Origin of the sequence: Salinisphaera sp. RV14 (assembly GCF_052044135.1) — a bacterium.
In the GTDB taxonomy this organism is placed as follows: domain Bacteria; phylum Pseudomonadota; class Gammaproteobacteria; order Nevskiales; family Salinisphaeraceae; genus Salinisphaera.
Genome location: NZ_JBQDYF010000003.1, coordinates 222,450 through 270,302 on the forward strand (window position 1 = coordinate 222,450; position 47,853 = coordinate 270,302).

General features: G+C 61.6%; 36 protein-coding genes, 1 tRNA gene and 1 pseudogene (1 of these 38 cut by a window edge). 31 read left to right on the forward strand and 7 right to left on the reverse strand.

From position 1 onward, the window contains the following. The 7 genes from ACS8Y6_RS05550 to ACS8Y6_RS05580 all read left to right on the forward strand — a co-directional run. Positions 1 to 747, forward strand: the 3' portion of a protein-coding gene (locus tag ACS8Y6_RS05550; protein ID WP_440855158.1) for an AAA family ATPase. 411 nt of this gene lie to the left of the window's left edge; 747 of the gene's 1,158 nt are visible here — the last part of the coding sequence; its start codon lies off the left edge, out of view; its stop codon occupies positions 745 to 747. Further along, complete coding sequence (locus tag ACS8Y6_RS05555) at positions 744 to 2,966, forward strand: S8 family peptidase (protein ID WP_440855159.1); 2,223 nt, start codon at positions 744 to 746, stop codon at positions 2,964 to 2,966. The genes ACS8Y6_RS05550 and ACS8Y6_RS05555 overlap by 4 nt, the downstream gene beginning before the upstream one ends. 33 nt (positions 2,967 to 2,999) lie before the next feature. Then, positions 3,000 to 3,905 (forward strand): AbiJ-NTD4 domain-containing protein, encoded by a 906-nt coding sequence (locus tag ACS8Y6_RS05560; protein WP_440855160.1) that lies wholly within the window; start codon positions 3,000 to 3,002, stop codon positions 3,903 to 3,905. A gap of 108 nt (positions 3,906 to 4,013) precedes the next feature. After that, positions 4,014 to 4,727 carry a TIGR02391 family protein gene (locus ACS8Y6_RS05565; protein WP_440855161.1) on the forward strand — a complete coding sequence of 238 codons (714 nt, stop codon included), beginning with the start codon at positions 4,014 to 4,016 and terminating at the stop codon, positions 4,725 to 4,727. A 169-nt stretch (positions 4,728 to 4,896) separates the two neighbouring features. Further along, positions 4,897 to 6,627, forward strand: a complete 1,731-nt coding sequence (locus tag ACS8Y6_RS05570; protein WP_440855162.1) for an AAA family ATPase — start codon at positions 4,897 to 4,899, stop codon at positions 6,625 to 6,627. Beyond that, positions 6,614 to 8,032 carry a UvrD-helicase domain-containing protein gene (locus tag ACS8Y6_RS05575; protein ID WP_440855163.1) on the forward strand — a complete coding sequence of 473 codons (1,419 nt, stop codon included), beginning with the start codon at positions 6,614 to 6,616 and terminating at the stop codon, positions 8,030 to 8,032. Before ACS8Y6_RS05570 ends, ACS8Y6_RS05575 begins: the two co-directional genes overlap by 14 nt. 12 nt (positions 8,033 to 8,044) lie before the next feature. Further along, positions 8,045 to 9,553: a hypothetical protein gene (locus ACS8Y6_RS05580; protein WP_440855164.1), complete on the forward strand. Its 1,509-nt coding sequence runs from the start codon at positions 8,045 to 8,047 to the stop codon at positions 9,551 to 9,553. Between the two features lie 456 nt (positions 9,554 to 10,009). On the opposite strand, the gene ACS8Y6_RS05585 is transcribed toward ACS8Y6_RS05580, so the two are convergent. From ACS8Y6_RS05585 to ACS8Y6_RS05595, 3 genes are all read right to left on the reverse strand, one after another. Beyond that, a complete protein-coding gene (locus tag ACS8Y6_RS05585; RefSeq protein ID WP_440855165.1) occupies positions 10,010 to 11,203 on the reverse strand; it encodes a tyrosine-type recombinase/integrase in 1,194 nt (397 codons plus the stop codon). Positions 11,204 to 11,818: 615 nt separating this feature from the next. Beyond that, a complete protein-coding gene (locus tag ACS8Y6_RS05590) occupies positions 11,819 to 12,835 on the reverse strand; it encodes a diguanylate cyclase domain-containing protein (RefSeq protein ID WP_440855166.1) in 1,017 nt (338 codons plus the stop codon). A 29-nt stretch (positions 12,836 to 12,864) separates the two neighbouring features. Further along, entirely contained in the window at positions 12,865 to 13,215 is a 351-nt protein-coding gene (locus tag ACS8Y6_RS05595) for an EAL domain-containing protein (RefSeq protein ID WP_440855167.1), read from the reverse strand. A gap of 730 nt (positions 13,216 to 13,945) precedes the next feature. Between ACS8Y6_RS05595 and ACS8Y6_RS05600 the strand changes: the two genes are divergently transcribed. From ACS8Y6_RS05600 to ACS8Y6_RS05695, 20 genes are all read left to right on the forward strand, one after another. Continuing rightward, positions 13,946 to 14,827, forward strand: a complete 882-nt coding sequence (locus tag ACS8Y6_RS05600; protein ID WP_440850525.1) for a MaoC family dehydratase — start codon at positions 13,946 to 13,948, stop codon at positions 14,825 to 14,827. 84 nt (positions 14,828 to 14,911) lie between these two features. Then, positions 14,912 to 15,817 (forward strand): UTP--glucose-1-phosphate uridylyltransferase GalU, encoded by a 906-nt coding sequence (gene galU, locus ACS8Y6_RS05605; protein ID WP_440850526.1) that lies wholly within the window; start codon positions 14,912 to 14,914, stop codon positions 15,815 to 15,817. A 316-nt stretch (positions 15,818 to 16,133) separates the two neighbouring features. Then, positions 16,134 to 19,049 (forward strand): 2-oxoglutarate dehydrogenase E1 component, encoded by a 2,916-nt coding sequence (locus ACS8Y6_RS05610; protein ID WP_440850527.1) that lies wholly within the window; start codon positions 16,134 to 16,136, stop codon positions 19,047 to 19,049. A gap of 46 nt (positions 19,050 to 19,095) precedes the next feature. Next, positions 19,096 to 20,403 (forward strand): 2-oxoglutarate dehydrogenase complex dihydrolipoyllysine-residue succinyltransferase, encoded by a 1,308-nt coding sequence (gene odhB / locus ACS8Y6_RS05615; protein WP_440850528.1) that lies wholly within the window; start codon positions 19,096 to 19,098, stop codon positions 20,401 to 20,403. Positions 20,404 to 20,467: 64 nt separating this feature from the next. Next, positions 20,468 to 21,907 (forward strand): dihydrolipoyl dehydrogenase, encoded by a 1,440-nt coding sequence (gene lpdA / locus ACS8Y6_RS05620; RefSeq protein WP_440850529.1) that lies wholly within the window; start codon positions 20,468 to 20,470, stop codon positions 21,905 to 21,907. 248 nt (positions 21,908 to 22,155) lie between these two features. Next, on the forward strand, positions 22,156 to 24,000 hold the full coding sequence (locus tag ACS8Y6_RS05625; protein WP_440855184.1) for a potassium transporter Kup: 1,845 nt from the start codon (positions 22,156 to 22,158) through the stop codon (positions 23,998 to 24,000). A gap of 527 nt (positions 24,001 to 24,527) precedes the next feature. Continuing rightward, the gene (locus tag ACS8Y6_RS05630; protein ID WP_440850530.1) at positions 24,528 to 25,277 is read left to right on the forward strand and encodes a YebC/PmpR family DNA-binding transcriptional regulator; all 750 of its coding nucleotides are present in this window, start codon (positions 24,528 to 24,530) and stop codon (positions 25,275 to 25,277) included. A gap of 248 nt (positions 25,278 to 25,525) precedes the next feature. Then, a complete protein-coding gene (gene ruvC, locus ACS8Y6_RS05635; protein ID WP_440855168.1) occupies positions 25,526 to 26,050 on the forward strand; it encodes a crossover junction endodeoxyribonuclease RuvC in 525 nt (174 codons plus the stop codon). Beyond that, positions 26,047 to 26,655 carry a Holliday junction branch migration protein RuvA gene (gene ruvA, locus ACS8Y6_RS05640; protein WP_440850531.1) on the forward strand — a complete coding sequence of 203 codons (609 nt, stop codon included), beginning with the start codon at positions 26,047 to 26,049 and terminating at the stop codon, positions 26,653 to 26,655. The genes ruvC and ruvA overlap by 4 nt, the downstream gene beginning before the upstream one ends. Position 26,656: 1 nt before the next feature. Continuing rightward, positions 26,657 to 27,721, forward strand: coding sequence for a Holliday junction branch migration DNA helicase RuvB (gene ruvB, locus ACS8Y6_RS05645; RefSeq protein WP_440850532.1), 1,065 nt, complete (start codon positions 26,657 to 26,659; stop codon positions 27,719 to 27,721). After that, a complete protein-coding gene (gene ybgC / locus ACS8Y6_RS05650) occupies positions 27,714 to 28,121 on the forward strand; it encodes a tol-pal system-associated acyl-CoA thioesterase (protein ID WP_440850533.1) in 408 nt (135 codons plus the stop codon). Before ruvB ends, ybgC begins: the two co-directional genes overlap by 8 nt. Further along, positions 28,118 to 28,873, forward strand: a complete 756-nt coding sequence (gene tolQ, locus ACS8Y6_RS05655) for a protein TolQ (protein WP_440850534.1) — start codon at positions 28,118 to 28,120, stop codon at positions 28,871 to 28,873. Before ybgC ends, tolQ begins: the two co-directional genes overlap by 4 nt. 30 nt (positions 28,874 to 28,903) lie before the next feature. After that, positions 28,904 to 29,347 carry a protein TolR gene (gene tolR, locus ACS8Y6_RS05660; protein WP_440850535.1) on the forward strand — a complete coding sequence of 148 codons (444 nt, stop codon included), beginning with the start codon at positions 28,904 to 28,906 and terminating at the stop codon, positions 29,345 to 29,347. Then, positions 29,348 to 30,493 carry a cell envelope integrity protein TolA gene (tolA, locus tag ACS8Y6_RS05665; RefSeq protein WP_440855169.1) on the forward strand — a complete coding sequence of 382 codons (1,146 nt, stop codon included), beginning with the start codon at positions 29,348 to 29,350 and terminating at the stop codon, positions 30,491 to 30,493. It begins immediately after the preceding gene. Then, positions 30,490 to 31,806, forward strand: coding sequence for a Tol-Pal system beta propeller repeat protein TolB (gene tolB, locus ACS8Y6_RS05670; RefSeq protein WP_440850537.1), 1,317 nt, complete (start codon positions 30,490 to 30,492; stop codon positions 31,804 to 31,806). Before tolA ends, tolB begins: the two co-directional genes overlap by 4 nt. Positions 31,807 to 31,881: 75 nt before the next feature. After that, positions 31,882 to 32,466, forward strand: a complete 585-nt coding sequence (gene pal, locus ACS8Y6_RS05675; protein WP_440850538.1) for a peptidoglycan-associated lipoprotein Pal — start codon at positions 31,882 to 31,884, stop codon at positions 32,464 to 32,466. Between the two features lie 16 nt (positions 32,467 to 32,482). Beyond that, positions 32,483 to 33,259: a tol-pal system protein YbgF gene (gene ybgF / locus ACS8Y6_RS05680; RefSeq protein ID WP_440855170.1), complete on the forward strand. Its 777-nt coding sequence runs from the start codon at positions 32,483 to 32,485 to the stop codon at positions 33,257 to 33,259. A 61-nt stretch (positions 33,260 to 33,320) separates the two neighbouring features. Beyond that, positions 33,321 to 33,989, forward strand: a complete 669-nt coding sequence (gene queE / locus ACS8Y6_RS05685) for a 7-carboxy-7-deazaguanine synthase QueE (protein WP_440855185.1) — start codon at positions 33,321 to 33,323, stop codon at positions 33,987 to 33,989. A 31-nt stretch (positions 33,990 to 34,020) separates the two neighbouring features. Next, positions 34,021 to 34,722 carry a 7-cyano-7-deazaguanine synthase QueC gene (queC, locus tag ACS8Y6_RS05690; protein ID WP_440855171.1) on the forward strand — a complete coding sequence of 234 codons (702 nt, stop codon included), beginning with the start codon at positions 34,021 to 34,023 and terminating at the stop codon, positions 34,720 to 34,722. A gap of 52 nt (positions 34,723 to 34,774) precedes the next feature. Next, positions 34,775 to 34,850: transfer RNA gene (locus tag ACS8Y6_RS05695), tRNA-Lys, on the forward strand. Between the two features lie 458 nt (positions 34,851 to 35,308). Here ACS8Y6_RS05695 and ACS8Y6_RS05700 read toward each other — a convergent pair. Both ACS8Y6_RS05700 and ACS8Y6_RS05705 read right to left on the reverse strand, forming a co-directional pair. Continuing rightward, the gene (locus ACS8Y6_RS05700; RefSeq protein ID WP_440855172.1) at positions 35,309 to 37,843 is read right to left on the reverse strand and encodes a plasma-membrane proton-efflux P-type ATPase; all 2,535 of its coding nucleotides are present in this window, start codon (positions 37,841 to 37,843) and stop codon (positions 35,309 to 35,311) included. A gap of 402 nt (positions 37,844 to 38,245) precedes the next feature. Next, positions 38,246 to 39,166, reverse strand: a pseudogene (locus ACS8Y6_RS05705) (bifunctional enoyl-CoA hydratase/phosphate acetyltransferase); the annotation flags it as partial. Positions 39,167 to 39,715: 549 nt separating this feature from the next. On the opposite strand from ACS8Y6_RS05705, the gene ACS8Y6_RS05710 reads away from it, so the two are divergent. The 4 genes from ACS8Y6_RS05710 to ACS8Y6_RS05725 all read left to right on the forward strand — a co-directional run bounded on the left by ACS8Y6_RS05710 (position 39,716) and on the right by ACS8Y6_RS05725 (position 44,051). Further along, positions 39,716 to 40,918 carry a paraquat-inducible protein A gene (locus ACS8Y6_RS05710; protein ID WP_440851574.1) on the forward strand — a complete coding sequence of 401 codons (1,203 nt, stop codon included), beginning with the start codon at positions 39,716 to 39,718 and terminating at the stop codon, positions 40,916 to 40,918. Positions 40,919 to 41,013: 95 nt separating this feature from the next. Beyond that, entirely contained in the window at positions 41,014 to 42,609 is a 1,596-nt protein-coding gene (locus tag ACS8Y6_RS05715) for a PqiB family protein (protein WP_440851575.1), read from the forward strand. Positions 42,610 to 42,691: 82 nt separating this feature from the next. Continuing rightward, entirely contained in the window at positions 42,692 to 43,369 is a 678-nt protein-coding gene (locus tag ACS8Y6_RS05720) for a PqiC family protein (RefSeq protein WP_440855173.1), read from the forward strand. Positions 43,370 to 43,817: 448 nt separating this feature from the next. Next, positions 43,818 to 44,051 (forward strand): hypothetical protein, encoded by a 234-nt coding sequence (locus ACS8Y6_RS05725; protein ID WP_440851577.1) that lies wholly within the window; start codon positions 43,818 to 43,820, stop codon positions 44,049 to 44,051. Positions 44,052 to 44,889: 838 nt separating this feature from the next. Here the strand turns inward: ACS8Y6_RS05725 and ACS8Y6_RS05730 are convergent. Further along, positions 44,890 to 46,263, reverse strand: a complete 1,374-nt coding sequence (locus ACS8Y6_RS05730; protein WP_440855174.1) for a glutamate decarboxylase — start codon at positions 46,261 to 46,263, stop codon at positions 44,890 to 44,892. Between the two features lie 9 nt (positions 46,264 to 46,272). Further along, positions 46,273 to 47,715 (reverse strand): APC family permease, encoded by a 1,443-nt coding sequence (locus ACS8Y6_RS05735; RefSeq protein ID WP_440855175.1) that lies wholly within the window; start codon positions 47,713 to 47,715, stop codon positions 46,273 to 46,275. Between the last annotated feature and the right edge of the window lie 138 nt (positions 47,716 to 47,853).

Genomic DNA, 47,853 nt, shown 5'->3' on the forward strand with positions numbered 1-47,853 from the left:
CAGCCGGGTGTGGGCAAGACGCTGACAGCTCGTTGGTTGGCCGCTCAACTTGGCTTGCCGTTGTACGTGCTCGATCTGACGGCCGTAATGAGTAGCTTATTGGGACGCAGTGGTAGCAATTTGCGTGCGGCGCTGGATTTCGCCAAGCGCGCCCCCTGTGTGCTGTTGCTGGATGAGATCGATGCGATCGCCAAGCGGCGCAGCGACGACGCTGACATTGGCGAACTCAAGAGGCTGGTGACCGTAATTTTGCAGGAGGTCGATGAGTGGCCTGGCACCGGACTGCTCCTGGCTGCCACCAATCACCCAGAACTGATCGATCCAGCACTATGGCGACGATTCGATCTGGTCGTGGAATTCAAGGTGCCAGACGCGGCGGCAGTCAAGGAAGCCATCAAGCGATTTCTGGGACCGGACTTTGCACTGTTCGGTCGCTGGATCGAGATTTTGGCCTTCGCATTTCGTGGCCAGTCTTTCAGCGATATCGAGCGCGAGATTCAGCGCTTCCGACGCGCTGTGGCGTTGGGGACAACACCGGATGCCGACTTGATCGAAGAGTTTATCAAGGCACGCGCCCTATCGTTGGATCGGCAGGGCCGCATCGACATGGCAGTGTTGCTGGCAAAAAAGACGCGCTTGTCTCAGCACAATATCTCTGACATCACCGGAGTAAGCCGGGACACCATTCGCAAATACACAACTGACGGACCGACCGTCGTCCCCAAAAAGCGGAGACGTGAAGCATGAGCCAGACCAACTTCCTGATCGGACGTGGTGAGCTACTGACCCACGACATCAAGGGGCCGAAGCGCGGTATGGACAAGGCGGAGGTCTACACGCTGCAGCAGGCGAGGAGTCGTCTGATGCCGCAGTTTGTCGAAGTCGCCAATCATCTTGACAACTTGCCGGACAAAGCCTGTCCGGGGGATTTGGGTGTGGCGCGCCTTGCACTCAATCCGAGTTACATCGCGCGTTCTTTCTTCCCGATGGCCTTGCTACGCAGCGCGGGTCTCGAATCAGTCGGCAGTAGGGCCGTCAAACTCAAGCCAGAGAGCTGGTCAAAGAAGGGGCCTCCGCGTGAATCAAACACCACAGAGCTTTTCGTGGTGGGCAAACGTCAGGCATTTCGTCAGTTGGACGGTTGGGCAGGGCAGCTAGAAGAGGGATCGAACGAAGCGAAGGACCTATCGCATATCGAACGGTTTTCCGCTTTCGAGCCGAAGGACCGTATCGTTTCGCTCGGTAAGGAAAAGGATCGCTTCTTCGAAGTCGGCATTCATTTGCTTCCCGATGACAACAATCAGTTCGTGCAACGTGCGTTCGCCAAATATGCGGCTGATGTCGGCGTTACGACCTATACCGATCTAGCGTTTAGCGCGGGCAGCCTGTGGTTTCTTCCCGTCGAGGGGAAGCACGGCAACGTAAAGCGCCTAGCCGAATTTTCCTTTGTGCGCGTGATCCGCCCAATGCCGAAGCTGCGCGGCATGCGCCCTGTACAGCGATCACCCGGGGTGACGGTGGCGTGCAGTCTTCCGACGGAACAGCCACTGTCGTCCGAGCCCAAGGTTGCCATTCTCGACGGCGGTCTGCCCGAGCAACACAGCATTGCACCGTGGTTGCATACCTATCGCGCATTGGATGAAAAGGCGGCGGATGATCCGGGTGGTTTGGAGCATGGCCTGGGTGTGACTTCGGCATTCTTGTTCGGTCCCATCGCTCCGAACAGCACTGCGACGCGCCCTTATTCCTATGTGGATCACCTGCGTGTCCTGGATCGCAAGACTGAATCGGAAGATCCCTTGGAGCTTTACCGAACGCTGGGGCTTGTCGAAGAAGTGCTGTTGTCGCGCCAGTACCAGTTCATCAATCTCAGTTTGGGGCCAGACCTCCCGATTGAGGATACGGACGTGCATGCTTGGACATCCGTGATCGATGATCTACTCAGTGATGGCGATACCTTGATGACCGTAGCTGTTGGCAACAACGGTGAAAGGGATCGGTCAGTCGGAAACGCCCGTGTGCAGGTGCCGTCGGACTGCGTTAACGCAATCGCTGTCGGCGCCTCTGACGGCGTTGATGCATCATGGGGCCGCGCCGCCTACAGCGCTATTGGGCCGGGGCGCAGTCCCGGTGTAGTGAAGCCGGATCTTATGGCTTTTGGGGGCGACGCGGCCAACTCCAAGTATTTCCATGTGCTGTCGGAAGGTGCGAAGCCGGCGTTGGTGCCGCAACTGGGCACCAGCTTTGCGTCGCCGTACCTCCTGCGCCATGCGGTTGGAGTTCGCGCAATTCTCGGAGCCGATCTGACTCCGCTAGCGATCAAGGCGTTGCTCGTTCACGCCGCCGACTCGTCCACCCACGATAAGCTCGAAGTGGGTTGGGGCAAGGTGCCGGAAGACCTGATGGATGTCATTACGTGCCCAACCGGAGTTGCGCGGGTGGTTTATCAGGGTGAGCTGAAGCCCGGCAAGTATCTACGAGCGGCGCTTCCTCTTCCTGCCGGCGGTTTGCAAGGCAACATCCGCTTGAAGGCGACCTTCTGCTACGTCTCACCAACAGACCCACAAGATGCTGTCGCCTACACCCGGGCTGGCCTTGAGGTCGTTTTCCGGCCCAGCGACAAGAAGATCAAGGAAGGCAAAGCCAACGCTAACACGAAGGGTTTCTTCGATATGAAGAAATACGCCACGGAGGAAGAGCGTCGTTCCGACATGGGCAAGTGGGAGACGGTCTTGCATGGCAACAAGGGCATGCGCGGTAGCAGCTTGGAGAATCCAGTGTTCGACATCCACTACAACGCACGCGAGGCTGGTGGACCGACGACGAACGCCGAGAAGATTCGCTACGCCCTAATTATCACCGTCGAGGCACCCAGGCACGCGGACCTCTACAACGACATCCTGCGTGCTTACGCCAAGATGTTAGTGCCGATCCAGCCGAAGGTCACGCTGCCTGTTCGCGTGTAGTGACTGACGTAGGTACGCAATGAAACTAACGTTATGAGCGACTACTTCAGCGACCGGCAGAACGGTCCGCGCGCACGTACCGAGCAGGTGATTTCGCCCACGGTCTGGGCGGGGCTCGTGGCAACGGTGCAGGCATTGATCAATAGCGGCGCATTCGGCCTACGTTTCCCCGAGCGCTGTCCGGATGGACAAGCCACTTGCGGCGGAGATTCGGATGCCTTGGCGGCTTCCGTAAGCGCAGAAATGCCAGGTTTGGCTTGGCCATTGGAGATTGTCTCCGTTGAGGGGGAGGGCTACTTTTCTGAGCGCCAGCCGTTCGCGCCGGACACGTTGCTCGTCATGGACTTCATCGAGTTCGTTCACGCATCAGTGGCCAGGCCGATCTCAGGGAAGTATCACGACTTCTTCAGTCATCACCACTTGACCTTCGATCAGGAGGCGGGGCAGGAGGAGTTCCGTGCGACCGTCAATCGCATATTCGCGCGCAACGGCGTTGCGTTCGAGATCCTGCCCAATGGTCGAGTTGATCGACTGCTCCCGCCGGTGCTTGGCGAAGAACTGAAACGAACGTTCTTCAATACCGGCGATGGCACGCTCGATAACATGCTCGACGAGTGCCGAACCAAGTTTTCGGACCGCAATCCGCTGGTGCGTCGCGAAGCGCTGGAGCGGTTGTGGGACGCATGGGAGCGTCTCAAATCACTCGCTGACCCGAGCGACAAGAAACGGTCGGTCAAGATCATCCTTGATGCTGTTACTTCCGTGCCGTCGCTACGGGAGAGACTGGAGACAGAAGCCGCTGAATTAAACTCCATTGGAAACAGTCACCTGATTCGGCATTCGGAAATCAGTCAGGTGCCGGTGATCGATGTGGACCAGGTTGACTATCTGTTTCACCGCCTGTTCGCCATGATTCAGTTGGTGCTGAGAAAAAAGTAGGAAGTACGAACGCTTATACGTTGCGCGAAGACGCTGACGGTCGCTCAGGGGGCATACCGCGTTTGTAGTGCGTTGTTAAATGGAAAGGATCGACTGGGGAGAGACGCAATGCTTGAATGGTACTTGGAGGTAAATGCCTTGTTTCGGGCAATGCGTCAGAAAGCGATCGACGCACAAGGCCTCGTCGCGAGTGACGATAAAGCAGGGGCCAAGTTGATCAATGGCTATTTGAAAGCCGACTATCAACTGCTGCGCAAGCTGTGGAGCAGTGCGGGGTTCCCTGAGCAAGACATGGGGAATCTTGGGAGGCATATCGGATTTGGCGAGGCCAATGACTACGACGACATCCTTGCGCGCGATCTACCTCAGGTGGAGGCCAGAGCAGAAGTGCACGTGCGTGACGCGACGGGTGCCAAAGCAAGCATAGGTTTCGAGGAACTGTTGCATCCGGTTATCTTCGCGCATGCCTTCCAGCACTATGTGAACGGGCACTACCGCGATGCCGTTTTGAACTCCGTCGTTGCAATCTTTGATCTGATGCGAGAGCGCACCGGTCTAGATCTCGATGGCGCGGCTCTCGCGACACAAGTATTGAGCTTGGAAAAGCCACACCTGATCCTCAGTGAACTTGACACGGAGTCGGGCAAAAATGACCAGAAGGGGTTCTTGCAAATTTTGGTCGGTGCTTACCTTGGCATTCGCAATCCGAAGGCCCATTCGCTAAATCATGATCTAGACCCAGAGAAGGCCGCGCAGTATCTGATCTTCGCCAGCCTTCTAGCCCGACGGATCTACGAGGCGAAAGACGCTTCGAAGACCTGAGTTGTGGTGGTTGCATCGGATGGTCCCGATACGAATGCGGGCCATTAGCTCTTTGAAGGTGACCTGCGAAAGAATGCAGGCGGAGCAAATAATTGAATACTTCGCAATGTGCTTCTGCACCAGGACTTTCTAAAGCGGAACAGGCCACACACCATCACAGGGGTACCCAATGGCAAGAATAAGAAAGATCGAGATCGCCAACTTCCGTGGCATCCAGCAACTGGTGTGGTGTCCATCGCCTGGCATCAATTGTCTGATCGGCACGGGAGACAGCGGAAAATCCACAGTGCTGGATGCGATCGACCTGTGCTTGGGTGCCAGGCGCAATGTCCAGATTTCCGATGCTGACTTTTTCGGCCAGGACATCACCGCTCCAATCAGCATCACACTGACGCTGGGTGCGCTGGATGACAGCATGAGTGCGCTGGAGAGCTTCGGTGCGTTTCTGCGCGGCTATCACGCCGCCACGGGCGTCGTCGAAGACGAGCCGTCCGCCGGCGCAGAGGTGGTTCTCTGCCTGAATCTGACAGTTGCAAGTGACCTGGAGCCATCCTGGACTCTCGTCTCCGACCGCGCCGCTGAGCAAGGTCTGGTGAAGACACTCGCGTGGAGGGACCGTTTGGCCCTGGCGCCGACGCGGATCGGTGCGCGCGCTGATTACAACTTGGGCTGGCAACGAGGCTCGGTCCTGAACCGTATCTCGGAGGAACGCGCTGATGCCTCGGCTGCACTCGTGAAGGCTGTGCGGGATGCGCGCGACACCTTTGGCGACCAAGCCGAGCAGCAATTGGGAGAAGCGTTGGGGATCGTCGCTGCGACCGCCCAGGAACTCGGCGTTCACATCGGCGGGAAGGCGAGAGCACTGCTCGACTCGCATTCTGTGTCGTTCGGAGGCGGAACCATCTCCCTGCACAACGAGGGCGGCATCCCGCTTCGCAATCTCGGCGTCGGCTCCACGCGCCTGCTGGTCGCTGGTCTGCAGCGCAAGGCTGCCAGCCAAGCGTCGATCGTCCTTTCGGACGAACTGGAGTACGGCCTTGAGCCGCACCGCATTGCTCGGTTTCTCGGCTCTCTCGGAGCAAAGGAAGCGGCCCCGCTGCAAGCGTTTCTCACCACGCATTCGCCAGTGGCGCTCAGGGAGCTGTCGGGCAGCCAGCTCTTCGTGCTGCGCGGTAGTCTTTACGGCCACGAGGCCCGGATGGTGGGCACCGATAACGACACCCAAAGCACCATTCGCCTCTATCCCGAGGCCTTTCTGGCCGGCTCCGTGATTGTGTGCGAAGGGGCCAGCGAGATCGGACTCCTGCGTGGTCTGGATTTGCACCGGGTAGAACATGGCGACGTGTCCCTGGCAGCACAGGGCATTGCCATGGTCGACTGTGGCGGTGGCGAGCCCGACCGCCCCTATGCTCGCGCGGCGGCCTTCCAGTCATTAGGTTACAGGGTGATGGTGGTGCGTGATGACGACAAAAGGCCCACGCCTGCCGTCGAGCAGGCGTTTTTGCAGGGCGGTGGTGCGGTAGTCGCCTACCGCGCAGGCCGCGCGCTGGAGGACGAATTGTTTGGCAGCCTCACGCCGACGGGCTGCCAGCACTTGATCAAATATGCCCACGACCTGCATGGCGATCTGATTCACGAACACCTGCGCACGGTCTCGAACAACACGCTCACTGTTCAGGCCGTCTGGGATGAAATTCAGAACACACAAGCGCTGTCAGCACCAAGCCGAGCTTTGCTTGGGCAGGCGGCGCGCATCCGCAAGGCTGGCTGGTTCAAGTCCATCTCTTGGATGGAGGACGTAGCGAGGACCATCGTGGCCCCGGATTTGCCGCAATGCGATCCAGGCTTCAAGGCAGTGGTGGACCAAGTCTCTGCGTGGGCTGCCCATGGGCCCCGCTGAAGTCGACTTGCGCGCGATTGCCCGCGGTATGGTTACGGCGCCGGCCGGGTGCGGCAAAACGCAATTGATCGCCCACGCCTTGGCCGCTCACGAAGGTCGCAAACCTATCCTTGTGCTCACGCACACGAACGCTGGCGTGGCGGCACTTCGTGGTCGGTTGGACCGCGCCGGTGTGTCGCGCGGTGCCTATCGATTGAGCACCATCGACGGCTGGGCCATTCGGTTGATTGCGAGCTTTCCAGGTCGCAGCGGTCACGACTCAGACATCCTGCGACTCGCCACGCCGGCGCGAGACTACTCGGCGATCCGGGAATTCGCCTGGAGATTGCTGCAGGCCGGGCATGTCAGCGAGGTCCTGAAAGCGTCCTATGCGCATCTCATCGTTGACGAGTACCAGGATTGTTCGGTGCCTCAGCACTACCTCGTCTACTTTCTCTCACTGATTCTGCCGACCTGCGTGCTTGGCGATCCGATGCAAGGCATTTTCGGGTTCGGTGGCAACGCCTTGGCCGACTGGGAGCAGCAAGTGTGCGCGCATTTCCCGGTCGTGGCGGAATTGGCCACGCCGTGGCGGTGGCGCAATGCCGGTGCGGAAGCACTTGGGCAATGGCTGCTGGAGGCTCGCCGCCTGTTGGCGGCCGGGCAGTCGGTGGATCTGCGCACCGGACCACCAGCACATGTGACGTGGGTTCAGACCACCCCTCCCAACGACCACCCGCAGCGACTGGCTGCGGCGCGGACACTGCCGCCGACCGCCGACGGGCGTGTGCTGATCATCGCCGACAGCCGTAACCGTTCGAGCCAGCGGAACTTCGCAAGTCAGACGCCAGGGGCGTCCACCGTTGAGGCAGTCGACCTACAAGACCTCATCGCCTTCGGCAATAGTTTCGATGTTGCGTCTGCGGGGGCCTTGGGGCAGTTGCTGGCGCTGGCGCAAAGCGTCATGACCAACGTGGGTGTCGCAGAGTTGACCCGGCGTCTGGATTCATTGACCCGAGGAACTGCGAGGAATCCTCCATCCGTAGCGGAGAGCTGTGCGTTGACGTTCCAGCGCGCCCCGTCCATCGCCGCAGCCGCAACACTGCTGTCGGAGCTGCGCGAAATGCCGAATGTGCGCGTGCATCGGCCCGCTATTCTTTACGGCGTGCTCAAGGCGCTGCGGGGAGCTTCGGCAGGAAACGTCCCGCTTGCAGAGGCGGCCAGGCGGGTGCGGGAAGAGAACCGGTTGTTGGGCCGCCCGTTGCCCAAGCGTGCAGTTGGCAGCACGCTGCTGCTCAAAGGACTGGAGGCAGAAGTGGCGGTCGTGCTGAATACGGAGGGCATGAGCGCGCAGCACTTATATGTGGCCATGACCCGCGGATCGATGAAACTGGTCGTGTGTAGCGCCAGCCCCATGTTGGGCTAAGTAGGAGGGGAAATGGCAAGAGAGAAAAAGTTCGCAAGCTCGGGCGGCGCAATAGAAACGCCCGCTGGAAAGGTCATGGAGACGATCGTCGAGGACGTGATCAAGGCCAAAGCGATGACCTTTGCTCAGTGGCATGCCCTCAGCGCGAACCCCTTGGTTCCGCTTGCCATTCCGGTGTCGCAAGGCGGTCAGTATCCGGTCACACAGGTCGGCGTGGACGCAGCTCACTTGCTGTCAAAGCAAAGCTGGAAATCACACGAAGCTCTGCGCCAGACAATTGATCGGGAGGCCTTCATGAAGCTCTCGTTCCAGGCCATCGGAGACACCCTTCGCGACTGCCAATCGCGCCTTCCAGAAGTACCGGACGGCCAGAATGCGCAGGAGGTGGTGCTCGGTGACGATTTTTACGCTGTGCTCGCCGACGACTACCAAGCGCATTTGCTGCAGCTTGTCTCCAGCGCAAGTCCCGACGTCGACAGGCATATCCCTTGCCATCTATTTCACTCGGATCAGGCCGTGCCGGCATTCGCCGTGGGGCCAGTGCGATTCCTACCGAGAGCGGAATGGCTCGATTCCTTTGTCAAGGACCCGGAGGTCCGCGATCTCATCCGCCAGGTCGAGGCCTGTGAACTGGACATGGACGAGTTGACCAGTCGATCAACTGCCACCGAGAGTGGCCGCCGCGCGTCGCATGCGTTGGATGTTCTGCGCACACTGCGCCATTACAGCTGGGTAGGGACCATCTTGATGGAAGGGCATGAGTATGCGCGGTCGCATTTCAAAGCGTCGGTGGTGGTGGGACTTGCGATTGACGCAATCGGACTGAGGTTCCAGGTCGAGGATGCGCGACGCTTTACCAAAGCCGGCAGGCAGCATCTTTTTGCAGAGGATCGGTTCGCGACCACGCTGGACGGGCGGATATTGCGTGGATCGAGCGTACAGATGCCTGGTCTTGGCGGACGCCCCGGTGCGCTGGCTGCCAAGATGGCGGGCGAGCAACCCTTCCTGGATGCCGCGGGGTGCATTTTGCAGCAGTACGTCGATGGACGACGAAGCGGACATGCGCTGCATCTCGTAGAACGCTGGGCGAATGCGCTGTACTGGGTCGGTGAAGCTCGTCGCGAGGCTTCTGACTTCATGGCAGTGGTCAACTATGGCTGTGCCGCTGACGGGTTGTCGGGCGCAGGCGGAAAGGCGAAGGAAATGACAAGCTTCGCCGAAACCGCGCTCAAGCCTGAGGGCGAGACCGCACCTGATGGCGCGCTCACGGTGGATGCCGCGGTCCACAAGGTCTATCGAGAAGGCCGCAACAAGCTCGCCCACGGTGAAATGCCGGGACTGCTGGAGGATCTTGCGGAACCGCGCGCAGTCGGTGAAGCGCTGCTGACAGCACTCTTCGATGTTGTGACGCCGGTGCTGGCTGACCTCCTACAGAACGAGCCGAACCTGCCAAAGCTTGATGAGAAGCACGCCTATCGTCTACTTGAGGCAAAACTGGCAGCGCGCAAAGCAAGCGCTTGACTTGATGACCTGATCGTGCGAATGGACAAGGCGCCGAGCTTCCTGTCTCCTTTCAGCTGATTGATGATGGTGTCGCTAGAGTTGCTCTCCCGCAAATCGCTCCATCTCCCGCGCCAGCAAAAGATGTCCGGTTTTGACGGTAAAAGCGACGGTAAAGGTCCATGTCGATCACAGCTAAATCCTTTAACCATGCGGATTTGCGAAACCTGTTGATATCGAGTGGGCTACCTCTGAGTCCGGTGCTCGGCACCGGTTTTAGCCCTCCTGCCACCGCGCAAAGTGCTTCCGCTTGATGATGTGCGGTCGTTGGTCTCCAAAACTATATCCGCCGAAACAGGCGCACATTCCCTGTCTATAAAGTGGTGTTCGTGCGAGAAAAATGACCGGCCCGATTGTCGTGATGGCGATACGACAATCGAGGCCGGCGGCGCGGGATGCTGGCCGCCGTTCAGGCGTTCACTTGTTTCGATTCCGGCCAGCGCTAACCACCGACTTGCGCTGACCCGCTACTAATTCGGCGGCCTTGCGCACTGGGTCATCCTCGGTGTGGACGTACCGCATGAACATTGCCACTGTCTTGTGCGCGGTCAAAGCCATGCCGACCTTGACTGGAATGCCCGAATTGGCAATATCAGTCGCCGAACGATGGCGGATGCCGTGGGTGCCGATTCTCGGTACACCGGCGCGATCGAGGATACGCCGCCACGCGTCGTAGTAGACGTGCGGGCTGAGCGGCTTGTTGTGATTGCGGGTAGCCGGGCAGACGAAAGGTGATTCGCCAAAGCGGGGCGCGTTCTCCAGCAAGCGGCGGGCCTCGGCGCTCAACGGCTTAGATATATCGCCAGTCTTGCTGTCCGGCCAGACCACCCGATCATTCGACAGGTCGATCCAGTCCCACTGCAACAGCAGAATCTCCGACATGCGTGCGGCGAACTCGAATTGCAGACGGATGGCCAGCAGATAGGTCGGATGCTCCAGTCCTTCGGCTTCGGCCTTGTCCAGATAAGCGAACAGCTTGATCATCTGTTCGTCGGTGATGAGGCGAGTCGCGCCTTTCTCCGGGTACTTGGGTACGTGGCGGCAGGGATTCGAGCCGTCGGGCCGGTAGCCCCACAGTTCGGCCAGGTTGAACATCTTGCGGACGCAAGCCAGCACGTGGTTGGCCTGCGTAGGCGATTTCTCAAGACGCTTCATCAGCGCAGTGATGTCTTGGCGCGTGACCTCATGGGTTTTCTTGCTGCCGAAGGCGGGAACGATGAAGCGGTCAATCTGATACTGGTAGCCTTTCTGCGTGCTGGGCTTGTTGTGTAACTTGGAGTGGTCTTCCATGAACCGGCTGCACAGTTCCTTGACGGTCGGTGCCTTCCGGGCCTCCACCTTGTCATGTCCGGGGTCGCCACCGCGCCGGACTTCGGCCAGCCAGTCTTGGGCGAGCGACCGGGCTTGTTCGACGGTCAGTTCGCCGAACTGGCCAAGCGCAGGTTTGCGGCGCACGCCCGAGTTCGTGCGGTACTGAAGCATGAAAACCTTGCGGCGGGTGGGTGTGATCTTGCACAGGAAACCCGGAACGATTGTGTCCCGGAGTTCAACGTCGCAGGTCTGGGCTTGAGCCGCGTCGACAACGCTCTTGGTTAGTTTGATCTTTGCCATGAAGTGCTCCTGAAAGGCCTCGATTCCAGGAGCCTGCTAGGAGCCAAGCGAAAGGGAACCGGGGCGGTTTACATCGCGCACCGGCATATGATCCAAAGCATCGACCCGAAGGAAAACCTGCTACGGCAAGCTGTATCCAAGCCTAGGGGTGCCCGGTGCAGGATTCATGTTGTTGCTTAAAATCCCTTGACCTTCGGGTCGTGCCGGTTCGAGTCCGGCCCCGGGCACCATTGCACTGTCTTGGACGGTGCGGGATGATCTGTTGTATAGCTCGCATCGCAAGGGTTGCGGGCTTTTTTTACGGCTCAACGCGGATTAGCAGGAAGCGTGAAGGCGAGCGGCGAGACTCCGCTTATAGCGTGGGGTTTGCCATACCCGCCAACTCACTAAGGTCACAACGATGTCCGAGGCTAATCCGATCCGCTATACCTGTTCTGCGAAGGTTTCAAGCTTTCAAACGGGCCCGGACGTCCGGAGGGCAGCCTGTGGTGCTGAAGTGCGTGCCGCTCACCCGCCGCGCTGTGGCGGCTACTGCTGGCTGGTTTGATCCGGCAATTCTATCCGCAAGGGGAACTTTTCAGTCCGCGTTGACAGCCAAGACTGCTCATTCATGTGTCAGTGAATAGGGTGCTTTTTGCGCTGCTTTTCTCGGTACATGACGCGATCAGCCGACTCCAGCAATTTCCCCATCTCATCACCATCCTGCGGGTAAATCGCCCAGCCGATGCTGGAATCAAGCTTCAGTGTGTGCGGCTCGAACGCGAAGGGCTTGGCAAGCTCGCCTTGAATGCGCCGTATTAAATGCTGGACGTCGGCTGTTTGTTTGAGTTTCAGCATTAGTATCGCAAATTCGTCACCGCCTAGCCGGGCCACGGTATCCGATTCTCGAGTTACCGCCAGCAAGCGGCGGCCCATTTCCGTGATGGCTTCATCGCCCGCCCGGTGCCCGTAGAGATCATTAATAGGTTTGAGGCGGTCCATATCCAGATACAGAACACCGAAGTGGTCTGAATTACGCTGCGCCTGTGTCAGTCGCTGGCGGAAGCGGTCGAAGAACAACGCCCGGTTGGCAAGCCCCGTCATCTGATCGTGCGTGGCCAGATAAAATAGCCGGCCCGTTTCATGCTCAGCGGCATGGAAAATAAAAGAGCTGAGCAGGTCGGTCACAAGATCCAGTATCTCGATGTCCGTATTGTCAAAGCCGTTTGGCTTGGGCGATAGCACTTTCAGCACGCCTACGGCAACGCCGTCGTGCCGAAGCGCCGCCGTAACCATCGAGCGGATACCAACCTGTCGACAGGCTTCGGAATTGACGCGCGGGTCCGATTCGGTGTCGTCGCATAGCAATATCTGGTGCGTGTCGACACACAGCCCGGACAAGCTGCCCTGGCGATTCAGTCGGAGGCCAATCTGTGATTCCGCCTGTCCCACAGCCGCCCGGTAGACCATTTTATCGCCTTCGGTCAGCTCTATCACCGCCCCGTCTGCACCGGTCAACTCACATGCACCTTGGGCGGCCACATCCATTATGGCGCCGAGATTCAACCATAGCTGGCTGATGTGAGTTTGAATATTTATTATTTGTAAAAGTTTGTCTGGCGGAATGCGTGTTTTTCTGATTGGCTGGCTCATTCTTGAACCTGCTGTTGCTTTGATGCTGTCTAGCACCTGAATAAGACCATGGGCGTTTCCTTGTAGGGACTCTGCCTGTTGATATAAGCGGCAAATTGAGGCGCCGGCAGCGCTGGCGCAATCAGCTGGCCTGGAGTCCGATTGCCATCGTATCGGCTGAGGGCGCCCGTTTGGGTTTGCGTGTCGATCCCTTCAGGCACCACCGGAATATTCAGTTTGTCTCCCGGTGCAATCATCAGGCGGGTAAGCTCCTCATCCCTGGCCTGGCCCGACAAGCGTTCCACGAAGGTTCGGTCAATCATGATGCCATCGCCCTGGGAGTGCTTGAGGTCGGGAAACGACGAGCAACCCGTGCTGAAATCATCAACGACCACTTGCATATCCGTCGGGGAGCTGTGCTCGAACGGGGTGTACAGGCGGGATAGAAACAGGCGGCGTATCCGGCTGGAATGGAAGGGCCGGCAACCCACCAGCCATCAAAGTTACACCATGGAAAACGATACCGATGATTCGACGGTAAGACCAGCAACCGGGGCCGAAGAGCCACTTACGAGCCGACTGTGTCGCGATGCGTGTGGCCCGGGTGGGGCAAGCTGTGGAAACCGCGTGGCGGGCCTTTCTGGACCGTCACGCTGATGATCGACTGCCAGGTGTTTGATGCGCCGCGGTGCAGAACGGCCACCGGCCCGAGCGCACGATCCAGAATGGCATCGACGACGTGCCGGTGCGCCTGTCAGGATGCGGGATCGGTCAGGGGCCGGTCGGGCCGCTGAAACCGGTCGGTGGGATTGGTGTACGGGCAGCGTTATTTCCTGATGAGCGCCGCATTTCGGCCGGTACACTTATTTCGACGCGGTCTACGGCCCGCCCCGGGGCATCACGGTGGTGCGCGAGCCATTGCGCCTTGAGAGCCGGGCCGGCGCGATCGTTCGCGATCTGCGGTCTTACTGTTTCAAGGCATGTGCTTGTTTTGCCTCGCGGTGCGTCCGGCGAATCAAGGCGAAGCGGAAATATCCGAATTGAAGCTGAATGGTCGGGCACGGCTCATCATTGTATTGCCCAACCAACGCGTTAAACTCCGATCTTCCATCGTCCACAGACGATAAACCGATGTCAGGAGAGATCAGGCTCGATTTCGAGCAGTTGCCGGCCGTGGCGCCGTCCTATTTTCGGGCGGTCGCGAATTTCGGCTCCGGCCTGTCCAGGGGCGAAACGATTCCCGAGATCGTTGCCCGATTGAATGACCTGGAAGTCAGGGCGGAGAATCTTGCGCGCTACCGCCGGGTCTGCGGTTTCCCGCGCGCTGACACCTTGCCGGTGACTTACCCGCACGTACTGGCGTTTCCCATGCACATGGCAGTGCTGACGCACAGGCGTTTCCCGCTCAAGTTGCTCGGGTTGATTCATGTGCGCAACCACATCACCCAGCATCGGGCGATCCGGGCCGACGAGCCGCTGGATCTGGTGGTGTCGGTGGGCGGGCATCGCGAGGCGGCCAAGGGCATCGAGTTCGATCTCGTCACCCGGGTCAACGATGCAAGCGGCGCTGCGATCTGGGAAGAAACCGGCGTGATGCTGTCGCGCGGCAAGGGCGGCTCCGGCGGCGCTTCGAGCCGTAAGCGACAGGCACCCGCAGCGGATTTCACGCTCGCGGAGGAAGCCACCTGGCAGGTGCCTGCCGATATCGGTCGGCGCTATGCGTCGGCGGCTGGCGACTACAACCCCATTCATCTCAGCGCCTGGAGTGCCAAGCTGTTCGGCTTCCCGCGTGCTATCGCGACGGGGATGTGGATGAAGGCGCGGGCGGCGGCCGCGCTGCAGCCGCATCTGAGCGCCGAGGCGTATTCACTTTCGGTTGCCTTCAAAAAACCCGTGTTTCTACCGAGCACCGTGGTATTCAAGCACGGTGGCGCCGACAACGGCGTGGATTTTGCCTTGACCAGTCGCTCCGGCGATGTTCAGCACTTCACGGGCGAGGTTCGATATCCGTGAGTCGGCGGCCGGTGCGGCTTGCCGCAGGCTGTGACAGATCGCGCGGTGACCACGACGGAATCAAGTCTAGATAAAGGAACTGTTATGCGAATTCGTAAAGCGGTATTTCCAGTAGCCGGACTCGGCACCCGTTTTTTGCCGGCAACCAAGGCCAGTGCCAAGGAGATGCTGCCGGTCGTGGACAAGCCGCTCGTGCAATACGCGGTGAAGGAGGCGATTGCGGCCGGTGCCGAAGAGATGGTGTTCATCACCAGCCACGCCAAGAATTCGATCATGGATCACTTCGACCGCGACTACGAGCTCGAAGCCGCGCTCGAAGCCAAGGGCAAGGAAGAGCTGCTGGCCGCCGTGCATGACGTGTTGCCGCCAGGTATCAGCTGTGTGTACATCCGTCAGCCCGAGCAGCTTGGCCTGGGCGATGCGATTCGCTGTTCTCTGCCGGCAGTGGGCGATCAGGACTTTGCCGTGATCCTGGCCGATGATCTGATCGCCGGCTCGTTCCAGCCCTGCATGGCGCAGATGCACCGCGTGTATCAGGAGTACGGGACCAGCGTGCTGGCGGTACAGCGGGTACCGTGGGAGGAAACCCACAAGTACGGCATCGTGCAGGCCGAGCCGATCGGGCCCGGCCTGTCCGAGATTCGCGGCATCGTCGAGAAACCGGCGACCGAGAAAGCACCCTCAAATCTGGCCGTGGTCGGCCGTTATATTCTCACGCCGCGCATCTTCCGGTTGATCGACAAGACCAAGCCGGGCGCCGGCGGCGAGATTCAGCTGACGGACGCGATCGAAGCGCTGATGGGCGAACAGACCGTGCTGGCCTATGAATTCGAAGGCACGCGTTATGACTGCGGCAGCAAATTCGGCTATCTGAAAGCCAATGTTGAAATGGGACTTAAGCATGCCGAAATCGGCGATGAGTTCCGGGATTATCTCAAGCGGCTCACCGCGAGCTGGGAAGACGATTCGGAAGCGAAACAGGCCAGTTAGTGTCCGGTTTCGCAAGTAACCTTACACTGCGCGCGGTCGTCACCGCGTGTGGCGGCGTCGCGAAATTCAGCCGTATGATCGGATACGACCGGGTTTTGCGCCTTGCCAGCCACGCCGACGGCTCTCGCTCGTTTGATAGGAAACTTGCGAGACAGGGCACTAGCAGGCGGCCCGGGATGCCGGCGTTCGCGCCGGCCCGGGGCGCTGGCAATTTGTTATCATGAGCGCCCGGCGCAGACCGGATGATGGCAGCGGAGCGCCGGCCAACGACACCGGGGTGTATCCGGCACCCTGACACGGCCACAGACCAGTTTCTATGAAAAGTGACTTGAACGACGAGTTCATCAGTACCTCCCCGTTGTTCGGCGGCAACTCTTCCTACGTCGAAGCCTATTACGAGCAATATCTGCGCGATCCGGAATCAGTCGAGCCGAGTTGGCGCGACTATTTCAAGAGCCTCAACGGCGATGGCCGTGGCAGCGATATCGCCCACGGCCCGATCCGCGATTCGTTCGTCGATGTACAGGCTTCGGCGGGGCAGGGCGCGTCGGCGAAACCGGGGCTTTCCTCCCGCGCGGCCCAGAAGCAGGCGGGCGTGTTGCAGTTGATCAACCATTACCGCAGCCGCGGGCATCGCGTGGCCGATCTCGACCCGTTGGGGTTGTATCAGCCACCGTCGCTGCCGGATCTCGACCCGGCTTATCACGGCCTCGGCGAGGCGGACATGGACAAGGTGTTCAACACCGGTTCGCTGTACGCTCATGACGACGAGATGAAGCTGCGGGACATCATCGATGTCTGCAAGCAGGTGTACACGGGCACGATCGGCACCGAGTACATGTACATCACCGATACCGAGCAGAAACGCTGGATCCAGCGGCGTCTGGAAGCCGGCGTCGAGCACCCCGGGCTCAAGGACGATGAAAAGCTCGAGATCCTGCGTCAGCTGACGGCGGCCGAGGGCATCGAACGGTATCTGCACACCAAGTACGTCGGTCAGAAGCGCTTCTCGCTTGAAGGCGCGGACAGCATGATTCCGGCGCTCGACGAGTTGGTCCGTTCCGCCGCTCGCCATCACGTCGACGAAGTCGTGATCGGCATGGCGCACCGCGGTCGGCTCAACGTGCTGGTCAATATTCTCGGCAAGGCGCCGAGCGAGCTGTTCGCCGAGTTCGAGGGCAAGTACGACGTTGAAGAGCTCGATATGTCGGGCGACGTCAAATATCACCTCGGCTTCTCCACCGATATCGAAATCGAGGACGAACGCGTGCATCTGGTGCTCGCGTTCAACCCGTCCCATCTCGAGGCGGTCAATCCGGTCGCCCAGGGGTCGGTGAAAGCGCGTCAGGTGCGCCGCCACGATACCGCTGGCGAAACCGTGCTGCCGGTGCTGATTCACGGCGATGCCTCCTTCGCCGGGCAGGGCATCGTCATGGAGACGCTGCAGCTGTCCCAGGCCGAAGGTTACTCGACCGGTGGCACGGTGCATCTGATCGTGAACAACCAGCTCGGTTTCACGATGCAGGATCCGATCACCGGCAAGCAGGGTGAGATGTCGCGTACGTCGAACTACTGCACCGACATCGCCAAGATGCTCGAGGCGCCGGTATTCCACGTCAACGGTGACGATCCGGAGGCGGTGGTGTTCGTCATGCGCCTGGCCATGGATTATCGCGAGACGTTCGGCAAGGACGTGATCGTCGACATGATCTGCTATCGCCGGCAGGGGCATAACGAGGCGGATGAGCCGGCGGTCACCCAGCCGCTGATGTATCAGAAGGTCAAGAGCATGCAGACGACTCGCGTGCTGTATGCCAAGCATCTACAGGACATCGGCCTGATCGGCAGTGACGGTGCCCAGGAACTGTTCGACGCCTATCGCGACGGGCTCGACGCGGGCAAGAACATCAGTCGGACCACGCTCGGCATGGTGGGCAACGAACACACCGTGGACTGGGACAAGTACCGGCTCGATAAATGGTCGAACATTGTCGATACATCGGTGCCGGTGGAGACATTGCGGCGCCTGTCCTCGGCCATGTACGACAGCCTGCCCGACGGTTTCGACTTGCACAAACGCGTGCAGCGCATCGTCGACGATCGGCGGAAAATGGCCGCCGGTGCGTCCCGGATCGACTGGGGCTTCGCCGAGCACATGGCTTATGCGAGCCTGCTCGACGATGGCTTCAACGTGCGGCTTTCCGGGCAGGACTCCGGTCGCGGCACGTTCTTCCATCGCCACGCCAAGATCTACAACCAGAAGGACGGCGAGGCGATCCTGCCGTTGAACGAATGCTCGCGCGACGGCACCACCTTCGAGGTTCACGACACGCTGTTGTCGGAGGCCGGTGTGCTCGGCTTCGAATACGGCTATGCCTCGGCCGATCCGGATACATTGACGATCTGGGAAGCCCAGTTCGGCGACTTCGTCAACGGCGCCCAGGTGATCATCGACCAGTTCATTGCCAGCGGCCGGGCCAAGTGGGGCCGGATGTGCGGCCTGACGATGTTCCTGCCGCACGGTTACGAGGGTCAGGGCCCGGAGCATTCATCGGCCCGTCTGGAGCGTTTCCTGCAGTTGTGCGCCGAGCGCCACATGATCGTCTGCGTGCCCTCGACGCCGGCGCAGTGGTTCCATCTCCTGCGTCAGCAGATGGTACGCAATCTGCGCATGCCGCTGGTTGTGCTCACACCCAAGAGCCTGCTGCGGCATCGCCTGTCGACGTCGACGCTGGAGGATCTGGCGGAGGGTCACTTCCAGTTCGTGATCGACGACACCGCCGATCTCGAAGCGGACAAGGTCAAGCGCGTGGTGTTCTGCAGCGGCAAGGTCTACTACGACCTGTACCAGGAGCGGTCAGAGCGCGAACTCGACGATGTGGCGCTGGTGCGCATCGAGCAACTGTACCCCTTCCCGGCGGAGGACTATGCGGCCGTGCTGGCGCGTTATCCGAATGCCGATCAGATCGTGTGGTGTCAGGAAGAACCCGAGAACCAGGGCGCCTGGTATCAGATCAAGCATCGCCTGCAGGTGCCGCTGGAAGATCATCACGAGCTGCTCTATGCCACGCGCCCGGGCGCGGCGACCACCGCGGTGGGATACCACAAGCTGCATGTGCGGCAGCAGGAGGCGGTGGTCGAGGCGGGCCTGGTCGGCGGCGAGCACCTGATCGAGAAAGGCACGGTCAAGGCCGATCCACGCGGCAAGAAATCCGGTGTCCGCAACAAGTAGTGAAGCGGATCAACATTCACAGACAAACGACGAATCAGGAATAGTAATGGCGACAGAAGTCAAAGTGCCGGAGCTGCCGGAATCGGTCAGCGAGGCCACGGTTGGCGAATGGCAGAAAAAGCAGGGCGACGCGGTCGAACGCGACGAGAACCTGCTGGATCTCGAGACTGACAAGGTGGTGCTCGAAGTGCCGGCCGTTGCTGCTGGCAAACTCGCCGAAATCAAGGTTCAGGCGGGTGACACCGTCCAGGCCGGCGATGTGCTCGCGATCATCGAGGAAGGCGCGGCCGGTAATGCCGCTGGCGACGAATCCGACGACGACGAGTCGACCGAGGACACGAGCCAGTCCACGGCCAGCCAGGCCTCGTCGAGCCAGGACACGTCGGATGAACACGCGAGCGGCTCGGGCAGCGACGACACGCTGGCGAGCCCCGCGGCCAGCAAGCTCATGGACGAGAACGACGTCGCCGCGCGCGATGTGACGGGTACCGGCAAGGACGGCCGTATCACCAAGGCCGACGTGCAGAAGGCGATCGAAGACAAGCCCGCGGCCAGCGGCAAGAGCGCTTCGGGCAGTAGCCGTGACAACAGCGCCGAACAGGCGACGGCGACCGAGCAGGCCGACCGTCAGGCATTGGGCGAGGTATCGCCCGAGCGCGTCGAGCAGCGTGTGCCGATGACGCGGATCCGCCAGCGCATCGCCGAACGCCTGCTGGATGCCTCGCAGAACACCGCCATGCTGACCACCTTCAACGAGGTGGACATGAAAGCGGTCATGGATCTGCGTGCGCAGTACAAGGAAAAGTTCGAGAAGGACCATGAGGTCAAGCTCGGCTTCATGTCGTTCTTCGTCAAGGCGGCGGTCGAGGCGCTCAAGCGCTATCCGATCATGAACGCCTCGATCGACGAGGGCGATATCGTCTACCACGGTTACTACGACATCGGCGTGGCCGTGTCCTCGCCGCGCGGTCTGCTCGTGCCGGTGCTGCGCGACGCCGACCAGCAATCGTATGCCCAGGTCGAGTCCAAGATCCGCGATTTCGGCAAGCGGGCGCAGGACGGCAAGGTCACGATGGACGAGATGACCGGCGGCACGTTCACGATCACCAATGGCGGCGTGTTCGGCTCGCTGTTGTCGACGCCGATCATCAACCCGCCGCAGGCGGCGATTCTCGGCATGCATGCGACCAACGACAAGCCGGTGGTGCGCAATGGCGAAATCGTGATCCGGCCGATGATGATGCTGGCCGTGTCCTACGATCATCGCTTGATCGACGGCCGCGACGCGGTGTTGTTCCTGCGCACGATCAAGGAACTGCTCGAGGATCCGGCGCGACTTCTGCTACAGGTCTGATTCGATTCCGACGCGCCGGCTTCATGCCGGCGCGCTTCTTTATAGAAATCAAGCAAGGACAAGCATGAGCAAGCAATACGATGTCGTGGTGATCGGTGCGGGGCCGGCCGGTTATGTGGCCGCGATCCGTGCCGCCCAGCTCGGTATGAAGGTCGTCTGCATCGACAAGTGGCTCAATCTCGACAACAAGCCCTCGCTCGGCGGCACCTGTCTCAATGCCGGCTGTATTCCGTCGAAGGCGCTGCTGGAGTCCAGCGAGCTCTATCACCGCGCCAATCACGAGTTCGCTACCCACGGTCTCAAGGTCGGCGATGTCGAGATGGATATCGCCCAGATGCAGAAACGCAAGGCCGGCGTGGTGAATGAGCTCACCGGGGGCATTGCCGGTCTGTTCAAGGCCAACGGCGTGGAATCCATGGCCGGCAGCGGCCAGGTCGTGGATTCCGGCGAGGTGAAATACACCAGCCATGATGGCAACGAACAGACGATCAAGGCCGAGCACATCATCATCGCCTCGGGCTCGATTCCGGTGGAACTGGATATCGCGCCGTTCGACGGCGAGCTGATCGTCGATTCCTGGGGCGCGCTCGAATTCGACGAAGTGCCGAAGAAGGTCGGCGTCATCGGCGCCGGTTATATCGGCGTGGAACTGGGCAGTGTCTGGTCGCGCCTGGGCGCCGAGGTCACATTGCTGGAAGCGGTGGACGACTTCATGCCGATCGCCGATCGCGACGTGGCCAAGGAAGCGCTCAAGACATTCAAGAAGCAGGGGCTGGATATTCAACTCGGCGCCCGCGTCACCTCGGCCAAGACCAACAAGAAATCGGTCCGGGTCGAGTACACCCAGGGCGATGAAAGCAAGAGCGAGACCTTCGATCGCCTGATCGTCGCGGTCGGGCGTCGACCGAACACGGCCAACCTGTGCGCCAAGGGCGCGCGCGTGGACCTGGACGACAAGGGCTTTGTCGACACCGACGATTTCTATCGCACCAGCCTGCCGGGCGTTTATGCGGTCGGCGACGTCGTCGGCAACCCGATGCTGGCGCACAAGGGCATGGAAGAAGGCGCCACGGTCGCCGAAATCCTCGCGGGCCAGAAGCCGCACGTGAACTATGACGCGATCCCGTCGGTGGTCTACACCACGCCGGAACTCGCCTGGGTCGGCAAGAGCGAAGCGCAGGTGAAGTCGGCCGGTATCGATTATCGGGTCGGGCAGATTCCGTTTTCAGCCAATGGCCGCGCCAAGGCGCTGGGCCAGCAGGGCGGCTTCGTCAAGATGATCGCCGACGCCCAGACCGACGAGATCCTCGGCGTGCACATGATCGGGCCGTATGTGTCGGAACTGGTCCAGGAAATGGTCGTTGCCATGGAGTACCGGGCTTCGAGCGAGGACATCGCGCGCATCATGCACGGGCATCCGACCCTGTCTGAGACGGTGCACGAGGCGGCGCTTGCCGTCGACGGGCGTCCGATCCACTTCCCGCCGCCGCGCAAGAAGAAGTAGGCAGCCGGGGCGATCTGCGGGTTCCGACGGGCAGCGGTCGGAACCCGCGGTTTACAACGGCGCGTGGCGACGGCGCGCCGTGTAGACTCCCGGGCCTTGGCGCTTTCCTTACCCTCGCCGGTTGCCCCTTTATGACTGACCAGAGCGACGAGCGTTCGCTGGCCCGCCACGCGCGCCAGGACGACGCCCCGAAGCCGAACCACACCGGCCAGGAATCGGCCCGGGCGGACGAACCCAACGGCAAGTCCATGCCGTTTCTCTGTCTGGCGGCGCTGGGCATTGTTTACGGCGATATCGGCACCAGCCCGATCTACGCGCTGCGCGAAGCCTTCTATGCGCATGCCAGCATCGGCACGCAGGCAGCCAATGTCTATGGCGTGCTGTCGCTGATGTTCTGGTCGTTGATTATCGTCATCTCGGTCAAGTACCTGTCGGTGGTCATGCGGGCGTCCAACAACGGCGAGGGCGGCATCATCGCGCTGGTGGCGTTGCTCAATCCGTGGAAGACCGAGAAGACCAGCCGGCGCTACATTCTCATGCTGCTCGGCCTGTTCGGTGCGGCGTTGCTCTACGGTGACGGCACGATCACGCCGGCGATCTCGGTGCTGAGCGCCATCGAGGGGCTCCAGGTCGCCACGCCGGCCTTCAAGCCCTACGTGGTACCGATCACGATCGTGATCCTGATCGGCCTGTTCCTCATCCAGCGCCGCGGTACCGCCGCGGTCGGGGCCTTCTTCGGGCCGGTCATGCTGCTCTGGTTCGCCGTGCTCGGCGTGCTGGGCATCGGCGGCATCGTCCACAACCCCGGAGTGTTTGCCGCGATCAACCCGGCCTATGCCGTCGCGTTCTTCGCCACGAACGGCTTTGCCGGCTTCCTGGTGATGGGCACCGTATTCCTGGTTGTCACCGGCGGCGAGGCGCTCTATGCCGATATGGGGCATTTCGGTATCGCGCCTATTCGCATCGCCTGGTTCGCGGTGGTTCTGCCCGGGTTGCTACTCAATTATTTCGGCCAGGGCGCGCTGATGCTGTCGAACCCGCAGGCGCGCCAGCCGTTCTACGACCTCGCGCCGCACTGGGCGCTGTATCCGGTGGTACTGATCGCCACACTGGCCACGGTGATCGCCTCCCAGGCGGTGATTTCCGGGGTGTTCTCGCTCACGCGCCAGGCGGTTCAGCTGGGGCAGCTGCCCCGGCTGCGCATTATCCAGACGTCGCGCGAGTCCTACGGCCAGGTCTACATCCCGATGATGAACTGGATTCTGATGGCCGCGACCATCGGCCTCGTGATCGGGTTCAAGAGTTCGGACCGACTGGCCTCGGCCTACGGCGTGGCGGTGTCGCTGGACATGGTGATTACCACGCTGCTGGCGTTCTTCGTGGCTCGGCGCTGGGGCTGGTTTCCGAATATCGCCGCCGGTATCGCGCTGGTGCTGATCGTGATCGATCTTTCGTTCTTCGGCGCGAACATCTTCAAGATCCCGGACGGTGGCTGGTATCCGCTGCTCGTGGCCGCCCTGATTTTCTTCATCATGGCGACCTGGCGAACCGGCCGTGAACTGGTGGGTCGGCACCTGGATGAAGACACCGAGCCGATGGATGAATTCATCCAGGCGCACGCCGATGATAGCTTTCGCGTGGCCGGCACGGCCGTGTTCATGACAGGGGCGACCCGCAAGACGCCGCCGATGCTGCTGCACCATCTGCGCCACAACAAGGTGTTGCACGCACAAGTGATCCTGCTGACCGTGCATACGCGCGATGTGCCGCGGGTGCCGGCGGCCGAGCGTATGGAGATCGAAGACCTCGGTCGCGGTTTCTATCGCATGCAGCTCTACTACGGCTTCATGCAGACCGCGAACGTGCCGGTGGCGTTGCGGTTCGCGCGGGAATACGGGCTGGAGGTCGATGTCGAGGAAACAACGTATTACGTCGGCCGCGAGACACTGATTCCCACAGCGGAGGTGCCGGGCATGATGGTCTGGCGCGAACGGCTGTTCGCCTACATGTCGCGTAACGCCATGCCGGCGACGGCGTATTACCTGATTCCCAGCGATCGGGTCGTCGAACTCGGGCTCCAGATTGAACTCTAGGGCCTGTTGCCGTTTCGTGCGCGTCCGCGCCAAGCGCTTCCTGAAAAATTACTAGGGGCGGCAAGACGAGGCGTAGCGAACGTCGCGTAGTCGTTCTACGTGAGAGAGCACCAACGCTGGATTGCGGCAAAACAGCGCTTGTCCCTTCGGGTTGGGCCGCCCATAAAATCAACCAGGGCGCCGATACGGCGTTGCGCGTCTTGATCGTGGCACGCCACGACCGGCGACGCGCGCCTTGTCTCGACAGATTTGCGGTCTCCAACGTGGCACGTGTACGAAACGGCAACAGGCCCTGGGTTCCCAGTTCCGCCAACAAATGGTCTGGCTGAGAAAAGAAGGGCTCAGGGTTTCGATGTTGCCGGCCGGCCAGCGCCGGAATGGATGACGCGATGCCAATCCGAGCGGGCGGTGACGCCTTGCTTTCGCGGGTCGCCGCGATGGACCCGCGCCGGGTGTGACGGCTTTACCTGCGCGAGTCGGCATGCAGCCTGTTAAAATGATGGCAAGCGTATCCAGACGAGGCGTTTATGGCAGGGCATAGTAAATGGGCGAATATCCAGCACCGGAAGAAGGCCCAGGACAAGAAGCGCGCCAAGGTATTCACGCGGCTGATTCGCGAGATCACGGTCGCGGCCCGTATGGGCGGTTCGGATCCCAACGATAATCCGCGGCTTCGTCTGGCCTGGGACAAGGCGTTGGCCGCGAACATGCCCAAGGACAACATCGAGCGCGCGGCCAAGCGCGGCGCGGGCGAGTCCGGTGGCGACAACTACGAGGAAGTGCGTTACGAAGGGTACGGCCCGCAGGGCGCGGCGATCATGGTCGACTGCATGACCGACAACCGCAATCGCACTGTCTCCGAAATCCGCTATGCGTTCAGCCGCAACGGCGGCAACATGGGCGCCGACGGGTCGGTGGCCTATCTGTTCGATCGCAAGGGCGTACTGACCTTTTCGCCCGAGGTGAGCGACGAGGACGTACTCGACCCGGCGCTGGAAGCTGGTGCCGAGGATCTGGTGGAGTACGAGGACGGCTCGTTCGAGGTGCTCACCGCGCCGGACGACTACACTCACGTGCGCCAGGCGGTCGAGTCGGCCGGGTTCACGCCCGCCGACGCCGACGTCACCATGCGCCCGTCGACCACGGTGGAACTGACGGGCGACGCGGCCCGCACCTGTCTCAAGCTGATCGATGCGCTGGAAGACATCGACGACGTGCAGAACGTCTACAGCAACGTCGAATTCGACGAGGAATCGCTCTCGGACGAGGCGGCCTAGGGCCTGTTGATGTTTCATACGAGTCCGCGCCAAGCGTTGTTTTGCGGCAAGACGAGGCTTAGCTCGCGCCGTGCAGTCACCCTGCACAAGCGGGCTACAACGCTGGATTGCCGCAAAACAGCGCTTGTCCCTTCGGGTTGGGCCTCAAATCGCGCCCGGTGGCGTTGCAAGCCTGGGTCGTGGCACGCCACGACGCGGCGGCTCGCGCCTTGCCGGACACCATTTGCGGTCTCCAACGCGGTGCTCGTATGAAACATCAACAGACCCTCGTGCCGAGAATCATCGGCATCGACCCCGGTTCGACCGTGACCGGCTATGCCGTGGTCGACGGCGGCGCCGCCCCGTGTGCGCAGATCATCGATTGCATCCGCCTGCCGCGCGCCGATTTTCCGACACGGCTGGGGCTGATCTTCGATCGTCTGTCGGAGGTGATCCGTGAATACCGGCCCGACGAAATGGCGATCGAGAACGTGTTCGTCTCGCGCAATGCGGCCAGCGCGCTCAAGTTGGGTCAGGCGCGCGGCGCGGCCATCTGTGCCGGGGCCTCGGCCGGTCTGCCGGTGGCGGAATATACGCCGACCCAGATCAAGCAGGCGATCGTCGGTCGCGGCCATGCCGACAAACTCCAGATCCAGCACATGATTGCCATGCTACTCGGGGCGAAGGGGCCGCTACAGGCGGATGCCGCGGATGCCGCCGCCGTGGCGCTGTGCCACGCCCATCATGCGCACACCCGTGGCCGCATGCACGCGGCACGGGTGCGCACGCCATGATCGGCCGGCTGCGCGGGCGTATCGTGGAAAAACAGCCGCCGCGGCTGGTGATCGACGTCGGCGGCGTCGGTTACGAGCTGGAAGCGCCGATGTCGACGTTCTTCACGCTGTCACAGCAGTCCGGTGAGGTGACGCTGCTCACGCAGATGGTCGTGCGCGACGATGCCATCCTGCTGTACGGCTTTGCCGAAGAAGCCGAACGCCGCCTGTTCCGCGAATTGATCAAGGTCTCGGGCGTGGGGGCCAAACTTGCTTTAACCGTGCTGTCGGGCATGAACGTGGCCGACTTCGTGGCCACCATCGAGGCCGACGATGCCGCACGGCTGACCGGGCTGCCCGGCGTGGGCAAGAAGACCGCGGCCCGGCTGTTGGTCGAGATGCGCGACAAGTTGTCCGGCACGGATATCGCGCCCAGCCTGAATTCGGCACCGCCCGGCGGTGGTGTTGAGGTCGCGGATGTAGGGGCGAGTGCCGACGCGCGCCATGCCCTGATCGCTCTGGGCTACAAGCCGGCCGAGGCCGATCGCTTGCTGCGTGGCCTGGATGCCGATGGCAACGACAGCGAAGCGCTGATTCGCGAAGCATTGAAACGAGCGGTGCGCTGACATGCCGCCCGAGTTCGAAGAGGCGGGCGAGCAGCGCCTGATCGGTTCGGCCGAGCGCCCCGAGGACGGCCGCTTCGATCGCGCGCTGCGTCCGACCGGGCTGGCCGAATACGTCGGCCAGCCCGAAGTATGCGAGCAGCTCGACATTTTCGTTTCCGCCGCGCGGGCGCGCGCGGAAGCCCTCGATCACGTACTGATCTTCGGCCCGCCCGGACTGGGCAAGACCACGCTTGCGCACGTGATCGCCAACGAAATGGGCGTGGGTTTTCGCCAGACCTCCGGCCCGGTGCTGGAACGGCCGGGTGATCTGGCGGCCCTGCTGACAAACCTCGAGCGCAACGATGTGCTGTTCATCGATGAGATCCATCGGCTGTCGCCGGTGGTCGAGGAGGTGCTTTACCCCGCGCTCGAGGATTACCAGATCGATATCGTGATCGGCGAAGGGCCGGCGGCGCGCTCGATCAAGCTGGACCTGCCGCCGTTCACGCTGGTCGGCGCCACCACGCGGGCCGGTGCCTTGACCTCGCCGCTGCGGGACCGCTTCGGCATCGTGCAGCGTCTGGAGTTCTATTCCCGGGCCGATCTGGCGTCGATTGTCACGCGCTCGGCCGGGATTCTGGAAATTGCCATCGAGCCGGCGGGTGCCGACGAGATCGCTCGCCGATCACGCGGTACGCCACGCGTGGCCAACCGCCTGTTGCGGCGCGTGCGCGACTACGCCGAGGTGCGTGCCGACGGTCGGATCAATGGGGGCACCGCGGCCCGGGCGATGGACATGCTGCGCGTTGACGACAACGGCTTCGACGTCATGGACCGCAAGCTGCTTGGCGCGTTGATCGAAAAATTCGAAGGCGGGCCGGTCGGGGTGGAAAGCCTGGCGGCCGCCATCGGCGAGGCACGCGAGACCATCGAGGACGTCATCGAGCCGTATCTCATCCAGCAGGGGTTCATGATGCGCACGCCGCGCGGCCGGCTGGCCACATCCGCGACCTATCGTCATTACGGCCTGCCGGTACCGCAAGCCGATCGTCCCGCCGACTCGGATCTGTTTGATTTCGATGGCTGATCCGGCGGCGGCGTTCGCGATCGGTCTGCGCGTCTACTACGAGGACACGGATGCGACCGGTGTGGTCTACCATGCCAATTATCTGCGTTATTTCGAGCGGGCCCGTACCGAATGGCTGGAATCACGGGGCTTGGGGCATCGCGCGCTGGCCGAGGAACACGGCGTGGTCTTCACCCTGGCCGATCTTTCGATTCGTTTCCGCCGCCCGGCCCGGCTGGACGACCGTCTGGCCGTTAGCGCGACGATCGCGGAACGTACGCCGGCGCGCGTTGTCTTCGAACAACAGATCACGCGCGATGGCGCCGCTTTAGTTCAGGGCCAATTCACGGTCGCCTGTGTAAAAGTCGCCAACTTCCGGCCGTGCCGGTTGCCTGAAGCGCTTATCAAGGAGTCGAGATGAACGTCGCGACCGACATGAGTCTTGTCAGTCTCATCATGCAGTCGAGCACCCTGGTCAAGGCCGTGCTCGTGATTCTGCTGCTCGCATCGATCGCCTCATGGGTGGTGATTTTCTCCAAGCGGCGATTGATGAAAAACACGGTCGCCGAAATGGAATGGTTCGAGGATCGCTTCTGGTCCGGTGGCAATGTCAAGGACATCTACGAGGAAGTTCTTCGTCAAGACGATCATCCCGAAGGGATGCCGGCGCTGTTCAAGGCCGGTTACGAAGAACTCAAGCGCCAGCGTAATCAGGGCGACGCCACCAGCGCGGACATCGTGCCCTCGGTACAGCGGGCGATGCGGGTGGCGTTGTCGCGTGAACTCGAACGGCTGGAATCCGGGCTCGCGTTCCTGGCGACGGTCGGTTCGATCAGTCCTTATGTCGGTTTGTTCGGCACCGTATGGGGCATCATGAGCGCGTTCATCGGGCTTGGTAATGTGCAGCAGGCGAGTCTGTCCATGGTCGCGCCCGGGATCGCGGAGGCGTTGATCGCCACCGCCATGGGTCTGTTCGCTGCCATCCCCGCGGTGGTGGCCTACAACTTCTTCACCAATCGCCTCGAGTTCATCGAGAACCGGTTCGATACCTTCATGGAAGAAATGGCGGGTATCGTCGAACGCGGGGTGCATGCCGCCAACCCCATCGGCCGTGAGCGAGCGCAGAAGAAGACGGAAAGGCCCGAGCCCACGCGCACCGCGCCGGAACTGTAACGGTTTGTGGATCGCGAAGGATCGTCGCTCATGAGATCGCGAAAAAAACGCCGTCTGACCGCCGAAATCAACGTCGTACCCTACATCGACGTGATGCTGGTACTGCTGATTATCTTCATGGTCACGGCTCCGTTGTTGACCACGGGCGTGAATGTCAATCTGCCCAAGGCGCCGGCCAAGGTGCTCGACATGAAGAACGATCATCCGATCGTTCTGACCGTGACCGCGAATGGCGACATGTCGCTCAACGTCGGCCCGTCGCCGGACAAGCCGTTGTCCCCGGACCAGATCACATCAACCGTGTCCAAGGTGCTCCACGAACGCCCCAACGCACCCGTTGCCGTACGGGGCGACGGCTCCGGCGCCTATGCCAACGTCGTGCGCGGCATGGTGTTGCTGCAGCGGGCCGGGGCCGGACATGTCGGCCTGATCACCAACAACATCGACAAATCGAAGCGTGGGAGCGGCGGCTAAGTGCTGGATTTGTTGTACAAGATCGGTGACAACTGGCGTGCGGTCATGCTCGCGCTCTTGCTGCACGGGCTCGTCGCGGCACTGCTGATCTTCGGGCTCGAGTTCTTCCACCCTGGGGCCTCGAAAGGCAACCACGGCCAATCCATTGTAGAGGCCTCGGTTGTGAGTACCCGCGATCAGCCCACCCAGCCGCCGACGCAGAAGGCCAGGCCGCAACCGGAGCCGAAGCCCAAGGCCAAATCCGACCAGCAGACCGAAGCAGCCAGGCAGAAGGCGGCCGAGCAGAAGGCGGCCGAGCAGGCGGCGCAGGCGAAGGCACAGAAGGAAGCCGCCGAAAAAGCAGCGCAGGCGAACGCGCAGAAGGAGGCCGCCGAGAAGGCAGCGCAGGCGAAGGCGCAGAAGGAGGCGGCCGAAAAAGCAGCGCAGGCGAAGGCGCAGAAGGAGGCCGCGGAGAAGGCGGCGCAGGCCAAGGCGCAGAAGGAGGCCGCGGAGAAGGCGGCGCAGGCCAAGGCGCAGAAGGAAGCCGCGCAGAAAGCGGCGCAGGAAAAGGCGCGGAAAGCTGCCGAGCAGAAGGCGGCGCAGAAAGCGGCACAGGAGGAAGCGCGAAAAGCCGCTGAGCAGAAGGCGGCTCGGGAAAAGGCGCAGAAGGAGGCCGCCCGCAAGGCGAAACAGAAGGCGGCCCAGGAGAAAGCCAGGAAGGAAGCCGAGGCAAGGAAGAAGGCTCAACAAGAAGCGGCGCAAAAGAAGCAAGCCGCCGAGGAGGCCGCGAAGAAAGCCGCGGCCGAGAAAAAGGCGCGTGAAGCGGCGGCGAAATCGGAACTCCGTAAGGCGCTGGCTCAGGAGTCCGCCGGCCGCCAGAGTGCGGCTAACCGAAAGGCGCTTGCGGCCTACAAGAGCGCGATCGAGGATAAGGTGGAGGGCAACTGGATTCGTCCGCCCGGCGTCTCTAATATCTCGTGCAAGGTCAAAGTCAAACAGTTGCCGGGTGGCCAGATCACCAATGTGCAGCTTCTCGGGTCTTGCGGTAGCCCGGCGATCGATCGGTCGGTCAAGCAGGCCATCTACAAATCCGATCCGTTGCCGGCACCGCCGTCGGACAATCTGTTTCAGCCAGAAATCGAGTTCACCTTCAGGCCGGACCAATGAAATACAGAAATCTTCACTCGCTCGTTGTCGGCTTCGCCGCCCTGTGCCTGATGGCCATCGCGATATCCCCGGCCCAGGCTGCGCTGCAGGTGGATATCACCAAGAGTTCGGATAGCGCCATTCCGATCGCGATTGCGCCGTTCGGCTCCGGTCAGAGCCAGAAACTGCCGGTCGACGTGGCCAGGATCGCAAGCCGCGACCTGGCCTCGACCGGGCTGTTCAAGATGTTTCCGCGCAGCAATATGCTGGCGCATCCGAGTTCGCCGGATCAGGTCAATTACGATAACTGGCGCACCCAGAATGTGGACAACCTGGTGGTGGGTTCGGCCGCGCCGAACGGCCAGGGCGGCTACAAGATCACCTTCAGCCTGCTGGATGTGGCTCAGGGCCAGTCGGTGGCCAGTTATCAGCTCAACGCGGGGGCCAATCAGTTGCGCCAGGCCGGGCATACCATCGCAAACCTGATCTATCAGCGATTCACCGGCAAGAAGGGCTACTTCCTCTCGCGCATCGCCTACGTGACGGTTACCGGCAGCTCGGCGGACCATCGCAAATTCCGTCTGGTGGTTTCGGATTACGACGGTAGTCATCCCAGCACCGTGTACTCCTCGCAGGACCCGATCATGTCGCCGGCGTGGTCGCCGGACGGCAGCAAGCTCGCTTACGTGGCCTTCAATGTCTACAAGGGCGTCAGCAGCGTCCGGGTCCAGGATCTGGCCACCGGCCACGTCCGCACGATCACTTCGGGGTCCGGGGTCAATGGCGCCCCGGCATGGTCGCCGGATGGCAAACGGCTCGCGCTGACGAAGTCGACCAACGGCAACAGCAATATTTATGTCTACAACCTGTCGACCGGCAAGATGCGGCAACTGACCCACGACAGCGCGATCGATACCGAGGCGGCGTGGTCACCCGACGGCCAGAACATCGCGTTCACCTCGGATCGGGGTGGCCAGCCCCAGATCTACGAAATGAGCAGCCAGGGTGGGCAGGTGCAGCGCCTGACTTACGACGGCCAGAGTAACCAACGCCCGGATTTCTCGCCCGATGGAAAATCGCTGGCCATGGTTCAGAAGAGCGGCAACGGTTTCCGCATTGCGGTGATGAACCTTGCCAACAATAATGTGCGCATCGTGAGCGACGGGCCGCTGGACGATAGTCCGGCCTTCGCACCCAATGGCCAGGCCATTCTCTACGCGACCCAGGGCAGCCGCAATTCACTGGCGACTGTTTCGGTCGACGGCAAGGCGAAATCCACGCTTTCCCAGGCCGGCGAAGTGCGCGAGCCCGCGTGGGGCCCGTTCGGAAACTGAGTTAACGGATTGATACGCCGGTCGGATTCCCCTTCAGGCGGCGGTTGACAAACAATAGCAAGGAGCGTTCGAGCAATGCGTCACTTCGACTTCCAATTCGCCCGCCGGCTGATGCTGGTGATGATGCTACTCGCCAGTGCGCTCGCAGTGACGGCTTGCGCCGGCAACAAGAACGTTCGCGGCAACGGCGGCATGCCGCAAGCCGGGATGCAGGGCAGCAACGGTCAGGCGTCCGGCACGGGCCAGCGTCGTGACATCGACGTGCGCGGTCTTCAGGATATCCCGCAAGGCGACCGTCACTTGTTCACCGACCCGAACAACCCGCTGTCGACCCGCACCATCTATTTCGCGCTGGACAGCAGCTCGATTGCGTCGAAGTACGGGAAGGTGATCCAGGCCCACGCCCACTATCTGGCCAATCACCCGAAGGTGCATCTGCGTCTGGAAGGCAACACCGACGAGCGTGGCACACGTGAATACAATGTCGCGCTTGGCGAGCGCCGCGCGGAATCGGTAAAGCAGGCACTGGTATTGTCCGGCGCCAACGCGAGCCAGATCACCACGATTTCCTACGGTGAAGAAAGGCCGGCTGTGCTTGGCCATACCAAAGCGGCGTACGCCAAGAATCGTCGTGTTGACTTCATCTACACGAATCAATAGTCGCTAGGGGCGAACGATGCGTAACGCGTTGATCACCACGATATTCGCCGCCACGGTCGCGCTTGCCGCGACTGGGCTGGCAGCCCATCCTGCCATGGCGGATTCCGCCGACAGCAACTCGCAGCCGTTGCGATTGGCCCAGAACGACAATGGCCCGAAACTGTTCACGCTGTATCAGCAGATTCAGAATCTCCAACAACAGGTCCGGGATCTGAACGGCCGGGTTGATACGCTGCAGCACAAGCTCAAGCAAAATGAGAAAGGCCAGCGCGATCTCTATCAGAATCTCGACAAGCGATTGAGCAAGCTGGAGAACGGCGGTGCGGGCGGCAGTGGCAGTAGCGGCAACGCTCATGGTAGTCAGGCGGCGACCGGCAACGATGACGGTAGCAATGCCTCGGATGTCGATGCCGCTACCCAGGCGGCTTACATGGACGGCTTCAACAAGCTCAAGAACGGCAAGTACGATGCAGCCATCGCCGCGTTCAAGCAGTTTGTCGCCCAGCACCCACACACCAGTCTCACCGACAACGCCTGGTACTGGCTGGGCGAGACATATTACGTCCAGCAGAAGCTCGGCCAATCGGAAAAGGCATTCGACACGGTCGTGAATCAGTTCAGTGATTCGTCCAAGGTGCCGTCGGCGTTGTACAAGATTGGCCTGATCAAAGCGGCGCACAATCACAGCGACAATGCCAAGGCGACATGGCAGCGCGTGGTCGATCAGTATCCGAACAGCGACGCCGCCGGTCTGGCCCGGAAGAAACTGCAGTCGCTGGGCAGCGGCGGCTGACGGATACGTAACCGTGCCCGACATACTCGACGTACGATCCGACGAGATCCGCCGCGACGGCGTGCAGAGCAGCCGTTGGGCACAGCGCGAGGATGCGCTGCGCATCACCGAAATATTCTGTTCCCTGCAGGGCGAGGCCCGTTCGGCTGGGCGAGTGTGCACCTTTGTTCGCCTGACCGGTTGCCCGCTACGCTGTCGGTACTGCGATACCGCTTACGCCTTTCACGGTGGCGAGTGGACCCGGCTGGACGACATCCTCGCCCGGGTGGATGCATTCGGTGCACGTGATGTCTGTGTGACCGGCGGCGAGCCGCTGGCCCAGCCCAACGTCGCGCCGCTCGTGCGTCGCCTGTGTGATGCCGGCTACGATGTGTCCGTGGAGACCGCCGGGGCGCTGGATATCCGGCCCATCGATGTGCGCGCCTCGCGGGTGGTTGATATCAAGACCCCTGATTCGGGCGAAGCAGCCCGTAATCGGTGGGATAATATCGATGCACTCACCGACCATGACCAGCTGAAGTTCGTGATCTGCTCGCGTTCGGATTACGAGTGGTCCAAGTCGCGTCTGGCGGAAATCACGCCGCCGCCGGGATGCATGATCTGGTTTTCGCCCAGCCACGGTGAAATCACCGCGCGCGACCTCGCCGACTGGATCGTCGCCGATCGCCTGCCTGTGCGCTTCCAGCTCCAGCTGCACAAGCAGCTCTGGGGCGACGCGCCGGGCCATTGAACGACATCACTCCCGTTTTTCAGGAAAATCCATGTCTTCGTCCGATCAGCCCCTGGCCGTCGTTCTGCTGTCCGGCGGTCTCGATTCAACCACATGCCTGGCCGAAGCGGCGGCCGCCGGGTATCGCTGTTATGCGCTGAGCTTCGACTATGGCCAGCGCCATACCGCGGAACTTACCGCGGCGAAACGGATTGCGGCTGCGGCCGGGGTGGCCGAGCACAAGATCGTCACCATCGACTTCGACGGCATGGGCGGCTCGGCGCTCACCGACGACCGCATCGATGTGCCCGAAAGTCCGACCGAGGGCATACCCTCGACCTACGTGCCTGCGCGCAATACGCTTTTCCTGTCGGTCGCGCTGGGTTGGGCGGAAGTGCTGCATGCCGAGGGGATCTATATCGGGGTCAATGCCGTCGACTATTCCGGCTACCCGGACTGTCGGCCCGAATTCATCGAAGCATTCGAACGCATGGCCGCGCTCGCGACCAAGGCCGGGGTCGAAGGCTATCCGGTTGCGCTAAGGACGCCCCTGATGCATCAGACCAAAGCCGAAATCATTCAGCGCGGGCAGGCGTTGGGCGTCGATTACAGCCAGACCGTGACCTGCTATCAGCCCGACGCGGATGCCCGGGCCTGTGGTCGCTGCGATGCCTGCCGACTGCGCCGTGCCGGGTTCGAGGCCGCCGGCGTGAGCGATCCGACCCGCTACCAGCCGGACGCGCCGAACGCCTGAATCGCAGGGGTGGCAAAATCGCCATTTTCCGGTATCATTCGCGCTCCGCGTGGGGCCGTTAGCTCAGTTGGTAGAGCAGTTGACTTTTAATCAATTGGTCGCTGGTTCGAATCCAGCACGGCCCACCAGAACCTGGCTGCGAGGCCGTTGAAAGCCGCTTTTCCGATGGGTCAGGCGGCTTTTTTACGCCCAAGATGATCCCGCACGGTGGATTGCCCGTGGATTGAATCCCCGACAAGTTCGAACGCACCGACCGCCGTTTCGCGGTGTCGCGTGCGCCCCGTGTGTCGCGACCTTGGCGCTTGTGCTCCCGTATCGCGGTTTCTCGGTCGGGGGCAGACCCCCGATCCGTGCCAGCGCGTGCGGCTTGCTACCCCGGGTCTGTCCGAAGCCTGGCGGGGTGTGGGCCCATCGGGGTGACGCCGTGTTGTCCTGGTTTGGTCGAGCGCCTTGGGCGTGACGGACGAGGCCGCGCTGAACAATTCCGTGATGAATACGACGGTAAGCGGATTAGCCAGCCGGGCGCGCCGGGCAATGGTGTCTTGGTTTCGCCGTTGTACGGTTACGTTGCGTGAGTGCGCCGCTATTACGAATCCCGACGGCGGCGCTGGGTGGCCGCTGGCTGCAAGGACTCAGTGAGCACGCCGAGGAAGCGACGATGATGGCGCGAGCGCTGTTCGACGAGTCGATAAGTGCCGAGCTTGGCAAAGTTCATAATCATCATCCAGGCGATTTCATAAAGCCAGATAAGACCGATAGCCGCCCAGGAGATCGACGGCATCAGCCAGCCGAACGTTACAAAACACACGCCTGTAATCTGGGTACCCACGATGGCGGTGAACAGTTGCCAGGACGGGTAGGGCGGACGCCAGAGTGGGTGTCGTGAGCGCGTGACGAACAGCAACAGGTGGCCGCCGGCGATAAAAGCCAGAAACATCATCGTCTGGGTTTGGGCCAGTGCTACCCCGAACACATCCCGGGCGAGCAGATACAGCCCGAAACTCTGGGCCAGCGACAGCGCGCCCATGACCGACGAAATCGCGAGCAGTCGATCCATTTGCCAGCGCACCGGCCTTTGGCTGGTCTCGGCGTTATCCCAGGCAATGGTCATGATCGGGATGTCGTCGAGTAGCGCCAGGAGGATGATCATGATCGTGGTCAGCGGATAGCTGTTGTAGATGAGCATGGTCAGAACCACGAATACCATGATGCTCAGCGTCATGGAGATGCGATAGATGGTGTAGCTCATCATCCGTTCGAAGATGCGCCGCGCCTCCTCCACCGCACCGATAATCACCGACAGCCCCGGCGCAGTCAGAATGAGACTGGCCGCGCTGCGCGCGGCGTCGGTCGCACCGGAGACCGCGATGCCGACTTCGGCTTGCTTGAGCGCCGGCGCGTCGTTTACGCCGTCGCCGGTCATGGCGACGATGTGGCCGGCATCCTGCAGTGCCTTGACGATGGCGAATTTGTGCTCGGGGAAAACTTCGGCGAAACCGTCTGCATCCTCGATCGCCTGGGCCGCCTCGGCGGATACACCTCGCTGCCCGCTTTCATCCATCAATAGGGCGCTGGCCGGATGGATATTCGTGCCCATGTCGAGATCGCGTGCGATCTCGCGCGCGATTGCGGTGTTGTCGCCGGTGATCATTTTCACGGCAATACCGTGCGCTCGGGCATTGGCCAGCGTCTGCTTGGAATCGGCGCGCGGCGGGTCGTACAACGGCAGAATGCCGAGACAATGCCAGCCGTCGTCGGCGCGCGATGTGGCCACGCCGAGGGTACGAAATCCTCGGCCCGCCGCCGAGTCAACGATCTTTTGCGCGCGCGTTAGTGCTTCGCCGGACAATGCGCAGAGTTCGAAAATGACCTGTGGCGCGCCCTTGCTGACCTGGAATTCAGTCCCGTCCTGGGTCTGAATGCTGGCCTCGGTGCGCTTGTGGGTCGGGTCGAAAGGCTTAAAACGCGTCTGCTGGTAGTGTTTGAGTACCGAGGCATCGGGCAGAGCCTCGATGATGGCGGTATCAATGGCATCGCGGTTTTCGGCCCGGGAAGCCAGCGCGCCATATAGGACGATGTCGTCGTCTTCGGCCGCATCCAGCAATGTCGGCTCGCCCAGGGTCAAACGATTCTGGGTCAGCGTGCCGGTTTTGTCCGTGCACAGCATGTCGACGCCGGCCATCTCTTCGATGGATTCCAGACGCGCCACGATCGCTTTCATCCGGGACAACGCAAGTGCACCCAGTGCCATGGTGACGGAAAGTACCGCGGGCAGCGCCACCGGGATGGAGGCGACCACGACGATCAACACGAACGACAACAGTTCCAGCACCGGCATGCCGCGTGCGATCTCGACGCCGACCAGCAGGGCCGAAAGGGCGCCGGCGGAGATGATCAACAGATTGCCGATATGCAGTACCGCGCGCTGGAAATGGGACGTTGCCCCGGCGCTCTCGACTAACTTGGCCGTTTTGCCGAAGGCGGTGTGCGCCCCGGTGGCACAGACCACGGCGACCATCTCACCTTCCTTGATAAGGGTGCTGGAGTAGGCCAGATCGCCGGTTTTTTTATTCGCCGGCAGCGACTCACCGGTTAGCGCCGATTGGTCTATGGATAGATAGTCGCCCTCGAGTAGCTTCACGTCGGCCGGTACAACGTCGCCGAGCCGCAGTCGTACGATGTCACCCGGCACCAGCAGTGCCGCCTCAATCTCTCGCCAGGTACCGTCGCGTAGCGCCCGGGCTTTAAGTGCCAGCTGGCCCTTGAGCGAGGCCAATGCGTCGGCCGCTGATTTTTCCTGCCAGAAGCCGATGCCGCCGTTGATGATGAGCATGGCGACGATGACGGCCAGGCTATCCCAATCCGCGTTGACCGCTGAAAGCACGGCGGCGATTTCAATCATCCCCGGGATCGGCCCCCAGAAATAGGACAGCAATACACGCCACAGGGGCGTGTGCTGTTCGCTCAGCTGATTTGCACCATACTGATCGAGCCGTTGTCTCGCCTGATCCTCGCTGAGGCCGTCACTCGAACTGTCGAGTTTGGCAAGCGCTGCATCGTTATCCAGGGAGGCAAAGGCGTTTGCGCCATCGGTCTGGCGTTCGGATTGTTTGTCACTCATGCGGGGCCTGTCCTTCCTGGTCTTGTGACGGGCATGGCCGGGATGCCGTCGGTGTCTTGTCATCCGTTTCCGGGTCGATGCCCGACGATCTCGACCCGCTCGCCGGCGCTATGCGCACGAGGCAAGACGACCCGTCTCTGCTTGGTCGTTGTGTTGTCGGGTTCATGTCATCCACGCCCGGTGAGCCCGGCAACGATTCAACCGTGTCGGGAACTGCCGCGGAGGCCGCAGCCACCGCGAGCCCGGCTGTGGCGGGGCGAGCCGACGCGTGGATATGCGATCCGGCGTCACGGCCATGCATGTCTCGGTCCGGGAGAACGTCAGGGTGCACATGGCCGCAGTGCGTGCCCACTGGCGTCCGGTCCAGTGTGCTGCAGCCGGTTGAGTTAGCAGCGCTATAGCTCATACGCCGCGCCCGCCTTCGCGCTGCCACTGTCGGTAGCGCGTGGCCACCGCACAGGAAGCCAGGCGGGAGAGCATGTTGTCGGCGCGGCTGGTCAGCATGATCGGGACACGTGCGCCTACCACCATGCCGGCGAGGTGGGCATCGCCGAGATACTCGAGCTGTTTGGCGATCATGTTGCCGCACTCGAGGTCGGGGACGACCAGCACGTCGGCGCGACCGGCCACCTCGGATCGAATATGTTTTGTGGTCGCCGCTTCGGGCGAAACGGCGTTGTCCAACGCCAGTGGCCCGTCGAGTGTGCCGCCGATGATCTGCCCACGGTCGGCCATCTTGCACAGGGCCGCGGCATCCAGTGTGGCTTGCATCTTCGCGTTGATCGTTTCCACGGCACATACGATCGCGACTTTCGGCACTTCAATGCCCAGGGCCCGCGCAAGATCAATGGCGTTCTGCACAATGTCACGCTTTGCCATCAGGTCCGGCGCGATGTTGATCGCAGCATCGGTGATCAGCAGCAGCCGGGGATAAGTGGGTTCATCGACCACGAACACGTGACTCATGCGTTGCTCGGTGCGCAGCCCCGCATGGCGGGCGACGACCGCATGCATCAACGCCTCCGTATGCAGCGCCCCCTTCATCAATGCCTCGACCTCGCCGGTCCGCACCAGCGTCACGGCACGGGCTGCCGCTTCCTGCGCGTCGCCGACATCGACGATTCGTGTATCGCCCAGATCGAGACCGGACTGCTCGGCTACGGTACGGATTTGAGCGGATGGGCCGACCAGCACCGGATCGATCAGACCGTGAGCGGTCGCCACCAACGCGCCATTGAGCGCGACGGCGTCGACGGGTTGCACAATCGCCGTGGCGAGCGGTGCGGCCGGTCGGGTACGCTCAATCAGAGCCTGCAAGCGCTGACCGGGCAACGCTGCCTCGGTATTGATCGGATCGGCTTGTATGGCGCTGCGTATTCGCGTGGGCTTGTGCGTGGACATCTCGCTTTTTCATCGAACCACGGATCAACTCGATACCAGATTAGGCGACCGGAGGTTAAGCGTTTTGATCCGCATCAATAAGCACCCAACCGAGTTGAGGCCCGATACATTTCCAATGTTGGTGTGCATCGTCACGCCTGAAGAGTTCCTGGTCGCCATCCGATGACCGTCGACGGTGCCACGGCCCGGTTCGGCAACGATGCCCGCGAGCTCGCCGGCGTCGGCAGCGGGCCGGTGCCCTGGACCGGCCATCCGCATGCGCTAAGGCTTGAACGCCCGCCGCTGGCTGGCCCGATCCAGCAACGTCAGGATATGTGGCCCGGGCATAGCCGCTCTGAGCTTGTAAAATGGCTTCGGGCGCGCACGCGATCGAGCGCAGCAGCACGATCGCCGAGACGGTCCAGACAACGTAACTCGAACCCACGCGTGTCCGGCGCACCTGCGGCGTTTCCGGCTTGTTGAGGATTGTGCATGGCCATTGCTTGTCCCGACTGCGGTGAAGAACAGTCGATCCCCGCGCTCGTCGAAAACACGGTCGCGGAGTGCCGTCGTTGCGGCCGTTTGCTCGATCAGTTCAACGAGTCGGGGCTGTCGATCGCGCTGGCTTGGTCGTGGGCGTCTTTATTGTTGCTGCTTCCGGCCAATCTGCTGCCGCTGATGCAGGTTTCGATCGGCCACGACCGGCGGGCCGGCTATCTCTCGTCCGGCGTGCACGCGTTGGCGGTCGAGCATTGGCCGCTATTGGCCCTGATGTTCGCGGCGTTTACGATCGTATTCCCGTTCCTGTACGTTGGCTTGATCACGACGGTTCTAACCACATTGCATCTGGGCTACAGACCGAAGTGGGTAGGCCGGCTATTCCGGTACGCACATCAAATCCGGTTGTGGTCGATGCCGGATGTGCTGGTTCTGGCGGGCCTGGTCGTGTTCATGCGCACGCAGGTGCAGATGCAATCCCATATAGAAGCCGGCGGCTGGTGTCTGATCTCGGCCGCCGTATTGCTCATACTGATGCCCCACTCGTTTGCCGAGCATCGGGTGTGGCGATTGATCGCACCCGACTTGCCCGAGCCCCGGAACGAGTCGTCTCTCAGTTGCGATGTGTGCAACCTGATTCTGCCGCTGTCGATGGAGCAAAAACGATGTCCCCGCTGTCGGCGCCGCCTGTATCTGCGCAAACCCAACGCCCTGAATCGTACGGCCGCGCTGGTGGCTGCGAGTTACGTGCTGTACTTTCCGGCCTATTATTACCCGATGAGCACGACGGTACAGCCGAATGGCGTGCAGCAATACACGATCATGCAGGGGATAAGGCAGCTCGTGAACGCCGGGTATTGGGAACTGGCAGTGATCATCTTCACCGCGTCCATATTGATTCCGATGCTGAAGCTGATCGGCTTGAGTTGGCTTTACATGAGCGTGCGTTATCCGTCCCAAAGGACGCTGGTGCTGCGCACGCATCTGGCACGCATCATCCATCGGATCGGGCGCTGGTCCAATACCGACCCGTTCATCGCCGCCCTGATGGTGCCGATGATTTCCTTTCACGGCATTGCCAACGTGCATCTTGGCAAGGCCGCGCTACCCTTTGCGCTGGTGGTCACCCTGACCATGCTGGCATCGCGCTCGTTTGATACCCGCTTGATGTGGGATGCCGCCGAGGCCCGTTCATGAGTGGCGCGGACGACACAAAAGGCGCGGCCGAAAACGAAATCGACGCCCCCCGGGCACGGGTGCGGCGGACGCCCTGGCGCGGCTGGATTTGGTCGGTGCCGCTGGCGGCCCTGATCATCGTCGGGTATCTGGTGGTACGGACGTGGTTATTGGCCGGCCCCACGATTACGATCATCTTTCCCAAAGCGGCCGGCATTTCTTCGTCGGGCTCGTCGCTGCAATACAAGGGCGTGCAGGTCGGCCAGGTCGAAAACGTCGAACTGACGCCGGACCGGCATGCGGTGAAGGTGACCGTGGGGGTGCAGGACGGCGTATCCGACTTCCTGCGTAGCGGTACCCAGTTCTGGGTCACCCAGCCCAGCATTCTGTCCGGACAGCTGGGCGCGCTGCTGTCCGGCCCGAATATCATCATGCAACCCGGGCCGGGCCATAAAAGCCACCGCTTCACCGGGCTCTTGCATCCGCCGGCGACGGCGCCGAACCAGGCAGGACGATCGGTCACGCTGTACGCGTCGTCGGCGAATGGCTTGCAGTATGGCACGCCGGTTGTCTACCACGGCCTCAAGGCGGGAAAGGTACTGGCGACCGGCTACGACAGCAAGCGCAATGCCATACGTATAAAACTGTTCATCAAAAAGCCATTTGCAGGTCATTTGCACGACGCCGGTACGGTTCGATTCTGGCGGGCATCCAGTTTCGGCGTCGCAACGGATAACGCCGGCGTTCATGTGGACATCCCGCCGCTCGACGAAATACTCCATGGCGGCATCGCTTTCGACGTGATGGGGTCGAGCAAGCAGGCGGCAGGCGCCCCCACGATCGATCCGCATCTCTACGCCAGCGCCGACGCGGCCAGCACGGTGATGACCGGCCGCCATCTATTGTTTTCCACGCGGCTGGCGTCGACGGCGGCCGGTGACATCGGGCCGGGTACGCCGGTGAAACTGGACGGCATTCGGGTCGGTACCGTGCGCCATGTTTCGCTGACTTACGATCCCAGGCAGCAGGCCATGCAGGTGCCGGTGACATTCGATCTCTATCCGGATCGTTTTGGTTTCAAGAAATCCGCGACAAACAAGCCGGCCGGTTTCGATCAGGTCCTGGCGACGCTGGTCAAGAAGGGATTACGGGTGCAGTTGACCACGGCCAATCTTGTCCTTGGCAGCCGGCAACTGTCCCTGGTGATGGCCGGCAGCGCCGGGCAGGCCACACTGGATACGTCGGCCAACCCGCCGCGTATTCCGGCCGTCGAAACGGCCGGTATCAATTCGGTCCTCGCCTCGGTAAGCCAGCTGACGCAGACCTTGAACGCCAAGGTTAAGGGAGTGCCGCTCAAGGCGATCGGCAGGCATGTGCTGAAATCGAGCGCGCGCGCTCAGGCATTGCTGGATTCCCCGCAGGTTGCTGCGAGCATCCGTCATCTGGACCGGACGCTTGCCAACGCGCAGGCCATTACGGCCGCGGCCAACGGCCAGGTCGGGCCGACACTGAAAAGCTTGCGGCAGGTTTCCGAGTCGGCGAGGCAGACCGCGAATACCATCAATCGGCTGGCGGGCGGCTCCCTGGGGGATCAGCAAAACATGCAACAATTGGTATCGGAGTTGACGCAGACCGCCCGCTCGGTGCGTGGCCTGGCGAATTATCTCCAGCAACATCCGGAAGCTTTGCTTTATGGCAAGAAGAGGCACTAGTGCCCTGTAGAATCGATTCACGTCATGGGTTTCGAGCGATTTTCCGCGCCGGGCAAGGCGCGGATACGAGCCGTATCAGGCCATGCGGCGAATGGCCGTGCCGCCGCATGGCGCGAAGAAGTGGCGAAATAGGGCGATGAATTTGCGTTACAGGACACGAGTGGGTGGCTACACCACAGCGCTTGTCGCGCTGGGGCTATTGCTGGGATTGAGCGGCTGTGCCAGCAGTCCACCGACGCAATTCATCGAACTCGACGCGCAGGCGCCCAAGGCCGCGAATGTCGTTCACTCGGTCGGCATCGCGCCCATCACGATGGGGCGGGTGTCCCTGCCGGCGAGCCTGGACCGGCTGGCCCTGGTGCGTCGTACCGGGGCCAATCGACTCGATATCAGCCAAGCGGTGGAATGGGGGGGGCCGCTGGATAGTCTGGTGCGACAAACCCTGGGCTCCGACCTGGCAGCCCGGCTCCCGCGGCAGGCGTACACGCCGTCCGATCAGATCCCGGCCGGTGCGCAGCAGGGTTTTCACTTTCTTGACGTGACATGCCAGACGTTTTCGGCCGGTGCGAACAACCGGGTGACACTGGCTGCCCACTGGAGTCTGGTCGACGGAAAGACGCATCGCACGATAATCGCTAAAAGCGCGACGATCCATGTACAAGCGGCCTCCGCTGGCGGCGGTGACATCGCTGCGGCGATGAGTCGCGCCCTGGCTTTGTTAAGCGACCAGGTCGTCAGCGCACTCGCAAGGAAGCCGTGACACGATATTAGCGGTGTTCAGTTATTAATCCGGCATCAAAACAGCTGACTTCGTCAGCTGTTTTCAACGCCTTCAAAGACAAAAGCCGGCGCCTGTTCGTGTTTTATTTTTGAAGGCTTCGCGGCCAATGGCCGCGGCGAGCGTGCGTTCGCATACGCGCGCTATTAACCCGAAAAATCATCTATTTTTGTGCCGGGTCAATAACCAGGCTTTTGCAGCAAAGGAGGCGAGCCTCGCGTAACCCATTGATATAAGGCTTTGGATAAAGCCATCCGAGGTTCGCCTGTGTCGGATTCCAACGTCTCACCGCTCCGATTTGACCCATCGATGGCCTGACGGTAATCGTGAAGATACTTGTCGCTTCTGCGGATGGTCCGAGTTGATCTGCTGAGGGGATTTGGATTTATCTTTTTCGTTCGCTTTGAGGGTGTAGAAAAATTAACTGCCGGTGATAAACGCAATATCAGATCGTTACGTAGGTCGCTATCTGCGCACGTTACTGGTTCACGGCGCCCGGGCCTTATTGACCCAGGCCGAACGCCTGCCCGGTCAGCGGGGCGCGTGGGTGCGCCAACGGATCGCCCGCAATGGCCGCAACAAGGCGGCGGTGGCGCTGGCCAACAAGAACACGCGGATTTTATGGGCGCTGATGCACAGCGGCGAATCGTATCAGCCGGCCTGAGCGTGAGATCGGAACCCATGACGACATCGCGCATCCACATCACCGAACACAACCGATATTCAAGGAGTTCAAGCGGTCAAGGCTGATGGCGCTGACCGCGCCCCGAGTCGGCAGCCCCGACTGATGAACAACAGGTCAAACCGACGCCCCCGATACGCCGGCTAATCCACGGGCCCACGAGGCCGATAGGTCGATTGCGCGCTGGGGCGTGCGGACTCTCATCAAGGCCCGGCACCGTCGATGTGCCACCCAGAGGCCGGATATACGGACGCTGCCTGCTCTGTTTTATTGTCGAGGCTTGCTTACTGGAGCGGATCCATATACGGATTAGGTGCTTGCACCGTAATCCGACAGCCGAGCCTCGGCACTCGCCGATTGAGCGTCGGATCGCGCGCTGCGCGCTAATCCGACCTACACCCAAGACATTGTTTTTAAATTCGGTAGGCGGAATAAGGGTTTGTCTACACCCTCTTTTTCCGGATTGAGAAACACGGTTCGGGCGATTCATTCGAGCCTGTTCCGACTTTTTTCGCCGCGTAGCGGCTTCGTTCAACAACACAATCAAGTCGCTCACTACGCATGCTCAGACGCAGCGGCGTTACTCGCCTTATTGTGAACGTTGACCGGCCGCTTCCCGCGTAGAGCCGACTGAGTATGACCGAAGCGCGACCGCCCGCAGAGCGTCGAGCGCTGAATCCATCAGGGCTGACTGATGAGATGACAAGTTTTAGACTGCTGGTTCGGGTATTCAACTTGGCAATATTGTTCTGCCGAGTCTGCGGCAGAAAAATCGGGCCGGGACAGCCCGCGATAGCTGCAAGATTCACGCGCGGACTGATCAGCCGTGATGGAATTGTCCGCCAGAGCGCCGGGGAGATTCCGGAGGCGAGGTCTCGAGTTCGTGGACGGCTTTGCGGAGATCGTCGAGCAACAGATCGGCCATGTCGCGTGAGAATCCCTCGCGTACCACGATGCGGAGTACAGCGACGGATTCTGCCTCGGGCGGCATGGTGTAGGCCGGCACCTGCCAGCCGCGCACGCGCAGGCGCTCAGAAACGTCGTATACCGAATACCTCGAAGTATCCTTGAGCCTGAACGCGAATACGGGAATGGTGTCGCCCCGGCTCAGCAGCTCGAAATGACCGAGTTTTTCGATGCGTTCGGCCAGTCCGGTGGCCGTTTCCTGCAGCGTATGCATGATGCGGGTGTAGCCCGCGTGGCCCAGACGCAGGAAATTGTAATACTGTCCGATGACCTGATTGCCCGGGCGCGAGAAGTTCAGCGTGAAGGTGGGCATGTCCCCGCCCAGGTAATTCACGTGGAAGACCAAGTCGTCCGGCAGATGCTCCCTGTCACGCCACAGTACCCAGCCGACACCCGGGTAGACCAGCCCGTACTTGTGGCCCGAGGCGTTGATGGAGACCACGTTGGGCAGACGGAAGTCCCAGCGCAGTTCGGGGTGGATGAACGGGGCGACGAAGCCGCCGCTGGCCGCGTCGATATGCAGCGGCACGGCCAGGCCGTGGGCCGCGTTATAGGCCAGGACGGTATCGTGGATGGCCTGGATGGGATCGAACTCGCCGGTGAAGGTGGTACCCAGTATGGCTACCACCCCGATGGTGTTTTCATCGACGCGGCTGGTCACTTCCTCGGGGGTGATGACGTAGCGGCCCTCGCGCATGGGGATATAGCGCGGCTCCACCTCCCAGTAGCGGCAGAACTTCTCCCACACGACCTGCACGTTGCTGCCCAGAATCAGGTTGGGCCGGTCGGCTGGCCGGCCCGCGGCCTCCCGCCGGGCCCGCCAGCGCCACTTCAGCGCCATGCCGGCCAGCATCACCGCTTCGCTGGATCCGATGGCGGAGACGCCCACGGGGTCGGCATCCTCGGGCGCATTGAACAGCCGCGCGATCATGTTGACGCAGCGTGTCTCGATCTCGGCGGTCTGCGGATACTCGTCCCGGTCGATCATGTTCTTGTCGAAGGTCTCGGCCATCAGCCGCTCGGCCTCGGGCTCCATCCAAGTGGTCACGAAGGAGGCCAGGTTCAGCCGGGCGTTGCCGTCGAGCATGAGCTCATCGTGGATGAGCTGGTAGGCCGTGCGCGGGGGCATCTCGGACTGGGGGAGGGCGTATTTAGGCACCGGGCGCGACATGGCTCGCGAGCCGTAGGTGGGCGCAAGCTCGGCGTCGGGTTTCAACTTCTTGACCATGGTTTTCCGTCACTCCGTTCCGGTATGGCTGCGCCAGGCAGGGCGGCGCCAGCGGTAAAGCAGCAGCGGCAGAATCAGCATAACCGCCAATGCGGCGAGCATGCCCGAGGCATACAAGGCCGTCGCGAACCCGTTGCCCGGCGGCAGGAGGCCGATGACAAGGCAGACTGTCGTGGTGGCAAAACCCGTGCCCGCAACGCACCACAGGCCCCAGGTCCGTCCCCCGGGTACGCGATACGGTCGTGGCGTGTCCGGCTCACTGTAGCGCAGCCGGATCGCGGCGGCGAACAGCAGTAGATACATTCCGCAGTAGAGCACCACGGCCATGGAGGTGAGTATCAGAAAAGCGGTATCCACGGACGGTACGACGAGAAACACGAGGGCTACCGCGCTCATGGCCAGCGCCTGCAGCATCAGCAGATTGCTCGGTACGCCGTGACGGTTTACTGACTGCAGACAAGGGGGCAGGTTGCCGTCGCAGCCGGCCGCCCACAGCCCCTTGACGGGGCCGACCACCCAGGTACTGACCTGCCCGGCGGCGCCCAGCGCCACCAGTACAGCGGCTGCCGGAACAAGCACTGCCAGGTGCCAAGTGGCAAACAGTGCCTGCAATGCCTGCACGCTGCCCGAGACCATGTCCAGGCGGCTCGCGGGCACCACCACGGCCACGGCGAGTCCGCCCAGCAACGTCAACACAAAGCCGATCACGGCGGCGGCGAAGACGGCGATCGGATAATTCCGGCGCACGTTGCGGATCTCGCGCGCATGGCTGGCCGATACCTCGATGCCGACCACGCCGAATATGAAGCTCAAAAACAGCACCAGGCTCTCCCGCGGGTGGGACAGGGGTAGCCAGCTGGAGGGCGCGGTCGAGAAGGACAGGTGAACGGGCTTGCCTTGCGCCACATAGACGATGGTCATTGATATAAGTATGACGCTGGGTAGGAGTACGCCGGCGCCCAGGCACAGGCTGGAGATCACCCCGGAGGCCCGGGTCCCGCGCAGGTTGGCGAAGGTGGCGATCCAGTAGACGGCGAGTATGATGGCGACGACGAAATCGCGGTCGCCCGCCAGGCGCGGATCGAACGCATAGGCCAGACTGGCAGCGACATAGGAGAGGATGGAGGTGATGCCGAACAGGCTTTGCACCCACTGCAGCCACACCGCGACCAAGCCCCAGCGGGTGCCGAATGCCTCCTCCAGCCAGTGGAAAACGCCGTTGTTGGGCCACGCAGTGGCCAGCTCGGCCGAGACCAGGGCGATGGGCACGAGAAAGGCAAATACCGTGACCAGATTGAAGAACACCATCTGCAATCCGGTGTCCGCCATCATCGGCATATTGCGCAGTGTGAGGAAGAGTGCGGTCGTCATCAGAGTAAGCGCAAGGGCTCCTATACGCTTGGACGTACCGGTGTCCGTTCCCAACGTGGACTGCTTGATGGCGAGGCTCAATTTCAGGATTCCTGCATCGGACTGGGGCCTGTTGCCGTTTCGTCCGCGTCCGCGCCAAGCGCTGTTGTGCGGCAAGACGAGGCGTAGCGAACGTAGCGTAGTCGTTCTACGTGAGAGAGCACCAACGCTGGATTGCCG

Excerpts from the sequence above, each read along its gene's own strand:
- ACS8Y6_RS05555 (WP_440855159.1), top strand. The coding sequence starts at position 744 with ATGAGCCAGACCAACTTCCTGATCGGACGTGGTGAGCTACTGACCCAC.
- ACS8Y6_RS05560 (WP_440855160.1), top strand. The coding sequence starts at position 3,000 with ATGAGCGACTACTTCAGCGACCGGCAGAACGGTCCGCGCGCACGTACC.
- ACS8Y6_RS05565 (WP_440855161.1), top strand. The coding sequence starts at position 4,014 with ATGCTTGAATGGTACTTGGAGGTAAATGCCTTGTTTCGGGCAATGCGT.
- ACS8Y6_RS05570 (WP_440855162.1), top strand. The coding sequence starts at position 4,897 with ATGGCAAGAATAAGAAAGATCGAGATCGCCAACTTCCGTGGCATCCAG.
- ACS8Y6_RS05575 (WP_440855163.1), top strand. The coding sequence starts at position 6,614 with ATGGGCCCCGCTGAAGTCGACTTGCGCGCGATTGCCCGCGGTATGGTT.
- ACS8Y6_RS05580 (WP_440855164.1), top strand. The coding sequence starts at position 8,045 with ATGGCAAGAGAGAAAAAGTTCGCAAGCTCGGGCGGCGCAATAGAAACG.
- ACS8Y6_RS05585 (WP_440855165.1), bottom strand. The coding sequence starts at position 11,203 with ATGGCAAAGATCAAACTAACCAAGAGCGTTGTCGACGCGGCTCAAGCC.
- ACS8Y6_RS05590 (WP_440855166.1), bottom strand. The coding sequence starts at position 12,835 with ATGAGCCAGCCAATCAGAAAAACACGCATTCCGCCAGACAAACTTTTA.
- ACS8Y6_RS05595 (WP_440855167.1), bottom strand. The coding sequence starts at position 13,215 with ATGCAAGTGGTCGTTGATGATTTCAGCACGGGTTGCTCGTCGTTTCCC.
- ACS8Y6_RS05600 (WP_440850525.1), top strand. The coding sequence starts at position 13,946 with ATGTCAGGAGAGATCAGGCTCGATTTCGAGCAGTTGCCGGCCGTGGCG.
- galU (WP_440850526.1), top strand. The coding sequence starts at position 14,912 with ATGCGAATTCGTAAAGCGGTATTTCCAGTAGCCGGACTCGGCACCCGT.
- ACS8Y6_RS05610 (WP_440850527.1), top strand. The coding sequence starts at position 16,134 with ATGAAAAGTGACTTGAACGACGAGTTCATCAGTACCTCCCCGTTGTTC.
- odhB (WP_440850528.1), top strand. The coding sequence starts at position 19,096 with ATGGCGACAGAAGTCAAAGTGCCGGAGCTGCCGGAATCGGTCAGCGAG.
- lpdA (WP_440850529.1), top strand. The coding sequence starts at position 20,468 with ATGAGCAAGCAATACGATGTCGTGGTGATCGGTGCGGGGCCGGCCGGT.
- ACS8Y6_RS05625 (WP_440855184.1), top strand. The coding sequence starts at position 22,156 with ATGCCGTTTCTCTGTCTGGCGGCGCTGGGCATTGTTTACGGCGATATC.
- ACS8Y6_RS05630 (WP_440850530.1), top strand. The coding sequence starts at position 24,528 with ATGGCAGGGCATAGTAAATGGGCGAATATCCAGCACCGGAAGAAGGCC.
- ruvC (WP_440855168.1), top strand. The coding sequence starts at position 25,526 with ATGAAACATCAACAGACCCTCGTGCCGAGAATCATCGGCATCGACCCC.
- ruvA (WP_440850531.1), top strand. The coding sequence starts at position 26,047 with ATGATCGGCCGGCTGCGCGGGCGTATCGTGGAAAAACAGCCGCCGCGG.
- ruvB (WP_440850532.1), top strand. The coding sequence starts at position 26,657 with ATGCCGCCCGAGTTCGAAGAGGCGGGCGAGCAGCGCCTGATCGGTTCG.
- ybgC (WP_440850533.1), top strand. The coding sequence starts at position 27,714 with ATGGCTGATCCGGCGGCGGCGTTCGCGATCGGTCTGCGCGTCTACTAC.
- tolQ (WP_440850534.1), top strand. The coding sequence starts at position 28,118 with ATGAACGTCGCGACCGACATGAGTCTTGTCAGTCTCATCATGCAGTCG.
- tolR (WP_440850535.1), top strand. The coding sequence starts at position 28,904 with ATGAGATCGCGAAAAAAACGCCGTCTGACCGCCGAAATCAACGTCGTA.
- tolB (WP_440850537.1), top strand. The coding sequence starts at position 30,490 with ATGAAATACAGAAATCTTCACTCGCTCGTTGTCGGCTTCGCCGCCCTG.
- pal (WP_440850538.1), top strand. The coding sequence starts at position 31,882 with ATGCGTCACTTCGACTTCCAATTCGCCCGCCGGCTGATGCTGGTGATG.
- ybgF (WP_440855170.1), top strand. The coding sequence starts at position 32,483 with ATGCGTAACGCGTTGATCACCACGATATTCGCCGCCACGGTCGCGCTT.
- queC (WP_440855171.1), top strand. The coding sequence starts at position 34,021 with ATGTCTTCGTCCGATCAGCCCCTGGCCGTCGTTCTGCTGTCCGGCGGT.
- ACS8Y6_RS05700 (WP_440855172.1), bottom strand. The coding sequence starts at position 37,843 with ATGAGTGACAAACAATCCGAACGCCAGACCGATGGCGCAAACGCCTTT.
- ACS8Y6_RS05710 (WP_440851574.1), top strand. The coding sequence starts at position 39,716 with ATGGCCATTGCTTGTCCCGACTGCGGTGAAGAACAGTCGATCCCCGCG.
- ACS8Y6_RS05720 (WP_440855173.1), top strand. The coding sequence starts at position 42,692 with ATGCGGCGAATGGCCGTGCCGCCGCATGGCGCGAAGAAGTGGCGAAAT.
- ACS8Y6_RS05730 (WP_440855174.1), bottom strand. The coding sequence starts at position 46,263 with ATGGTCAAGAAGTTGAAACCCGACGCCGAGCTTGCGCCCACCTACGGC.